The 57,671-nt window shown below is 37.5% G+C and carries 61 protein-coding genes (2 of these 61 cut by a window edge); 51 read left to right on the top strand and 10 right to left on the bottom strand.

The genetic code is table 11. The features are described from left to right. The 4 genes from mtnN to LRP81_RS00890 all read left to right on the top strand — a co-directional run. Positions 1–661: the 3' portion of a 5'-methylthioadenosine/S-adenosylhomocysteine nucleosidase gene (gene mtnN, locus LRP81_RS00905; protein WP_230499349.1), read on the top strand. The gene continues 41 nt to the left of window position 1, outside the view; 661 of the gene's 702 nt are visible here — the last part of the coding sequence; its start codon lies beyond the left edge, outside the window; it ends in the stop codon at positions 659–661. Positions 662–689: 28 nt separating this feature from the next. Further along, the gene (locus LRP81_RS00900; protein WP_230499348.1) at positions 690–1,613 is read left to right on the top strand and encodes a PLP-dependent cysteine synthase family protein; all 924 of its coding nucleotides are present in this window, start codon (positions 690–692) and stop codon (positions 1,611–1,613) included. Position 1,614: 1 nt separating this feature from the next. Then, on the top strand, positions 1,615–2,751 hold the full coding sequence (locus LRP81_RS00895; RefSeq protein WP_230499347.1) for a bifunctional cystathionine gamma-lyase/homocysteine desulfhydrase: 1,137 nt from the start codon (positions 1,615–1,617) through the stop codon (positions 2,749–2,751). A 126-nt stretch (positions 2,752–2,877) separates the two neighbouring features. After that, entirely contained in the window at positions 2,878–4,413 is a 1,536-nt protein-coding gene (locus tag LRP81_RS00890) for a carboxypeptidase M32 (protein ID WP_230499346.1), read from the top strand. Between the two features lie 185 nt (positions 4,414–4,598). Here LRP81_RS00890 and LRP81_RS00885 read toward each other — a convergent pair whose 3' ends face one another. The 3 genes from LRP81_RS00885 to LRP81_RS00875 form a co-directional block, all read right to left on the bottom strand. Further along, positions 4,599–5,294 (bottom strand): permease prefix domain 1-containing protein, encoded by a 696-nt coding sequence (locus LRP81_RS00885; protein ID WP_230499345.1) that lies wholly within the window; start codon positions 5,292–5,294, stop codon positions 4,599–4,601. Then, positions 5,278–5,631, bottom strand: a complete 354-nt coding sequence (locus tag LRP81_RS00880; RefSeq protein WP_230499344.1) for a PadR family transcriptional regulator — start codon at positions 5,629–5,631, stop codon at positions 5,278–5,280. Before LRP81_RS00880 ends, LRP81_RS00885 begins: the two co-directional genes overlap by 17 nt. 174 nt (positions 5,632–5,805) lie before the next feature. Then, positions 5,806–5,979 carry a putative periplasmic lipoprotein gene (locus tag LRP81_RS00875; protein ID WP_230499343.1) on the bottom strand — a complete coding sequence of 58 codons (174 nt, stop codon included), beginning with the start codon at positions 5,977–5,979 and terminating at the stop codon, positions 5,806–5,808. A gap of 204 nt (positions 5,980–6,183) precedes the next feature. Between LRP81_RS00875 and LRP81_RS00870 the strand changes: the two genes are divergently transcribed. Next, complete coding sequence (locus LRP81_RS00870; RefSeq protein WP_230499342.1) at positions 6,184–6,417, top strand: YrhC family protein; 234 nt, start codon at positions 6,184–6,186, stop codon at positions 6,415–6,417. Between the two features lie 55 nt (positions 6,418–6,472). Here the strand turns inward: LRP81_RS00870 and LRP81_RS00865 are convergent, their stop codons facing one another. Further along, entirely contained in the window at positions 6,473–7,231 is a 759-nt protein-coding gene (locus LRP81_RS00865; RefSeq protein WP_230499341.1) for a thermonuclease family protein, read from the bottom strand. Between the two features lie 187 nt (positions 7,232–7,418). On the opposite strand from LRP81_RS00865, the gene LRP81_RS00860 reads away from it, so the two are divergent. Together LRP81_RS00860 and LRP81_RS00855 are read left to right on the top strand one after the other, a co-directional pair. Continuing rightward, entirely contained in the window at positions 7,419–8,372 is a 954-nt protein-coding gene (locus LRP81_RS00860; protein ID WP_230499340.1) for an ABC transporter ATP-binding protein, read from the top strand. After that, entirely contained in the window at positions 8,372–9,895 is a 1,524-nt protein-coding gene (locus LRP81_RS00855; protein ID WP_230499339.1) for an ABC transporter permease/substrate-binding protein, read from the top strand. The genes LRP81_RS00860 and LRP81_RS00855 overlap by 1 nt, the downstream gene beginning before the upstream one ends. A gap of 37 nt (positions 9,896–9,932) precedes the next feature. Here LRP81_RS00855 and LRP81_RS00850 read toward each other — a convergent pair whose 3' ends face one another. Continuing rightward, on the bottom strand, positions 9,933–10,808 hold the full coding sequence (locus LRP81_RS00850; RefSeq protein WP_230499338.1) for a helix-turn-helix domain-containing protein: 876 nt from the start codon (positions 10,806–10,808) through the stop codon (positions 9,933–9,935). 341 nt (positions 10,809–11,149) lie between these two features. On the opposite strand from LRP81_RS00850, the gene LRP81_RS00845 reads away from it, so the two are divergent. The 5 genes from LRP81_RS00845 (at position 11,150) to LRP81_RS00825 (ending at position 15,988) form a co-directional block, all read left to right on the top strand. Beyond that, entirely contained in the window at positions 11,150–11,386 is a 237-nt protein-coding gene (locus LRP81_RS00845; RefSeq protein WP_230499337.1) for a hypothetical protein, read from the top strand. 241 nt (positions 11,387–11,627) lie between these two features. After that, positions 11,628–12,338, top strand: coding sequence for an RNA polymerase sporulation sigma factor SigK (sigK, locus tag LRP81_RS00840; protein ID WP_230499336.1), 711 nt, complete (start codon positions 11,628–11,630; stop codon positions 12,336–12,338). A 155-nt stretch (positions 12,339–12,493) separates the two neighbouring features. Beyond that, on the top strand, positions 12,494–12,658 hold the full coding sequence (locus tag LRP81_RS00835; protein ID WP_230499335.1) for a hypothetical protein: 165 nt from the start codon (positions 12,494–12,496) through the stop codon (positions 12,656–12,658). A 619-nt stretch (positions 12,659–13,277) separates the two neighbouring features. Then, positions 13,278–15,053, top strand: a complete 1,776-nt coding sequence (locus LRP81_RS00830) for a M3 family oligoendopeptidase (protein ID WP_230499334.1) — start codon at positions 13,278–13,280, stop codon at positions 15,051–15,053. 152 nt (positions 15,054–15,205) lie between these two features. Continuing rightward, complete coding sequence (locus LRP81_RS00825) at positions 15,206–15,988, top strand: phosphatidylserine decarboxylase (protein ID WP_230499333.1); 783 nt, start codon at positions 15,206–15,208, stop codon at positions 15,986–15,988. A gap of 435 nt (positions 15,989–16,423) precedes the next feature. Here the strand turns inward: LRP81_RS00825 and sda are convergent, their stop codons facing one another. Next, the gene (gene sda / locus LRP81_RS00820) at positions 16,424–16,564 is read right to left on the bottom strand and encodes a sporulation histidine kinase inhibitor Sda (RefSeq protein WP_230499332.1); all 141 of its coding nucleotides are present in this window, start codon (positions 16,562–16,564) and stop codon (positions 16,424–16,426) included. A gap of 499 nt (positions 16,565–17,063) precedes the next feature. Between sda and LRP81_RS00815 the strand changes: the two genes are divergently transcribed. The 9 genes from LRP81_RS00815 (at position 17,064) to LRP81_RS00775 (ending at position 23,118) form a co-directional block, all read left to right on the top strand. Beyond that, positions 17,064–17,579, top strand: coding sequence for a YqeG family HAD IIIA-type phosphatase (locus LRP81_RS00815; RefSeq protein WP_230499331.1), 516 nt, complete (start codon positions 17,064–17,066; stop codon positions 17,577–17,579). A 5-nt stretch (positions 17,580–17,584) separates the two neighbouring features. Continuing rightward, positions 17,585–18,688, top strand: coding sequence for a ribosome biogenesis GTPase YqeH (gene yqeH, locus LRP81_RS00810; protein ID WP_230499330.1), 1,104 nt, complete (start codon positions 17,585–17,587; stop codon positions 18,686–18,688). 20 nt (positions 18,689–18,708) lie between these two features. Then, the gene (aroE, locus tag LRP81_RS00805; protein WP_230499329.1) at positions 18,709–19,536 is read left to right on the top strand and encodes a shikimate dehydrogenase; all 828 of its coding nucleotides are present in this window, start codon (positions 18,709–18,711) and stop codon (positions 19,534–19,536) included. Between the two features lie 3 nt (positions 19,537–19,539). After that, positions 19,540–19,833: a ribosome assembly RNA-binding protein YhbY gene (gene yhbY, locus LRP81_RS00800; protein ID WP_230499328.1), complete on the top strand. Its 294-nt coding sequence runs from the start codon at positions 19,540–19,542 to the stop codon at positions 19,831–19,833. Positions 19,834–19,850: 17 nt separating this feature from the next. Beyond that, positions 19,851–20,417: a nicotinate-nucleotide adenylyltransferase gene (locus LRP81_RS00795; RefSeq protein ID WP_230499327.1), complete on the top strand. Its 567-nt coding sequence runs from the start codon at positions 19,851–19,853 to the stop codon at positions 20,415–20,417. After that, the gene (gene yqeK / locus LRP81_RS00790) at positions 20,410–20,988 is read left to right on the top strand and encodes a bis(5'-nucleosyl)-tetraphosphatase (symmetrical) YqeK (protein WP_230499326.1); all 579 of its coding nucleotides are present in this window, start codon (positions 20,410–20,412) and stop codon (positions 20,986–20,988) included. Before LRP81_RS00795 ends, yqeK begins: the two co-directional genes overlap by 8 nt. Then, a complete protein-coding gene (rsfS, locus tag LRP81_RS00785) occupies positions 20,989–21,339 on the top strand; it encodes a ribosome silencing factor (RefSeq protein ID WP_230499325.1) in 351 nt (116 codons plus the stop codon). It begins immediately after the preceding gene. Continuing rightward, entirely contained in the window at positions 21,339–22,091 is a 753-nt protein-coding gene (locus LRP81_RS00780; RefSeq protein ID WP_230499324.1) for a class I SAM-dependent DNA methyltransferase, read from the top strand. Before rsfS ends, LRP81_RS00780 begins: the two co-directional genes overlap by 1 nt. Positions 22,092–22,425: 334 nt before the next feature. After that, a complete protein-coding gene (locus LRP81_RS00775; protein ID WP_230499323.1) occupies positions 22,426–23,118 on the top strand; it encodes a hypothetical protein in 693 nt (230 codons plus the stop codon). Between the two features lie 233 nt (positions 23,119–23,351). Here the strand turns inward: LRP81_RS00775 and comER are convergent, their stop codons facing one another. Continuing rightward, positions 23,352–24,170, bottom strand: a complete 819-nt coding sequence (gene comER / locus LRP81_RS00770; protein ID WP_230499322.1) for a late competence protein ComER — start codon at positions 24,168–24,170, stop codon at positions 23,352–23,354. A gap of 83 nt (positions 24,171–24,253) precedes the next feature. On the opposite strand from comER, the gene LRP81_RS00765 reads away from it, so the two are divergent. The 3 genes from LRP81_RS00765 (at position 24,254) to LRP81_RS00755 (ending at position 27,828) form a co-directional block, all read left to right on the top strand. Then, positions 24,254–24,886 carry a helix-hairpin-helix domain-containing protein gene (locus LRP81_RS00765; RefSeq protein WP_230499321.1) on the top strand — a complete coding sequence of 211 codons (633 nt, stop codon included), beginning with the start codon at positions 24,254–24,256 and terminating at the stop codon, positions 24,884–24,886. Between the two features lie 93 nt (positions 24,887–24,979). Next, positions 24,980–25,525 (top strand): ComE operon protein 2, encoded by a 546-nt coding sequence (locus tag LRP81_RS00760; RefSeq protein ID WP_399206850.1) that lies wholly within the window; start codon positions 24,980–24,982, stop codon positions 25,523–25,525. Then, positions 25,477–27,828, top strand: coding sequence for a DNA internalization-related competence protein ComEC/Rec2 (locus tag LRP81_RS00755; RefSeq protein ID WP_230499319.1), 2,352 nt, complete (start codon positions 25,477–25,479; stop codon positions 27,826–27,828). The genes LRP81_RS00760 and LRP81_RS00755 overlap by 49 nt, the downstream gene beginning before the upstream one ends. Before the next feature lie 139 nt (positions 27,829–27,967). Here LRP81_RS00755 and LRP81_RS00750 read toward each other — a convergent pair whose 3' ends face one another. Further along, entirely contained in the window at positions 27,968–28,102 is a 135-nt protein-coding gene (locus LRP81_RS00750) for a YqzM family protein (RefSeq protein WP_230499318.1), read from the bottom strand. Between the two features lie 314 nt (positions 28,103–28,416). On the opposite strand from LRP81_RS00750, the gene holA reads away from it, so the two are divergent. After that, the gene (holA, locus tag LRP81_RS00745) at positions 28,417–29,439 is read left to right on the top strand and encodes a DNA polymerase III subunit delta (protein ID WP_230499317.1); all 1,023 of its coding nucleotides are present in this window, start codon (positions 28,417–28,419) and stop codon (positions 29,437–29,439) included. A 134-nt stretch (positions 29,440–29,573) separates the two neighbouring features. On the opposite strand, the gene rpsT is transcribed toward holA, so the two are convergent. Further along, complete coding sequence (gene rpsT, locus LRP81_RS00740) at positions 29,574–29,840, bottom strand: 30S ribosomal protein S20 (RefSeq protein ID WP_230499568.1); 267 nt, start codon at positions 29,838–29,840, stop codon at positions 29,574–29,576. A 389-nt stretch (positions 29,841–30,229) separates the two neighbouring features. Between rpsT and gpr the strand changes: the two genes are divergently transcribed. The 13 genes from gpr to deoC all read left to right on the top strand — a co-directional run bounded on the left by gpr (position 30,230) and on the right by deoC (position 45,148). Continuing rightward, complete coding sequence (gene gpr, locus LRP81_RS00735; RefSeq protein ID WP_230499316.1) at positions 30,230–31,360, top strand: GPR endopeptidase; 1,131 nt, start codon at positions 30,230–30,232, stop codon at positions 31,358–31,360. Positions 31,361–31,429: 69 nt separating this feature from the next. Next, the gene (spoIIP, locus tag LRP81_RS00730) at positions 31,430–32,617 is read left to right on the top strand and encodes a stage II sporulation protein P (protein ID WP_230499315.1); all 1,188 of its coding nucleotides are present in this window, start codon (positions 31,430–31,432) and stop codon (positions 32,615–32,617) included. Beyond that, a complete protein-coding gene (locus tag LRP81_RS00725; RefSeq protein WP_230499314.1) occupies positions 32,604–32,987 on the top strand; it encodes a DUF3679 domain-containing protein in 384 nt (127 codons plus the stop codon). The genes spoIIP and LRP81_RS00725 overlap by 14 nt, the downstream gene beginning before the upstream one ends. A 146-nt stretch (positions 32,988–33,133) precedes the next feature. Further along, on the top strand, positions 33,134–34,969 hold the full coding sequence (lepA, locus tag LRP81_RS00720) for a translation elongation factor 4 (RefSeq protein WP_230499313.1): 1,836 nt from the start codon (positions 33,134–33,136) through the stop codon (positions 34,967–34,969). A gap of 183 nt (positions 34,970–35,152) precedes the next feature. Next, entirely contained in the window at positions 35,153–36,292 is a 1,140-nt protein-coding gene (gene hemW / locus LRP81_RS00715; RefSeq protein WP_230499312.1) for a radical SAM family heme chaperone HemW, read from the top strand. An 81-nt stretch (positions 36,293–36,373) separates the two neighbouring features. Beyond that, positions 36,374–37,405: a heat-inducible transcriptional repressor HrcA gene (hrcA, locus tag LRP81_RS00710; RefSeq protein WP_230499311.1), complete on the top strand. Its 1,032-nt coding sequence runs from the start codon at positions 36,374–36,376 to the stop codon at positions 37,403–37,405. Between the two features lie 77 nt (positions 37,406–37,482). Next, positions 37,483–38,052: a nucleotide exchange factor GrpE gene (gene grpE, locus LRP81_RS00705; protein ID WP_399206848.1), complete on the top strand. Its 570-nt coding sequence runs from the start codon at positions 37,483–37,485 to the stop codon at positions 38,050–38,052. A gap of 35 nt (positions 38,053–38,087) precedes the next feature. Continuing rightward, on the top strand, positions 38,088–39,929 hold the full coding sequence (gene dnaK, locus LRP81_RS00700) for a molecular chaperone DnaK (RefSeq protein ID WP_230499309.1): 1,842 nt from the start codon (positions 38,088–38,090) through the stop codon (positions 39,927–39,929). 152 nt (positions 39,930–40,081) lie between these two features. Continuing rightward, a complete protein-coding gene (gene dnaJ / locus LRP81_RS00695; RefSeq protein WP_230499308.1) occupies positions 40,082–41,209 on the top strand; it encodes a molecular chaperone DnaJ in 1,128 nt (375 codons plus the stop codon). A gap of 32 nt (positions 41,210–41,241) precedes the next feature. Continuing rightward, a complete protein-coding gene (gene prmA / locus LRP81_RS00690) occupies positions 41,242–42,186 on the top strand; it encodes a 50S ribosomal protein L11 methyltransferase (protein ID WP_230499307.1) in 945 nt (314 codons plus the stop codon). 11 nt (positions 42,187–42,197) lie between these two features. Then, on the top strand, positions 42,198–42,950 hold the full coding sequence (locus LRP81_RS00685) for a 16S rRNA (uracil(1498)-N(3))-methyltransferase (RefSeq protein ID WP_230499567.1): 753 nt from the start codon (positions 42,198–42,200) through the stop codon (positions 42,948–42,950). Positions 42,951–42,960: 10 nt separating this feature from the next. Beyond that, the gene (gene mtaB, locus LRP81_RS00680; protein WP_230499306.1) at positions 42,961–44,325 is read left to right on the top strand and encodes a tRNA (N(6)-L-threonylcarbamoyladenosine(37)-C(2))-methylthiotransferase MtaB; all 1,365 of its coding nucleotides are present in this window, start codon (positions 42,961–42,963) and stop codon (positions 44,323–44,325) included. A 151-nt stretch (positions 44,326–44,476) separates the two neighbouring features. Then, positions 44,477–45,148: a deoxyribose-phosphate aldolase gene (gene deoC / locus LRP81_RS00675; protein WP_230499305.1), complete on the top strand. Its 672-nt coding sequence runs from the start codon at positions 44,477–44,479 to the stop codon at positions 45,146–45,148. A gap of 276 nt (positions 45,149–45,424) precedes the next feature. Here the strand turns inward: deoC and LRP81_RS00670 are convergent, their stop codons facing one another. Then, complete coding sequence (locus tag LRP81_RS00670) at positions 45,425–46,351, bottom strand: Na/Pi symporter (protein WP_230499304.1); 927 nt, start codon at positions 46,349–46,351, stop codon at positions 45,425–45,427. 60 nt (positions 46,352–46,411) lie between these two features. Here LRP81_RS00670 and LRP81_RS00665 point away from each other — a divergent pair, with 60 nt between their 5' ends. From LRP81_RS00665 to LRP81_RS00605, 13 genes are all read left to right on the top strand, one after another. Beyond that, complete coding sequence (locus tag LRP81_RS00665) at positions 46,412–46,975, top strand: flavin reductase family protein (protein WP_230499303.1); 564 nt, start codon at positions 46,412–46,414, stop codon at positions 46,973–46,975. A 146-nt stretch (positions 46,976–47,121) separates the two neighbouring features. Next, complete coding sequence (gene rpsU, locus LRP81_RS00660; protein WP_010196218.1) at positions 47,122–47,295, top strand: 30S ribosomal protein S21; 174 nt, start codon at positions 47,122–47,124, stop codon at positions 47,293–47,295. Positions 47,296–47,309: 14 nt separating this feature from the next. Continuing rightward, positions 47,310–47,753 carry a GatB/YqeY domain-containing protein gene (locus tag LRP81_RS00655; RefSeq protein ID WP_230499302.1) on the top strand — a complete coding sequence of 148 codons (444 nt, stop codon included), beginning with the start codon at positions 47,310–47,312 and terminating at the stop codon, positions 47,751–47,753. A 199-nt stretch (positions 47,754–47,952) separates the two neighbouring features. Continuing rightward, positions 47,953–49,290, top strand: coding sequence for an NfeD family protein (locus LRP81_RS00650; RefSeq protein ID WP_230499301.1), 1,338 nt, complete (start codon positions 47,953–47,955; stop codon positions 49,288–49,290). Positions 49,291–49,310: 20 nt separating this feature from the next. Continuing rightward, on the top strand, positions 49,311–50,306 hold the full coding sequence (gene floA, locus LRP81_RS00645; protein WP_230499300.1) for a flotillin-like protein FloA: 996 nt from the start codon (positions 49,311–49,313) through the stop codon (positions 50,304–50,306). 155 nt (positions 50,307–50,461) lie between these two features. Continuing rightward, positions 50,462–51,076, top strand: coding sequence for a hypothetical protein (locus LRP81_RS00640; RefSeq protein ID WP_230499299.1), 615 nt, complete (start codon positions 50,462–50,464; stop codon positions 51,074–51,076). Positions 51,077–51,227: 151 nt separating this feature from the next. Continuing rightward, positions 51,228–51,512 (top strand): sporulation protein YqfC, encoded by a 285-nt coding sequence (yqfC, locus tag LRP81_RS00635; protein ID WP_230499298.1) that lies wholly within the window; start codon positions 51,228–51,230, stop codon positions 51,510–51,512. Positions 51,513–51,527: 15 nt separating this feature from the next. Then, positions 51,528–52,715, top strand: coding sequence for a sporulation protein YqfD (gene yqfD / locus LRP81_RS00630; protein ID WP_230499297.1), 1,188 nt, complete (start codon positions 51,528–51,530; stop codon positions 52,713–52,715). A 3-nt stretch (positions 52,716–52,718) separates the two neighbouring features. Next, complete coding sequence (locus LRP81_RS00625; RefSeq protein WP_230499296.1) at positions 52,719–53,684, top strand: PhoH family protein; 966 nt, start codon at positions 52,719–52,721, stop codon at positions 53,682–53,684. A 300-nt stretch (positions 53,685–53,984) separates the two neighbouring features. After that, positions 53,985–56,201 (top strand): HD family phosphohydrolase, encoded by a 2,217-nt coding sequence (locus tag LRP81_RS00620; protein WP_399206731.1) that lies wholly within the window; start codon positions 53,985–53,987, stop codon positions 56,199–56,201. 11 nt (positions 56,202–56,212) lie between these two features. Beyond that, positions 56,213–56,671 carry an rRNA maturation RNase YbeY gene (gene ybeY / locus LRP81_RS00615; RefSeq protein ID WP_399206846.1) on the top strand — a complete coding sequence of 153 codons (459 nt, stop codon included), beginning with the start codon at positions 56,213–56,215 and terminating at the stop codon, positions 56,669–56,671. Continuing rightward, the gene (locus LRP81_RS00610; RefSeq protein ID WP_230499295.1) at positions 56,646–57,041 is read left to right on the top strand and encodes a diacylglycerol kinase family protein; all 396 of its coding nucleotides are present in this window, start codon (positions 56,646–56,648) and stop codon (positions 57,039–57,041) included. The genes ybeY and LRP81_RS00610 overlap by 26 nt, the downstream gene beginning before the upstream one ends. A gap of 309 nt (positions 57,042–57,350) precedes the next feature. After that, positions 57,351–57,671 carry the 5' portion of a cytidine deaminase gene (locus LRP81_RS00605; protein WP_230499294.1) on the top strand. It continues 78 nt past the right edge of the window, so only the first 321 of its 399 coding nucleotides appear in the window; its start codon is at positions 57,351–57,353; the stop codon falls past the right edge of the window.

Below are 57,671 nucleotides of genomic sequence, written 5' to 3'. Positions count from 1 at the left end.
CATTCTAAGAGATAAAATCGAAGGAATGGAAACGACAACCGTTGCTGGTTGTGAATATTACACAGGTACTCTTAACGGAGTAGATATTATATTATCAAAATCGGGTATCGGAAAAGTAAATGCGGCACTTAGTACTGCGTTACTTTTGGAAAGGTTCCAGCCTGATGTTGTTATTAACACAGGATCTGCAGGAGGCTTCTCACCATCTCTGAATGTTGGAGATATCGTGATTTCTACAGAGGTTCGTCACCATGATGTAGATGTGACGGCATTTGGATACGAGTATGGACAAGTACCTGGTCTTCCGGCAGCTTTTGAAGCGGATTCCAAATTAATGAATGTCGCTAAAAAGGCAGCGAAAAATGTAAGTGGCATGCAGGTAGTGGAGGGATTGATTGCAACCGGTGATTCCTTTATGAATGACCCTGTTCGAGTGGAGGCTGTTCGTGAAAAGATGCCTGAGTTACAAGCTGCAGAAATGGAAGCTGCTGCCATCGCGCAAGTGTGCCACTCATTTAAAGTGCCATTTGTCGTGATTCGTGCGTTATCTGATATTGCTGGAAAAGAGTCAAACATTAGCTTTGACCAATTCTTAAGCAAAGCCGCATTGCATTCTTCCATGCTGATTGAAAACATGCTTACTGAATTGAAGTCAGCTTAGTTTTTAGTTGATCGCAGGGGGAAATATAATGAAAATATATAAAAATGTTCATAGCCTTATAGGGAATACTCCAGTTGTTGAATTAACGAATTTGAATGTGCCAAAAGGTATTCGCCTTTTTGCAAAACTTGAGTTCTATAACCCAGGTGGAAGCATAAAAGATCGACTTGGGAAAGAACTGATAGAAGATGCAGTCCGAACAGGCAGGCTGAAAGAAGGCGGAACTATTATCGAGCCTACAGCAGGGAATACGGGAATTGGGTTAGCATTAGCTGCTATAGGCACAAGCTATAAAGTAATGGTATGTATGCCAGAAAAGTTTAGTATAGAAAAACAAGAATTAATGAAGGCCTTAGGTGCCACGATTGTCCATACACCTACTTCACTTGGGATGAAAGGTGCAATAGCAAAAGCGCAGGAGCTTATAAAAGACATTCCTAATTCTTACTGCCCGCAGCAGTTTGGAAATCCGGCAAACCCGGAAACCTATTTTAAAACACTTGGTCCAGAGCTTTGGGAGCAATTAGATGGCAAAATCGATGTCTTTATTGCTGGTGCAGGTACTGGTGGGACGTTCATGGGTACTGCAAAATATTTAAAGGAACAAAATCCAAATGTAAAGACTGTCATCGTGGAACCAGAAGGATCCATTTTAAATGGTGGTGAATCTGGTCCGCATAAAACTGAAGGAATAGGGATGGAATTTCTACCAGGATATATGGACGAAGCTTACTTTGATGCCATTCATACTGTATATGATGTGGATGCATTTAACCGTGTAAAAGAGTTAGCTCAAAACGAAGGCCTTCTTGTAGGTAGCTCCTCTGGAGCGGCATTCCATGCTGCGTTGGAAGAGGCGAAAATAGCAAAAGAGGGAACTAATATCGTCATTATTTTCCCGGATAGCAGTGAACGCTATTTAAGTAAAAAGATTTATGATGGAGGAATCTAATATGCATAAAAAAACAAAATTGATTCATGGTGGTATTGTTGGTGATCCACATACTGGAGCTGTTTCCACACCAATTTATCAAGTTAGCACATATAAACAAGAGAGTGTAGGAAATTTCAAAGGGTACGAATACTCTAGAACCGGCAACCCTACTCGTCATGCTTTGGAAGAATTGATTAAGGATTTAGAAAATGGAAAAGCTGGATTTGCATTTGGTTCAGGGATGGCCGCTATTACTGCAGTAATGATGCTTTTTGATAGCGGAGATCATGTCGTTCTTACAGATGATGTATACGGTGGAACATATCGTGTGATGACAAAGGTATTAAACCGAATGGGAATTGAATCGACTTTTGTTGATACAAGCAATTTGGAGAACATTGAAGCAGCAATCAAGGAAAACACGAAAGCACTATTTATTGAGACTCCAACCAATCCTTTATTAAAAGTGACAGATGTTCAAAAGGCTAGTCTTTTAGCTAAAAGACATAATTTGATCACTATCGTCGATAATACATTTAGCACGCCTTACTGGCAGTCACCTATTAATCTTGGAGCAGATATCGTCTTACACAGTGCAACTAAATACATCGGTGGACACAGCGATGTAGTAGCTGGTCTTGTTGTAGTAAATTCGGAAAAACTTGCAGAAGAACTCCATTTTGTTCAAAATTCTACTGGTGGAATTTTAGGGCCACAGGATTCATGGTTATTAATGCGCGGTATTAAAACCCTTGGATTACGGATGGAAGCAACTGAGAAAAATACTCGCAGAATTGTTGATTTCTTGGAAAGCCATCCACTAGTTGGAAAAGTATATTACCCTGGACTTGAAGAACATCCAAATCATGATGTTGCAAAACAGCAAGCTGGTGGATTTGGCGGAATGGTATCCTTTGATATCGGAAGTGCCGAGAAAGCAGATCAGCTGTTGGCTAGAATTAAATACTTTACCCTTGCAGAAAGTCTAGGAGCGGTAGAGAGCTTAATATCTGTCCCAGCTAGAATGACACATGCCTCCATTCCTGCTGAACGTCGTGCTGAGCTTGGAATTGTGGATGGCCTCGTTCGTATCTCTGTCGGAATTGAAGATGTTGAAGACTTAATTGCCGATTTAAAGCAAGCAATTGAAGGATAATTTTGTCACTCCCTGTTAGAGGAATTCTCTTACAGGGAGTTTTTATTTTTTCTAATCTCATTATTTATCTGCTATAATAAATGAGAATACATAATATTCATACTATTTTTATTAGGGGGAATACAGATGTCTTCAGTACCTGTATTGGAAGCTAGCATCCAAGATAAGGTGGATGCGTTCAACAAATTAGATGAAAAACTTTGTCACTATAGCGATGTACTAGGCTTATTAAGCTGGGATTCAAAAACAAAAGCACCTAAAAAAGGGCGTTCACTATTTGGGAAAGCAAGAGGGACCCTTTCAACAGAAGCATTCAAATTATCCATCTCCAAAGAAATGGGAGACTTATTGGAATTTTTAACAGAGGACAAGGTTTGGGAACAACTGGATGATGCAACGAAAGCATGTGTAAGTGAACGTAAAAAGAATTATGATAAATCGGTTAAAATTCCTGCTGATGAATATCAGGAGTATGTAGTTCTAGTGAATGATGCAAATGAAGCATGGGAAGCAGCACGTGAGAACAATGATTTTGCCTCATATGCTCCGGTGTTGGAAAAAGTACTTGTATTTAAAAAGAAATTCGCTGAGTATTATGGATACGAAGGTCATCCATACAACGCGATGCTTAATGAATTTGAGCCTGGATTAACAGTGGAGAAACTTGATCCGTTATTTAAAGAGCTTCGTGAAAAGAGTGTGGAAATTTTAAATAAAATTAAAGCCTCCAAATCCCAGCCAAGAGAAGACATTTTTGCTCAAGACTATGACATTGAATCTCAAAAGAAATTTAATCAATATATTTTACCTTTAATTGGTTTTGATATGGAAGCTGGAAGATTAGATGAAACAGTACACCCCTTTGCATCTTCGGTCAACACTGGCGATGTGAGAATTACAACACGCTATCTTAAAGAAAATGTTAGATCTGCCATTTTTGGTACCATCCATGAAGCAGGTCATGGTATGTATGAACAAGGAGTCAATCCTGATTATGAAGGAAGAGTAATTCGTAGAGGAACTTCATTTGGTATTCATGAATCTCAATCACGTTTCTTAGAAAATATGGTCGGCAGAAGTAAAGAGTTCTGGGTATATTTTTACGAGGATCTGCAAAAACATTTCCCAGAGCAGCTTTCTGAAGTTTCTTTAGACGATTTCTATCGATCAGTAAATAAAGTGGACCCATCCTATATTCGCGTAGAAGCGGATGAATTGACCTACAATCTTCATATCATGATACGTTATGAAGTAGAGAAGGGGTTGTTTGCCGGAGAATATGAAGTGAAGGACCTTCCAAAGGTTTGGAACGAAAAGATGGAAGAATACCTAGGGATCACACCGCCAACAGATACATTAGGAGTTCTTCAGGATGTTCACTGGTCTTTCGGTGGTTTTGGATACTTCCCATCCTATTCATTAGGTAATCTCTATGCTGCACAAATCCTTTATACCTTCTTAAAAGAAATGCCTGATTTTTACGATAAAATCGAGCAAGGTAATTTCCTGGCAATCGGTGGGTGGTTAAAGGAAAACATTCATCAATATGGAAAGTTGTATTCACCAAATGATTTAATTGTTAAGTTAACTGGAGAAGAACTTGATGCCAAGTATCTAGTTAGATATTTAGAAGAAAAATATGCTGCTATCTATCAATTTTAATAAAAACAAAGCTACCTGAAAGCTAAACTGATTTTGTTGATTGGAGAAAGCTACAATTCTCCTGAATTAAGATACTTTTTATCAATCATAATGAAAACTAATTCGCATAAAAAATAGCAACTGAATTCTCTCAGTTGCTATTTTTATTTATCCTAATGATAATTGAATGGAGGAATTTTCACTCGCTACACCTTTTTTCTTCTATGATACGCATTGATAATTGTCCATATGATGAAAAGAACACCAAAACACGTAACACCAAAAAATAATGATAATATTCCAATGTTACGATAATCAAGAACTTCAATTTCAACAAAACTATTACTATTTCCACTGCCATATCGCAAATCACTATATACTAAAGATAATGTTTGATGGGTGTTTTTATCTAATTTATATACAGGGTTCTCACTATCACCATTCTGATAAACGTTCATTTTTCTAATGTAATTGGCGTTATTTAACAAATTTTCAATTTGCTCTTTTGTCTCATCTGATAATTCTGGGTCGTTATCGATAATATCTCCGATTGAATAAGCAATTTCAGACTGTTCACTTGTGCGTTCATTTCCGATATTTATAAAGTAACCAAAAATTGCAGTTGAGAGTAGTAAAATTGCTATTCCTATATAAAGAACCCATTTAGAAAAAGTTTTTTGTACCTTAAACAATTGAGATACAATAGAGCGCATCTCCTCTGCTTCACCAAAACGTTCTATAGCTATATCAATCGCTTCTAGTTCGGAATACCCTTTCTCTTTTAAATCATTTACTGCTTCCAAAAGATGATTTTTCATCTCTGACTTTAGTTCTTCAATTTCTTTTTTGTTCCCACTTGCATTCTTATAAACCGTATTTACATATTTATCTATCTGTTTCAAATTTATCTCCCCCTTCAATAAATTTATCAATCATTTGTTTAACAAATTGCCATTCCTTGCGTTTATTTTCAAAACCTTCTTCACCTAAAGGTGTCAGATTATAATATTTTCTTCTTCCTCCAACGCCCTGTTCGTCGCCCCAGTAAGAGGTAATCCACTTGTTTTTTTCTAATCGCTTTAGAGATAAATAAAGTGTTCCTTCCTTTAATTCAAATTGTTCTTCGCTTTTTTCTCTCACTAATTTAGCTAATTCATATCCGTACATATCTCTACTATGTAAAAGGGACAATATCAGCGTATCTATATGACCTTTTAAAACCTCTTTATTTACTTCCAAAATTTCCACCTCCTGTTTCACTATAAAAAACATTACTTAATAATGCAAGGTATTATTTCAAAAAAAACATCCTATTTTAAGAAGAATGTTTTTTTACCTAAGATAAATAATATCTTTTATAGAAATTTTGCTTGTCAGTACGCCCTAATGGTTGTACGGTGTTCCCATCCTTTCTTAATCTTCACCATCATTTCTGGGGTATAGAGTACCATCCTTTGTGCTTTGAGTAGCATTATTTTCAGATTCAGGCGGAGGATCTACAATAATAATCTGTTCCGTACTGTCACTACCAGAGGAACATGCGGCAAGTAGAGTTAAGAAGCAGAAAATTAATAGAATGTGTTTCAAAGGAAGTCCCTCCTTCCAAGTTATTTTTTCATTATACCTAGTTATAAAAGGATAAGACAGTGACAGGGTACAAGAAATTCAGATTGATTCTTTTTACCTTATGTTACTAGGAGAAAGGACCTTATTTGACAATTGAAGGGAAAATTTACAAGGTGGAAACTCTACTAATCTATGTTAAAGTAATGGGAGATAGGGGGTTTTGAGGTGAACGTAAAAGAATTACAAGCGAAGTTACAAGACTACAAACGATTTGCTATAATTTTAACAGCGGCTAGTGTCTTTTTATATATCGGCGTTGTTTTTCAGCATGCGGGAAAAAACTCCTTGCAATTATTTACTATGATGGGAACAACTGCATTGTTACTTGTTTTTGCGATCTTTTTTATTTTTAGGGTAAGCAAAATAAAAAAACAATTACAAGAACAAGAGGATAAATAAATTAGATGGAGCCAGTGTTATAGGGATGAACCTAGCATTGGCTCCTTTATTATTTTCATCTTTTTGATTTTCGGTATCCAGCAGCTACTGCTTCATCTTCTGTATCAAAGCATTCTTCTGGAATGGTCCTATCGTAAAATGCACCAGATTTAATATGATAGATTTTTTCGCCTTTAGAGTTAATGTTTCCTTTAATAGTGCAGTTTTGACTATTTTTAACTTGTTCTTTTTGTTCATTAGATTGGATATCTTCCATAAACTCAGGATAGAAGCCATCCTCTTGTGCATAGTTTTCTACACTCCATATACCAACAGCTTTTTCTTGTGCTTCCTTCTGAATAGATTGAAAACGATCAACATACCGTGTATTTGGAGGGAAAATATATGCCACTCTGGCTAGTCCTGCACGTAATAATTCTTCCTGTACCAATACTCCATCAGCATAAACATAGGCCAATATTCTCCGATATCGATCACGTTCACTAACGTCGAGCTCTATCTCCACTTCAGCATCTTTTAATAGTTTCTCCATAAAATCCTTTGCTTCGGGTCCAAACGGCTGTGGACCGTTCATTCGAGGGTGGTTTGTTTCGGGAGTATCCACTAATAGAAAACGGATATTCTCCTCTTCCCCATTTACCATCACTTTCACAGTGTCACCATCAATTACTCGAACAAGGGGAACCGTTAATCTTGGGTAGTCATGCTCTCGATTTTCACTTTGTTCCTGTTTTTCTTGTGCTTGTTCCAGTGAGGGGGTGCTGAAAGTATCCTCTTCCAAAACACAACCTGTTGATACCAATAATAAACACATGCACCATAATAACCATATACTTCTCATTGTTGTCACCTATTCTTCGGAAAATCTTGCCCCATTATATCATGACAAAGCGATGGAAAGGAGGTTTCTTTGTTTTAAAATCCGAAAAATAGGGTATTTATTGTTTGTACTTTTAGGAAATATTAAAAAAAGATTAAGTATGAATGGGGAGTGCTTTCGGTTGATAACCTTTCAAGATGTATCAAAAACGTATGAAGATGGAACTAATGCAGTTCAGTCCCTTAACATCGAAATAGAGGAGGGAGAGTTTTTCGTTCTGATTGGTCCAAGTGGTTGTGGGAAAACGACGACCTTGAAAATGATAAATAGACTACATAATGTAACAAATGGAGATATCTTAATTGATGGAAAGAGTATCAATAGTCATAACATCCATGAACTACGATGGAATATCGGCTATGTACTCCAACAAATTGCCCTTTTTCCACATATGACGATAGAAGAAAATATTGCAATTGTCCCTGAGTTGAAGTCCTGGAAAAAAGCAGACATCACGAAAAGAGTGGATGAGCTATTAGATCTAGTTGGTTTAGAGCCACATACATACAAAAAACGCAAACCCTCTGAGTTGTCAGGTGGGCAACAGCAGCGTGTCGGGGTGGCGAGAGCACTTGCTGCCAATCCACCAATAATCTTAATGGATGAGCCTTTTAGTGCGCTAGATCCACTTAGTAGAGAACAGCTCCAGCAAGATTTTTTACGACTCAAGAAAAAAATCCAAAAAACAATTGTATTTGTTACCCATGATATGCATGAAGCACTTACACTAGGAGACCGTATCTGTCTGATGAAGGATGGCGAGATAGTCCAAATCGGTACACCAGAAGAATTTATCAACCATCCGAAAAATGATTACGTAAAATCATTCATTGGCAATAGACAAAGCATTCTTCAGCAGCCTCTGGATGAAATGTTAGAGGAACTGGGACTTGATTCTGAACGTACATCTCTAAAAGAAGTGAAGAGCTCCATCACTTTAGGGAAAGCATTAGAGTGGTTCAGTAAAGAAGAAGCTATTACAATTATGAAGAACCAGGAATCACTTGGAGTTTTGACAAGAGAGAATGTCCTCTTATTCCTTCATAACCATAGCAAGGAAGGGGGACATGTCTAATGAATTTTTTACAAGAATTATTTGAAGCACGTGGTGATCAGCTCTGGTCGGCTGTGCTGGAACACATCCAAATATCGGTAATCGCCTTAGCGATTGCGGTGGCAATATCCGTTCCACTTGGTGTCTTACTTACTAGAAAAGAACGAATCGCTGAACCGATAATTGGAATAACAGCAGTACTACAGACCATTCCATCCTTAGCGTTGCTTGGGTTGCTTATCCCACTTGTTGGTATCGGATTTCTTCCTGCAGTCATAGCTTTATTTTTATATGCTTTGCTACCAATACTGCGAAATACTTATACTGGGATAAAAGAAGTCGATCCCTCCGTACGTGAAGCAGCAAAAGCAATGGGAATGACGTCAATGAAACGGCTATTCAGAGTAGAGCTACCATTGGCACTTCCTGTAATCATGGCTGGTATAAGAACGGCAATGGTATTAATTATTGGCACAGCTACCATTGTGGCATTGATCGGTGCAGGCGGGCTAGGTAGCCTGATTTTACTCGGAATTGACCGAAACGACAATACCCTTATCCTGTTAGGAGCAATACCGGCAGCGTTGCTGGCGATCCTTTTTGATATGGTGCTCCGCATCATTGAACGAGCAGCAAGAAATGGATCTGGAAAAAAGGCGCTTATTGCTGGTATAGTGGCTGTCTTGCTTTTCATTTCTCCATTCGCTGTAATGAAAGCAACAGAGCCGGACTTAGTTATCAGTGGGAAAATCGGAGCAGAACCAGACATCATTATCAATATGTATAAACTATTAATCGAAGCGGAAACCGATTTAAGAGTGGAACTAAAACCGTCACTTGGAAATACTAGTTTTGTGTATAGAGCATTAAAGAATAAAAATATAGACATCTATCCGGAATATTCTGGTACTGCCATCATGACATTGCTTGGAGAGGAACCAGTTAGTATCGATGACGAAGAAGTATTTGAGCAAGCTAAGGAAGGGTTACTTGAACAAGATGATTTATACTTGTTGCAGCCTATGGGATTCAATAATACCTATGCATTAGCAATACCATCAGACTTTGCAGAGCAGAATGATATTAACACGATCTCAGACCTGAACGGTGCCAAAAATGAAATTAAAGCAGGATTTACCCTCGAATTTTCCGATAGAGAAGATGGATATTTGGGCATACAGGAACTCTATGGAATTACCTTTGAAAATGTATCAACTATGCAAGCGAAATTGAGGTACCAGGCCACTGAAACCGGCGACGTTAACCTCGTTGATGCCTACTCCACTGATGCTGAAATCCAGCAATTCAACCTAAAGGTACTGGAAGATGACGAAAACTTGTTCCCTCCATACCAAGGAGCAGCACTAATGAGAAACGAAACCCTTGAGCAATACCCTGAACTAGAACAAATCCTAAACAAACTCGCAAATCAAATAAACGACGATGAAATGCGAGATATGAACTACCAAGTAACAGTAGAAGGAAAGACACCATATGAAGTGGCATTGGAGTTTTTGAAAGGTAAGAACCTTATAAATAATTAATAATAAAAATGAGCTGTGAGGAAACTCCAGCTCATTTTCAATTTAAATCATCAATTTTTTGATTAATATATTTAATAATTTCGCTATTACTCTGTAATTCAAAAACAGTAATTGCCTTATTATAATTTTTAATTGCAGCATCATAATCATTTAATAATGAGTAGTTAAAACCTATATGATAGTATAACGAACCAAGCAAGTAGAGGCTATTATTTTTAACACACCAATTGATTCCCTTTTCGCACTCACTAATAGCATCCTTGTATTTGTTTATTTTTGTTAATGCTTTAGACTTATTGTAGATAATTTTTGTTTTTATTGTACAATTATGGACGGAAGGCATTTTAATAAAATGCAAAAATGCGCTATTAAAAGTATCAATTGCTTTATCAAAATCTCCTGATTCTGAGTGAATAATTCCGATACTATTAATGATTTCAATTTCACTTTCACCTAACAATTTGTTGGTCATTTTTGTAAGGTCAAGGGCTTCTTTTAATAATTTTAGTGCAGAACCTTTATTTTTCTTAGTATAATAGTTACATATTCCTTCGTTCCAAAGTAAAAATTGTGAGTTCTTTCTGTTGTTAAAAAACAATGGGTTTTTCTTTTCGACACTAATAATACGATAAACTTCTTCATAGTTATACTCATTTAATGCACTTCTAACTTGTTCTTTTACTGCCTTTACATATTCTAGATGAGGAGTAGTGGCAAGGTCATAAAAATAGTTAACATCTACACCGAGTTTTTCAGCAATAAAGTATAATGTATTTGCTAGAGGATAGACTTCGCCCTTTTCAATCTTACTAATTTGAGACTGAGTACATATATCATTACTTAATTCTGCTTGAGAAATACTAAGCTCTTGACGAAGAGACTTAATTTCTTTTCCGATAACTGAAAAATCCATAATCTTCACTTCCTATAAAATTATTCCTAAAGTTATATTTTCCTATGAATATTTTAGTAAATAGGAGAAAAACCCCTAAAATATACCTCAAACAGTTGAAATAGGCTAAAGAAATGATTTCAAAAATAGTGTATTATTCCTATAAGTAATAAAAATAATATTTTCAATATTCTATCAAAAATGGAGGTAGAAACGTATGAAAAAATTCCTAATTACTACTTTGCTGGTTTCTTTAGCACTAATTGGTTCTCATGGTGTTGCTTCAGCAGCTCCAACTGGTGGCTTCGATACACAAGAACTTCCATATCAACATTAATTAAAAAATAAGGATGGTTGATACCATGTCAATGACTAGTACAAACACTTTTGAACTTGCTTGCTTTTGGTTTGTCGTAGTTGATCGTGAGCACAAGGCACGTAGTCGTTATCGAGTTGCCCAGCTTGTGGATTACAATAATAAAACATACGCAGAAGTTTCTAAGTGGTTTGAAACATTGTACCATGAGTATAGTGTTGTGAAAGTTGGCAAAGGTACTCTTCCTTCCAAACTTAAGAAATATCCGTATATTCAGTATTAAGATGATCTTCCTATTAGTAGGAAGATTTTTTTTGTAATGCAATATTTTATGAACAAATGTTCTCTTTACTGAAATTGTACCATTAATCAACAAATATAGCACAAAAATATTACTTTTATCGGAATAGTTAGAAAAAAGGGTAGATTTGGATTAATTTTGTTATGTACTTGCACACTTTCAACCATTGTTTCATAAGAATTACTACTAGGCACTTGCCTAACATTCTTTTGGGGGTGAAAGTGTGTCAAGCTTATTAGCATCGGTAGGATTCTTAATCAAAGAAATTGTTTTTCTAGTTTCTTATGTAAAAAATAATGCATTCCCACAACCACTGTCATCTAATGAGGAAGCGAAATATTTAAAATTGATGGCAGAGGGGAATGAAGAGGCAAGAAATATACTTATTGAACATAACTTAAGACTGGTGGCGCATATTGTTAAGAAATTCGAAAATACTGGTGAGGACTCGGAAGATTTAATTTCTATCGGAACAATTGGATTGATAAAGGCAATAGAGAGTTTCCACACGGGAAAAGGAACGAAGCTTGCAACCTATGCCGCACGTTGTATTGAAAATGAAATCCTCATGCATTTGAGAGCATTGAAAAAAACAAAAAAGGATGTATCGTTACATGATCCGATAGGTCAAGACAAAGAAGGCAACGAAATTAGCTTAATAGATGTATTGAAATCTGAATCAGAAGATGTCATTGATACCATTCAATTGAACATGGAACTAGAGAAAATAAAGGTGTATATTGATGTTTTGGACGAAAGAGAAAGGGAAGTAATTGTCGGCAGATTCGGACTAGATTTAAAAGATGAAAAAACACAACGTGAAATTGCTAAAGAGCTCGGAATATCAAGAAGTTATGTGTCCCGAATTGAAAAACGGGCACTGATGAAAATGTTCCATGAGTACTACCGCGCAGAAAAAGAAAAGAAGAAATAATGTTTCAATAAATCACCTTGGTTATTACTCACCAAGGTGATTTTATGATATTAGCGGATAAAATTGCTATAAACTCCGCATATGCCCTGTCTATTTTGTAGGATGTGCATATGGTAATAGTGTAGGTAACCTATATGAAGAAAGGGGTTTTCGAGATGTACGGATATCCATATGGGTTCAGTCCATGCTGTCCACCACCATATCCTGCACCATGTAGACCAGGATTCTTTGGAGGTTGGCTTTACGGGCTTGTTGTTATCTTGTTTATTCTACTTTTGCTTGGTGGAGGTCACTGGTATAAAAATAAACTATACAGATAAGTAGTTACAATTACTAAGATTTTTATAATAAATCAATACCCCATAAAACTTAATAAAGATCATTGAGAAAATCATAAAACAACGTTTCATAAGATAATGAAGACCAAACTCCATTGAGAGCAGCAAGGAAAATGTCTTCATAAGCGTTATGAAGACCAAAATCCACCGATAACAGCAAGGAAAATGCTTTCATGAGCGTTATGAAGACCAAAATCCACCAATAACAGCAAGGAAAATGCTTTCATGAGCCTTGTGAATTCAAAAATCCAAGGCCTTCATAATCATATTCAAAATGAAGGCCTTATCCTGTTTTATCCTATAGTAAAGGGTTGTGTCATTTTCAAAGGATTTTTATGATCACATCACATATTTATCCAACATCAAATTTGCCAATCATTTTTTAACCAAATACTATTCTTTTTTCAGTATTTACAACGCACTGCTTAGAGCAGATTTTCAATTTGCATATGAAATAAAATCAGAAGGAAGTTTCAACCAAAACTTACGCGAAATTTATTTCGTAAAACGAAAATTACGCACAACAAAAAGTTTTGAATTATAGAAATATTTACTCACTTCGTTTATAATGAAAATGATAAATGAAGAGGGGGAAAATAAGATGGCAACAAAAACATACAGTGAAACATGGGATTTAGATGTTTTTTTCAATGGTGGAAGCAAGTCGGAAGATTTTCATACATATTTAGATGGTTTACATTCAGAAATTTCAGCTTTTGGTCAAGAGATAGAGGCATTTTCTGCTGATTCACTTGAAGAGGTGTTAGGTTCATATGAGAGAGTTGTGAAGAAAGTGGTGGAGGCATCAGCATTCATCAGCTGTCTTCTTGCACAAGATGTTAAAGATAAACAGGCATCCCAACTTCAAGGGAAAGTGGCGCAGCTTCATGCTAAATTACAAGTTCATTTAGGTGCACTAGATGAAAAGTTGGTAGATATTAATGATTCCTCATGGTCAAATCTTTTACAAACCGAAACCTTCGCACCTTTAGAATATGTATTAAATGAAAGAAGAAGACGTGCTGGTGAAAAATTGCCTGCTGCACAAGAAAAACTAGTCACTTCATTGGCTGTGGATGGCTATCATGCATGGGGTAAATTATATAATTCAATTGTTGGCTCCATTAAAATCCCGGTAGAAGAAAATGGAGAAACGAAAGAACTATCAGTTGGCCAAGCACATAACCGCTTCTCAAATGGCGATCGTACTGTCCGAAAAGAGGTTTCCAAAGCATGGCAGGAAGCTTGGGAAGAGCAGTCAGAAACCATCGCAGCTGCATTAAATCACCTTGCTGGTTTTCGTCTACAAGTTTATGAACAACGAGGTTGGGATTCTGTCTTGAAAGAGCCTCTTGAGAATAACAGAATGAAGCAAGAAACAGTTGATACAATGTGGCAGGTAATAACTGATCACAAAGATATATTTAAACAATACCTGGCAAGAAAAGCAGAACTGCTTGGTTTGGAGAAACTGAACATGTATGATGTTTCAGCACCTTTATCTTCAGAAGAAACAATACTTTCCTATCAAGAAGGGGCAGAATTCATTACAGAGCAGTTTTCTAAATTCGGACCAGAACTCACTTCTTTCACTGAAAAGGCATTTGAAGACCGCTGGATTGAAGCGGAAGATCGTGCTGGAAAGCGTCCAGGAGGATTCTGTACAAGCTTTCCTGTTTCAGGCCAATCTCGTATCTTTATGACATACTCTGGAACACTTTCCAATGTCTCAACTCTCGCTCATGAATTGGGTCATGCTTTTCACCAGCATGCCATGCACGACGTGCCAACCTTAAATCGATTTTATGCAAGCAACGTGGCGGAAACGGCTTCAACTTTCGCAGAAATGATTGTAGCAGATGCAGCAGTAAAGTATGCAAAAGATGAAATGGAAAAAATTTCGCTACTTGAAGATAAAATTCAACGTAGTGTAGCTTTCTATATGAATATCCATGCAAGGTTTTTATTTGAAACAAGATTCTATGAAGAGCGTAAAAAAGGACTTGTTAGCGTGGAAAAACTGAATGATTTAATGGTGGAGGCACAAAAAGAAGCATATTGTGGTGCTCTTGATGAGTATGATCACACATTCTGGGCATCTAAAATGCATTTCTTTATCACGCAAGTTCCATTCTATAATTTCCCATACACCTTTGGATATTTGTTCTCCTTAGGTATTTATTCACAAGCGCTAGAAGAAGGCGCTAACTATGAAGAGAAATATATTGCGTTACTTAAAGATACAGCTTCCATGACAGTGGAAGACCTTGCAATGAAGCATTTAGGAGTTGACCTTACAGAACGTGACTTCTGGGAAAAAGCGGTACAGAAATCCCTTGAAGATGTAGAAGAGTTCCTACAATTAACTAACAAATAAATGTAAAGACGGTTCCTAACTAATAGAAGGAACCGTCTTTTTTTGTTTTCTAAACCATTGATAATTTAATGGAGAGTTATGGTGGCAAATGATATAATAGCAAAATGTAGTCAAATTGATAGCGGATTATGTAATGTTTGGAGGAATGAGAAGTGTTAAAGGGTATTTACAGAATCGCAATTGAGTTGACAAATCACAAGTTGTCATCCATGGCGGTAAAGCACTTTGCAGGATCTAAGATTAGCAAGCGGTTTATTCCGTCTTTTGCAAAGGTATATAATATAAACACAGAGGAAATGCAGGACAATATAAATGAGTTTCCAACCTTGCAACAATTCTTTATCCGAAATTTAAAGCCAACCGTCAGACCAATTGATTCGGCAAAAAACTCAGTTGTGAGTCCAGTAGATGCGGTAGTGGAGAAAGCTGGTAGAATTACGGATGACTTGCTTTTAACAGCAAAAGGAATTGATTACTCTGTTGGAGAGATGCTTTCAGACCCAGGCTTAGCAGAAAAGTATATGGGTGGAACATACATGGTATTGTATCTAAGCCCAAGTCACTATCATAAAATACACACGCCAATATCTGGGGAGATTACGAAGCAATGGACACTTGGTGGGAAGTCATATCCGGTTAATCAAATGGGATTAAAATATGGGAAAGAACCACTTGCAAAGAATTATCGTCGTTTAACGGAAATAGCGTGCGAAGGACAACATGTGGTGGTCGTTAAAGTGGGGGCGATGTTTGTAAATAGTATTGAACTGACCCACCAAAGTGATCGGTTAGTAAAAGGAGAAGAAATGGCATACTTCTCATTCGGTTCCACAGTTATATTATTGTTTGAAAAAGATGTCTTTCATATGGAAGAAACGATTAGAGAAAGAGAAGAAGTAAAGGTTGGACAACGAATAGGTACTTGGATAAGCTAAATAAAGACGTCGAAAAATGGTTCCAACTTACGAAACTCAACTACCTATTATTGCAATCTGCTTGACAATATTAATTTTGGTACTTAGTTCACACAAGGAAGCTAGTAGATATGCTAGCTTTAATTTTTTGTGAAGGATATGTTCGAAAATTTTGTTGCGTTTATGAACATGGTAAGTAACTAGTAATAATGGACAAATATGCTCAATTAAAATAATGGACAGATTATCAACAATCCTGCAAATTCGGAAACCATCTTTTTTACAAAACTTTAAAAAAGAGTTTTTGCAAATAAAAAAAGCCGGAGGGCCGGCTTTTTCAAGAAATAAGTATTAGTTTTTGGAGTTGGAAAATCCTAGCTCCTTGAGAGGAAAAAACAACCTTTTTGACATCTCGTCTAATACTTGAAGGGGCTGACCAATGCGGTTACCCTTTTCTTAGGAAGTTGCTTTTATGCTGTAACTTAGGGACCGGCGTTTTATTTCCAGTTCAATAAGTTGTATAAAATCTGTGCTTAATTTCAATTCAACTGCCTTGTGGTAGGATTCTAATAAAAGTTCGTCAGATAGCTTTCTCATCTACTAGGCCGAGGCCATACACCTCCTATTATAATCTTCGTTATGTATGTGAGGTTCTATTTTCTCTTTTGAGCTCATAGAATGGTAAGTCCAAGTAGTTTGTTTGTATGATTACTCTAACATGTATTTTTTGTTAGAACAACCGTTCTGTTATCCACAATTAACGGTGGATAACATGTGAGTAAAATGTTTATAATTACCATTAAGGTAGTTGTGATAGAGGGTATATTGTAGATAAGGTTATCCACAGCTGTTGAAATCGTTGTCAATTTGTCGAAAAATATTCTTTGCAATATGTTTTTTGTCGAAGTTTAAGTGATTATCAAATGGATAATCGAAATATATGCTTAACAGGTACAAAGAATTTAGGTAAGATGATAAAGTGTTAAATTATCTAAACTGGAAACAACTGGTCATCCATACTGCAGACATTTTAAATGTAGGATGGGTAACATTATGAAAAGAGTTAAAACGTATTTTATATATAGAGGGTGATAGCATGATTAAATATTTTCTGCCTGCACAGCATGTTAAAAGTGTATTTGAGATAAAGCCGAATGACCTGAAAGAAAAAGGAATAAAAGGTATTATTACAGATTTAGACAATACCCTTGTAGAATGGGACCGTCCAGAGGCAACACCTGCTTTAATAGAGTGGTTTAAGGAAATGCAGGAGGTAGGTATTTTGGTGACAGTTGTTTCTAACAATAATTTGAAAAGAGTCAAGCTGTTTTCTGATCCTCTCGGAATAAATTATATTTACGGTGCTAGAAAACCTATGAGAAGTGCATTTCGTAAAGCGATAAAACAAATGAATCTCCAAAAGGAAGATGTAGTAGTTATCGGGGACCAATTGTTGACAGATGTACTTGGTGGAAATCGTCTTGGCCTGCATACTATTCTTGTTGTACCAGTTGCCCAAACCGATGGATTTTTCACGAAGTTCAATCGTCGTGTGGAAAGACGTATTCTGTCATGGATGAAACGAAAAGGTATGATTAATTGGGAGGATTAATAGAAATGGAAGAACAAGCAGTATGTGTCGGATGTGGAGTTGCGATTCAAACGGATGACCCGAAAAGATTAGGGTACGCACCTCCTTCTTCTTTAAATAAAGAAATGGTTATTTGTAAACGATGCTTTCGACTAAAGCACTATAATGAAATCCAGGATGTATCATTAACAGATGATGACTTCCTTCGAATATTGAATTCCATTGGACAGACGAAGGGGCTTGTCATAAAAATTGTTGATATATTTGATTTTGATGGCAGCTGGTTGCCAGGCTTGCACAGATTTGTTGGAAACAACAACGTGATACTTGTCGGTAATAAAGTAGACCTTCTGCCAAAGTCCGTTAAGCCAACGAAAGTAATTAACTGGATGAAGCAAATGTCGAAAGAGCTTGGTTTAATGCCTGAGGATGTATTTTTAATTAGTGCAGATAAAGGAATTGGGGTAAAAGAACTAGCTCAAGCTATAGAGTCCTATCGTGAAGGAGAGGATGTCTATGTTGTTGGCTGTACTAATGTGGGGAAATCTACTTTTATTAATAGGATTATAAAGGAGTTTTCCGGTGAAGAAGATGTTATCACTACCTCTCAATTTCCAGGGACCACTTTGGATCTTATCGATATTCCACTTGACAACGGAGCGTCACTATTTGATACTCCGGGAATTATCAACCGACATCAAATGGCACATTACGTGGACAAGAAGGATTTAAAATTCATTTCTCCTAAAAAAGAAATTAAACCTAAAATATTCCAACTGAATGAGGGACAAACACTGTTCTTTGGAGGTTTAGCTCGTTTTGATTTTATTCAAGGTAACAGGAACTCATTTACTTGTTATGTATCGAATGATCTATATATACACAGAACCAAACTGGAAAATGCAAACCATGTTTATAAAGAACATCTTGGGGTCATGTTGCAACCGCCAGGGGAGGCATTAAAAGGTTCATTTCCAGAGCTCGTTGCCCATGAGTTTATGATAAAAGATAACAAAACAGACATCGTTTTCTCTGGCCTTGGCTGGGTAACAATAAACGAACCTGGGGTAAAGGTTGTAGCGCATGTACCTAAAGGTGTTGGGGTCATGGTAAGAAAATCATTGATTTGAAAAAAGCGGAGGGCTAAGGCGTGAAAAAACTTTATGGTGTTATCGGTTCTCCTATTTCACAATCTATGTCTCCACTCATCCACAATGATGCATTTTCCAATATAGGAATAGATGCTCATTATCATGCTTTCCATGTGGAAAAAAACCATCTAGAACAAGCCGTAATTGGTATGAAAGCGATAGGTGTGGAAGGGTTCAATGTAACCATTCCACATAAAGAAGCTATTTTTCCATTGTTGGATAAGGTGGATCAAGGAGCTTTACAGATCGGTGCTGTAAATACAGTTGTGAAGGTAGCGGATCAATTTGTTGGATATAATACGGACGGTTCTGGTTTTGTACAAGCATTGAAAGAGGTATCGGCCATACAAGGAAAGAATATCCTGATTGTAGGTGCTGGAGGTGCTGCAAGAGCGATACTTTATTCTTTAGCTCTAGAAAGTAATGTGACGATTACTGTTTGTAATCGTACTGAAGCTAAAGCAGCATCACTTATAGAGGAATTTTCTTTGACGGATATCTGTATAAGTATTACAGTAGAACAAGCAATTGAGAGGTTATGTGAGTTTGATATCGTGGTCCAAACCACATCAGTGGGTATGTTCCCTAGCACGAATGAAACGCCTTTACCAGATGGGAAATTTAAAAAAGGTGCCATTGTCAGTGATATAATTTATAATCCTCTTAAAACTAAGCTTTTAAGAGATGCAGAAAATCAAGGAGCAACCATTCAACATGGTGTCAAGATGTTTGTCTATCAGGCAGCACTGGCATTTGAACATTGGACAGGTCAGTTTCCAGATACAAAAAGATTAGAACAATTAGTGGAAGAAAAGCTAGGAGGATAAAACATGTTAACAGGTAAACAAAAAAGATTTTTACGGGCTGAAGCTCATCATCTAGATCCTATTTTTCAAGTAGGAAAAGGTGGCGTGAATGAAAATATGACGAATCAAATCTCAGAAGCTTTGGAAGCTAGAGAACTCATAAAAGTAAGTGTCCTTCAAAATTGTGAGGAAGACCGTAAAATAGTGGCGGAAGAACTAGTAAAAGGAGCAAAAGCTCAATTAGTTCAGGTAATTGGTAACACGATAATCTTATATAAACAATCAAGGGAAAATAAACAAATCATTTTACCAAGATAATGCTTGGAGGGATTTATGTGAAAAAAGTGGGCATCATTGGAGGCACCTTTGATCCACCTCACCTTGGCCATCTTTTGATTGCAAATGATGTTAGGGAACAACTTAATTTGAACGAAGTATGGTTTATGCCAAATCACATTCCTCCCCATAAGCAAAATGATACGATTACACCTACGGAAGTAAGAAAAGCGATGCTTGTGGCAGCTGTTGAATCCAACCCTTACTTCCGTGTGGAATCAATTGAGCTTTTAAGGGAAGGGCCATCCTATACATATGATACAATGGTATTGCTAAAGAAAAACCATCAAGATACACACTTTTATTTTATTATTGGTGCTGATATGGTGGAGTATCTTCCAAAGTGGTTCAACATAGAGAAACTACTTGAATTAGTCACCTTTGTCGGTGTAAAAAGACCAGGTTATCCTGTTCAATCTCCATATAAGATTACGGAAGTGGAAGCTCCAGAGATGGATATCTCTTCTACTATGATACGCAATCGAGTGAAGGAAGGTCGGTCTTCTTTATATTTAGTACCTGAAGGGGTTAAACAAATAATAGAGGAGAAAAACCTTTATGGATAGAGACAAAGCATTACGAATAGTGAAGAAACAGCTGACAGAGAAACGGTATGTGCACACAATTGGAGTAATGGAGACAGCTATAGAATTGGCAGATCGCTTTCATGTTGATAGAGATAAAGCTGAACTAGCTGCGATTTTTCACGATTATGCCAAATTTCGGAACAAAGAGGAAATGCGCCAATGTATTATCGATCAAAAAATGCCTCATGATCTTCTTTTGCATCATGAAGAATTATGGCATGCTCCAGTTGGTGCGTATTTGGTCAAAAAAGAAGTTGGAATTTCTGATGAGGAGATTTTGGAGGCTATTAGATGTCATACTTCGGGTAAAATAAATATGAGTCAATTAGACAAAGTGATCTATGTGGCAGATTATATTGAACCTAATAGAGATTTTCCAGGGGTTGAAGTTGTAAGGGATTCTGCAAAAACGTCCCTTGATATTGCAGTGGTACAGGCGATGAAAAATACAATTTTATTTTTACTCACAAGGAACCAACCTATTTATCCAAATACATTCCATGCATACAATGATATGATGATGAAGGTAAAAGAAAGGAAGTTACAATAAATGACAAAAAAATTATTACAGCTTGCAGCAAATGCTGCCGATGATAAACGGGCAGAAGAATTAGTTGCCTTAAATATGCAAGGAATTTCGCTTGTAGCGGATTACTTTCTAATTTGTCACGGGAATTCTGATAAGCAAGTGCAAGCAATTGCTCGTGGTATTAAAGAGGCTGCTGAGGAACAAGGGTATACTGTTAAAAGAATGGAAGGCTTTGACGAAGCAAGGTGGATCCTAGTTGACATAGGAGATGTCGTGGTTCATGTTTTCTATCGTGAAGAGCGTGGATATTACAATTTAGAACGTCTATGGGGAGATGCACCTCGCGAAGATGTTCAAACTGAGCTAGCATAATGGCTTACGGACATTTTGCATACATTTATGACTACCTAATGAAGGATGTGCCTTATCAAGATTGGGTTTCCTTTGTGAAGGCTATAAAAAGCCGACATACTAGCAATTCAACTAAATCATTTTCCATCCTAGATGTTGGCTGTGGAACAGGAGAACTAACACTCCGTTTTGCAAATGAGGGATGGAAAGTTGCTGGTGTGGATCTATCCGAGAGTATGCTGGCAGTTGCCCATGAAAAAGCAGAAGCTAAAGGGTTATCTATCCCATACTATGAGCAAAACATGGCTGAACTTGAAGGCTTTTCAGGTCTGGACTGTATTACCATCTTCTGTGATTCATTAAACTATTTGGAGTCTGAAAATGATGTGAAAAACACGTTTCAATCTGTCTATCAGCAATTAGCAGATGGTGGACTATTCTTATTTGATGTTCATTCTGTCTATAAAATGAGCCAGGTTTTCATGAACAATTCCTTTAATAGTGCAGAAGAAGAGGTAGCTTTCATATGGAATAGTTTCCAAGGTGAACACCCCAATAGTGTAGAACATGAACTTTCTTTTTTTGTACAGGGCGAAGAAAGTAATGTCTATACTCGATTTGATGAATTACATAAACAAAGAACATATAGCGTGGAAATGTACAAAAAATGGCTCGAAGAAATCGGTTTTACATTGCACTCGGTCACAGGAGACTTTTCAACCGATCACTTAAGTGAACATTCGGAAAGAGTATTTTTTGTAGCACAAAAATAGGCACTTAGAGAGGTAACTCGATAATGAGTTACCTTTTTTTATGCGTTTTTTTAACCTCATGGCAGTTATAACACTTGACTGTTGGACTCCAAATATATGTGTTGAAGTATAGAAAAATAATAAAAAAACTATGTACTAGCAGAAAATTTCTAGAAATATATTTAAATACTTCAAAAATAATAGAGTAAATATAATACAAAATTGGGAAGTGTTGATACAATTATTTTATCAGTCTGAAAATAATCTTTGTTTTATGAATAGGGGGATATCATTATTAAGGTTTTTTTGTTGAGGTTATTCTATCTGTAGTAGAGTGTGAATCATTTTATATTACTTGGAGGTGGTTGTACTGAAAACATTTATTACTGGAATGCTAGTAATTTTATTTTTAGCAGGTTGTTCTGATGCTGAAAGTACAATTAATATGGAAAACGAGGAAGCTGCCACAGTATTGTTAAACGAACAAATTGAAGGTCTAGAAAAAGAAATTGATGAACAGTCTAAAACTTTAGCAGAAACCGAAAAAGAGTTAAAAGAATTAAAGCAAGTTAATAGCGACGAAGAATTCATTATGATCCCAAAAGAAACTGCTTCTCGTTGGCGAGATAATCTGGACGTGCAATTATGGGAAATGGTAACTGATTTTTCAATGTCTTATGAAAATGGTTTTGAAAGAGGCGAAACTAATTGGCGTGAGTGGGATGGTGAAATCGGTGAACCGTTTATGACAATTAATGAAAATTGGGAAACACCAGGTCAATTATTATCCAATTGGATAAATTATCATGACCTTTCTTATTGGAATGGCATGGATCTTTTTGAAGTAAATATGCGTATTGATTATGATTCTGAAAATGAAGAAGCAATAGGTTATGTCTTGACATATGGATATAAAGATGACTCTATTGCTGGCGATATAAAAAAAGTCATGATGAAACTAGAAGATAACAGTTGGTACATTGAAGATGTGTTTATACGAAATCAATGTCATAGAAACGTATCAGAAGATGGAGAATTGTGCGTGTAATAAATGAAACCTTAAAGTGAACGAATAGTATAATTGACGGTCAGGGAGATTCATAGCAAGAATACAACAAAAAGACTAGGGGGGAATCTAAAATCCTAGTCTTTTTTTGATAAATGGATGGTTCATTTTGCTGTTAAATACTTCGTTAATGGAGGTGCATTTTACTCAGTAATTAATTTCTGTTGTTTTTTTAAATTAAAAAGAAGGAATCTGTCAGTTAATGTAGAAAAAGATTATTGAAATTGCCTTTTTACGTAAGTCAGGTCTTCTTCAAATTTTTCATGTGTTTTTTGAATGAGTTGGTTAAACACATCACCGAGCTCATTTTCAAGTACTTTAATACCCTCTCCGGTCACACCTCCCTTGACACATACTTTTTCCTGTAATGTCTGCAATGTGTATATATCTTTTTCAATAAGTTTCCCCATACCGATAATCATTTGGCTGGCAAGTTCTGTTGCCTGTTCTTTTGATATGGCTGTTTCGTTTACTGCGCCATCAATAAATCGTTGAAGAATATAACTGAAAAATGCTGGACCACAACTAACAATATCAGAAGCTACTCTTGTGACATTCTCTTCAATATGAATAGGAGTTGAAATGTTGCTGCATATTTTAATAAGGTATTCCTTGTATTCTTCGCACACGTTGCTACCAAAAGTAAGTAATGTGACACCTGATAGTGCCCTGTTTGTTATACTTGGAATTATTCTCGCCACTTGACAACTTATCATGGTTTGAAGCTGTCCAACCGAAACGGGACTTGTAATGGATATAATACATTTATTATTTGTTAAGTGTTGACTAATCTTTGTTAGAAGGGGGTGAATATCTAATGGTTTAACACATAAAAAGATTATGTCTGAAGCAGTAACCACTTCATCCGCAGTCTCTTCTACATGAATTTCTTTATATTTTTCCTTTATATGATAAGCCTTCATAAGTGAGCGATTCGTAATCGTAATATCTTCAGGAGGTACTGCCTTAGAGTCGATAAACGATTCCACTAAGATTTTCCCCATGTTACCTGTTCCAATCATTCCGATCTTCATTTCATTTCCCTCCTTTATCCAAACGTTTCTCATACACTATATGAATTAGTGAAAAGTATTATGAATAGAAGGTGAAAGCAATAATGGAAATTTGGCACCTCCATAAAAGCAAGATAATTGGTGGTTTTGCAGCTATTGGATTAGTGGGTTATTTAATTTGGATGCAATTTCAGCCTGAAAGTACGGAACTCCATTTATCAGATGTAGATTTCTTGATGCTTGAAGATACAGATGAAGCAAAAGGAGAGGAGCTTCTGGAAGAAAAACAGGAATCCCTTCCAATAATGGTTGATGTGAAAGGAGCGGTAATTCATCCTGGTGTCTATAATATGAAAGAGGGGGACAGGGTAATGGACGCTATAGAGAAAGCAGGAGGATTTCAGGCTAATGCTGAAACAAAGATGGTAAATTTAGCTGCTCTTTTGTCTGATGAGTTAGTTGTTTTTGTACCAAAGGAAGGGGAGGAGTTCACGTTTATCAATTTCCAAGAAGGAACGGGAGAACAACTCTCGTCTAATGGGAAAATAAATATTAATACCGCTTCAGAAGAAGAATTAACTAGGCTAACTGGAATAGGTCCTGCAAAAGCAAAGGCGATCATCCAATACCGTACAGAGAATGGCTTTTTCAAAAAAGAAGAGGATCTTCTCCAAGTATCTGGAATAGGACAGAAATCGTTTGATAACATACGAAATGATATAACGGTATCCAATTAATTTGACCAAGATAGAACTTTGTAGATAAACTAGAAGCATTGTGAATGATAGGGGGAAAATAAGGTGACGAGAATTTCGTGGAATCAATACTTTATGGCACAAAGTCATTTGTTAGCCTTGAGAAGTACATGTACAAGATTGGCAGTCGGAGCTACAATTGTCAGAGACAAGCGTATCATTGCAGGTGGGTATAATGGTTCTATAGCGGGTGGGGTGCATTGCATTGACGAAGGGTGCTATGTAATTGATAACCATTGTGTAAGAACCATCCACGCTGAAATGAACGCTCTTTTACAATGCTCCAAATTTGGTGTGCCGACATCTGGAGCAGAAATCTATGTAACCCATTTTCCGTGCCTACATTGTTGTAAGGCAATCATCCAAGCAGGTATAAAAACGGTCTATTATGCAATGAACTACAAAAACCATCCATATGCCATGGAAATGTTTGAACAAGCTGGTGTTCGTGTAGAATATGTAAAGGTAGATGAAACGGCCATTAATTTAAACGACACGGAAAAGATGAATTTCATTCATACGTTAATAAAGCGGTTGGAAGAATCGGGAGTGTCTGAGGAAGAAATAAACCAATGGCAAAATCAATCTTCTGGATTATTCAGCAAACAGGGAAATCATTAATGAAAAATAGGACAGGCACTCTTGCTTACATGGCAATTGCTGGATGTCTTGGTATAGCAGTCTCTAGATCTGATCATCAATGGGGGCTGCTCTTGCTTTTTATTATCTACCTATGTTGGTTCTATTTTTTTAAGCGAGAATTACGAAAAAGTTTTTGGTTGATTTTACTTTCTGGAATTGCATTTTATATTTACATGGCAATAGTAGATAATGCTAACATAACCGTATATTCAGAGGATACTTCCTTAATCTTTGGGGCTATTACGACACCAGTGGATAGGGATGGAAACAAACTCAGCTTTGAAATCAAGAGCTCTGAAAATGAAAAGGTACTTGTTGAATATTTTATGCAATATAAAGAAGAAGACTATACCATGCTTGAATTAGGAGCCACATGTGAATGGATTGGAGTTATGAAAAAGCCAATTCCCCCAACAAATCCTCATGCCTTTAATTATCCAAAATTCCTCTATGAGCAGCAAATCCATTGGGTGTTCAGTCTCGAGAAACTTCCAAGCTCATGCGATCGACTGAAAAAGAAAAGTATCCTTATGCATTTACAACAATTTAGAACAGATGGCATTGCAAAGATTGCACAAAATACAGATCCCCAAGTGGGAAGTTTCATGATTTCCTTAATTTATGGGGATAGATCCTTAATTGAAAGTGATTTATTAGATACTTACCAGGTTCTGGGGATTGTACATCTATTAGCAATATCAGGGTTACATGTTGGAATAGTTTCTGCCGGAGTTTTTTATATTGGGATTAGAGCTGGGTTTGCTAGACAAAAGGTAAATCTTTTATTGCTTATGTTACTTCCTGTTTACGTTGTTTTAACAGGTGCTGCTCCCTCAGTCTTACGAGCGGCTATTATGACGGGGATGTTTTTGCTTTTAATGCTATATAAGAAGAGAAGTCTTTCTATAGATACGATAGGATTTGCATGCTTGCTTGTTCTCATCATGAACCCTTATTATTTAGCCCACATCGGGTTTCAGCTTTCTTTTTCCGTTAGTCTTTCCTTACTATTGTCCTCCCAAAAAATAACCCAAATAAAGAACAATGGGGTACAGATCTTATTTGTTTCATTTATCGCTCAAATTGCTTCAATACCAATCCTTCTATTTCACTTTTATCAAGTTTCCATTTGGAGTCCTTTTCTAAACCTGCTATTTGTTCCGTTTTACTCGCTATTTGTGTTGCCTGCTTCTTTTGCTCTCTATGTTCTTTTACTCATTCATCCTTTTTTATTGCAAACCTTTCTCCCATTACTCTCATTTCCGTTAGAGTGGATGAATAATTTTGCTGTTTGGGTAGATCGCTGGCCATTTGGAACATTAATCTTTCCGAAGCCGCCAAAATGGTTTCTTCTTTTTTATATGGGTATCTTATTTTTGTTTTTTTATTGGTTGGAAAAAGGACGATGGCTTATCGGTATGCTGGTTTTAACGTGTTTTATGCTCTTGCATTATAACCTTGCAATACTTAATCCATACGGGAAAATGGTAGTGTTGGATATAGGACAAGGAGATGCTATTCTCATTCAAATGCCGTTCAATAAAGAAACATACCTGATTGATACAGGTGGTTATTTTTCTTTTCCACAAGAAGAATGGATGAAAAGAAAAAGGGATTATAATAGCGGGGATTCAGTTCTTGTACCATTTTTAAAAGCACATGGAATCAGAAAACTCGACAAATTAATCCTTACTCACGGAGATTATGATCACATTGGAAATGTAGAAAGGTTATGGGGAAGGATTAACGTAAAGCAATTACTGGTTCCGATAGGTTTTGGTGCTAGCGACTTGGAAGATGCAATCCTTATGGAAGCAAAAAAACGGAATGTGGATGTAAAAGTTGCGAAGCCTAATGAGGGATGGGGGAATAAATGGAGTACCTTTGTCATTTTACATCCGGAAAAATATTATGAAAATAAAAATGATGGTTCTATCGTAATGTATGCTGTTATAGGAGGGGTTAGATGGCTTTTTACAGGCGACTTAGAAAGTCAAGGGGAGCTTGATCTAATTCGATCATATCCAGAATTAAAAGTTGATGTGCTGAAGGCTGGTCATCACGGAAGTAGTACATCTTCCACTGAACCTTTTTTAGAAGCGATACAGCCATCGATAAGTATCATATCTGCTGGAAGAAATAACCGTTTTGGTCATCCGCGTCAAGATGTTTTAGACCGTATGGAAGAAGTAGGATCACTTATTTACCGTACGGATACACAAGGGGCAATAATCTTTGAATTTACACAGAGTCAAGGAACGTTTTCAACTGTAATCCCATAGGATACAATATCAAAAAGAAAAAGGGACTGCACCGATGGACGCAGTCTCTTTTATAGCGAAGCTTTTCAATTATCCTCATTCTTTTCACAACATTGGCTTTGGAAAAGAATCACGACGGTATGTAATTTCTATGCCGTCATTAAGATCCTATGAAATGAATCAATGTTGCCATAGCAAAGATTGTTGCGAAAAACCCGAAGGATACGACAAAACCGACACCAGAATCAACTGCATCGTTACGTTTACTTTGGACGCTCTTTTCAAATTCGTTCATAAGTATCCCTCCTATCAAACAATAGTATAAGCTATTCAGCTAAAAAAATCCACCAGACATTTTTGCTTTTCCACCTTTGACAAGAGTTGTCACAAATAGTTCAGAAATTACGGGAGAACCTATAGTTACACCCATACGGGGCAATCGTTGGCGAGTCAGTTACCTGGGGCTGACATTGTTAACGTTTATATAAAATGGAGGTTAGTTTTAGTTGCTAAAACTAATCTCCTTTGATTTATTTTGGAACTTGTCAAGCTTGGTATCTGTCATGTACGATGAAAAGGAATAGAAAATGACAGGAGCAAAACAAAACAATGGGATTTGAAGCATTAAAAAAAATAAAAGCCAATCATTTTGCCCAAGTGTATTTATTATTGGGTACTGAAGTATTTTTAATGAAAGAAGTCAGAGAGGCTATCATAACGCATGCGTTGAACGAAGAAGAGCATGATTTCAATTTGTCCTTTTACGATATGGAGGAGCAATCAGTAGATATTGCCATAGAAGATGCAGAAACCTTACCTTTTATGGGAGAGCGAAGAGTAGTGGTGATCTCCAATCCATTTTTTCTTACGGGTGAAAAAAATAAAAGTAAGGTTGAACATAATATGGATAGATTTCTATCTTACATACAAGCAGCGGCACCGTATACAATTTTAGTTATTCAAGCCCCATATGAAAAGCTGGATGAACGAAAGAAAATGGTCAAACAGCTAAAACAAGAAGCAGAGCTCATCGTGACTAAGCCACTTGAAGAACGGGAATTAAAACAATGGATGAAAGAAAAAGCAGAGCAGTATGGTGCACAATTAACAGATGACGCTGCAGAGGAGTTATTAAAAGTAGCTGGTGTTAATTTGTCAGTACTATCGCAAGAACTTTCAAAAATGGCCATGTATATTGGAGCATCCGAACAAGAAATTTCAGTAGAGATTGTAAAAAAACTCGCAGCGAAATCTATGGAGCATTCAGTTTTTGAGTTAATTGAGAAAATGGTTCAGAGGAAAATTGACGAAGCACTTGAATTATTTTATGAACTTATTAGGAATAATGAGGAACCAATTAAGCTTCATGCATTAATAGCCAATCAATTTAGGCTATTATATCAAGTCAAGGATTTAAGTGAGCAAGGCTATAGCCAGCAAAAAGTGGCAGGGTTATTACGAGTGCATCCATATCGAGTCAAGCTGGCAGCCCAACAAGCCGGACATTATAACCGTGAAGAACTAATGAAAATGATGGAAGAACTTGCAGAAGCGGATTACTTGATGAAAAGTGGAAAAATTGATAAACAGTTGGCAATGGAAATGCTGTTAATCAAATTAGCCCCGTTATAGAAGATAAAAAGTTTCCCTGAAAACAGGGAGACTTTTTTTGTTGTTGGAAAATAGCACTTAAAATAAAAAATCCTTTAGGAATTAACGCTCCTAAAGGAAAAATAAAAAAACGACCCAACAGGATCGTCCTTTTATTATGCAGTAGCCCCGTTTACTTTTTTCGCTAAGCGAGATTTTTGACGGTTTGCTGCATTTTTGTGGATGATACCGTTTTGAGCAGCTTTGTCAAGACGCTTTGCAGCATCTGTGTAAGCAGTTTTTGCAGCTTCAACATCGTTGTTTGCAACTAAAGCTTCTACCTTCTTAACAGCAGTACGCATAGAAGATTTGATAGTAGCGTTATGAGCACGACGTTTATCGTTAGTTTTCACACGTTTGATAGCAGATTTAATGTTTGGCATATCTTTCACCTCCATACAAATTCGACGATCGAGAATAAATAAACTCGACATTTGTGTACTTATGAGAACAAGAGATATTTTATCAAATCCGAAATGATTATGCAATAGGGAGTCAAGGGAATTTTCTTGAAAGCTAAATATGTAAACTCTGTTAATTTTAAGAATTTTACGATAATTTAGCAATGACGTTACTTATTCGCTCCTTTCCTCCATGGACATTTGGGTGAAAGGAAGAATCATGGGACGCGAAAAATCTAAGAACCGTTGATGTTTTGAAAAGAGCCTTAGGAATGATGTTCTTAAAGTAAAAGAGTGGAGGATTAAATGCATGAAAACCTTTCTTAAGGTCAAAATAAAACTAAATTTTGGTAATGATGGAGGCATAAAAAATGAATCAACCGGAACCTTTAGACTTAAGTAACTATCAAATACGAACTGATCTTGCAGTAGAAGCCAATCAAATGGCGGTCGAAAAGCACAATAGAGAAAATCAGACAGATGAAACGGTTTCTTCAATTGAAGGTGTTGTTGTAAAAGAACGGGAAAGTGAGGGTGTCAAAATTGTAAATGTAACTATTTCGGAAAAGGGTGCAGAAATGACCGGAAAAAAAGCAGGAAATTATTTAACACTTGAAACAACAGGAATTAGACAAAAAGATTCCGATTTGCAAAAAAAAGTCGAGACAGTGTTTGCGAAAGAATTTAGCGCCTTTCTTCAATCGGTTAACATCACAAAGGATTCAAGCTGTCTCGTCGTTGGTCTTGGAAATGCTAGCGTTACCCCAGACGCTCTAGGTCCGCTAGTTTGTGAAAATTTGTTAATAACGAGACATCTTTTCAATTTACAACCGGAATCTGTCCAAGATGGCTTTAGGCCGGTAAGTGCCATAATTCCTGGTGTCATGGGAATAACAGGAATTGAGACGAGCGATATCATCGTGGGCATTGTGGAAAAAACAAAACCGGATTTCGTTATTGCGGTGGATGCATTAGCAGCACGTTCTATTGAAAGAGTGAATGCGACTATTCAAATTTCTGACACAGGTATTCACCCTGGGTCTGGTGTTGGTAATAAGCGGAAAGAACTTAGTTTTGAAACGCTGGGGATTCCTGTTATCGCTATTGGAATCCCTACTGTGGTTGACGCTGTTTCCATGGCGAGTGATACGATTGATTTTATTCTAAAGCATTTTGGGAAAGAAATGAGAGAAGGGAGCAGTCCGTCCAGGTCACTCGCGCCAGCTGGAATGACATTTGGTGAAAAGAGAACGTTAACAGAGGAAGATCTTCCCGGTGAAGAGCATCGAAAAAATTTCTTAGGACTGGTAGGAACGTTAGAAGAACAGGAAAAAAGAAAATTGATTCATGAAGTACTTGCTCCTTTAGGTCATAATCTGATGGTTACACCAAAAGAAGTGGACGACTTTATAGAGGATATGGCGAATGTCATCGCAGAAGGATTGAATAGTGCTCTACATTATCATGTAAATCAAGATAATGTTGACGTCTATACACATTAATCCTACATGTTCTAACTTCTACCCTTTTGCATACATATAATAGCAACAAGTATGTGAAAGGGTGAGAAAATGAAGGGCTACCGCTCCTCGCACGTCGTCGTAACAGTAAATGGGACAAGCTTAAAAAAAGCAATCGTAGCAGCTATTCTCGGATTTTTTCTTTTGTTCGCGGTATCCGGAGTTATGACCTCCTTAAAACCAGAGTATCGGGTCACCTCAAGCTCCATTCATGAGTTTTCCAAAAAACTATCAGGAGACTCTTTACTTTTTATTTTTGGATACGCTAATGCTTACTTTACACATGGATTTCCGGAAGAAGCGAAGGCACCTGATTTTGCTTCAACACTATTTGAATTAACGACAAGCTTGAATTTGGACGACCCCCGCAGTTTAATTCGTAATGAGATTCCTGGATTTTATCATTATGATGGTGAAATCATTGTTGCAGGAGAGGGGGTAAATTATGCAAATATGCCATTTGAATCAGCCCCTCCTATGGAGGTTTTGCTTGCTGAAAGGGAAGCTTCCGTTGTGGAGTTGGAAGAAGAACCAAAAAACACGCCACCTCCAACTCAAACCACTGGAAACATGCGGCCGGTTTTTATTTACCATTCCCATTCCAGAGAGTCTTTCCTGCCATATTTAAAAGGTGTAACGAATCCTAATCATGCTTCTCATTCGGAAGTGAACGTCACTCGGCTTGGGAAAAAGCTTCAAGAAGAGCTTAGTACTCATGGAATCGGAAGTGATTTAGATACCACGGATACAGCTCTAGGCTTACAAGATAGAGGATGGACATATGGAAGGTCGTATGACATAACTAGACCAATAGTTGAAGAAGCTATGGCTGGAAACCAAGAGATAAATTATTTAATTGATATACACCGTGATTCCCGAAGGAAGGAAGATACTACGGTTGAAATTAATGGAGAACAAGTAGCGAGATTATATTTTGTTATCGGAAAAAAGAATCCAAATTTTGAAAAGAATCAACAACTTGCAGATGAAATTCATGAGAGGCTCGAGGAGAAATATCCAGGTTTAAGTAGAGGAGTTTTTGCACCAAAAGCAGTAGAAACAAGAAATGGTCTCTACAACCAAGATCTTTCTCCAAATTCAATGCTTTTAGAAGTAGGTGGAGTTGACAATACTTTTGAAGAGATGAATCGTACCATTGAGATTTTCGCAGAAGTTTTTAGCGAATTATATTGGCAGGCTGAAAAAGTGGATGGAGCCCCAGAGGGTGAAGCGCAATAAAGGGATTCTGATAGAAAGAGGTGAAGGTGCGATGAAAAGATTTATGCTCAAGTGTTTGTTCATTACGTTTGTGCTCTTTCTTGGAGTGCTTTTGGGGATGCAACAAGCAAATGATGGAATGCGCAAAATGAAGGGGTATGATGATCCTGCATTTAGTGGAGAAGTCTTTCATGTAGTAGAAAAAACGGAGAACATCTCATTCTTAGGTAGGGAATATAGTAATCAAGATATGCAGGAAAAGCAAGAAAAGCTTCAAGAAATGAAGAGTTATAATTTCCTATCCTCAACTGGCAAAAAACTCGCAGACGGGATGACTGGTCTAATGAGTGGACTTTTTGACAAGGCAAAGGATACTCTTGAAGAAAACTAAAGAGAATAAAGTTAGAAAAAAATGCTTCTATCTTTTTATCGACTTATTGAGATAGAAGCATTTTTTTATTTCATTGAATCTTCCTGCCTGAATTGTTATAATCAAAAATAGTGTACGTTGCCGAAAGTGTAGGAGTGAAACAGAAAATGAATAGAGAAGAACGGTTAATACGACAATCTAAAATAAGAAATTTTTCCATCATCGCACATATTGACCATGGGAAATCCACCCTTGCAGATCGTATTTTAGAAAAAACAGCTGCCTTGACACAAAGGGAAATGAAAAATCAATTGTTGGATTCTATGGATCTTGAGCGTGAACGCGGAATTACGATTAAATTAAATGCAGTACAATTAAGATACAAAGCGAAAGATGGAGAAGAATATATTTTCCATTTGATTGATACACCTGGTCATGTCGACTTTACATATGAAGTCTCTAGAAGTTTGGCAGCTTGTGAAGGAGCAGTTCTCGTAGTAGACGCAGCTCAAGGAATCGAAGCCCAGACATTAGCAAATGTGTATTTGGCACTCGACAATGATCTTGAGATTATGCCGGTAATCAATAAGATTGATTTACCAAGTGCTGAACCTGAACGAGTACGCCAAGAAATTGAGGATGTTATCGGGCTCGACGCTTCAGAAGCAGTGCTAGCTAGTGCAAAAGCAGGTATAGGTATTGAAGAAATTTTAGAGCAAGTAGTAGAAAAAATCCCTGCTCCAGAGGGAGACCCAGATGCACCGTTAAAAGCATTGATCTTTGATAGCTTGTTTGACCCTTACCGTGGTGTAGTTGCCTACATTCGTGTCGTTGAAGGTACCGTAAAAGTTGGCGATAAAATTCGCATGATGGCAACAGGTAAAGAATTCGAAGTGAATGAAGTTGGGGTTTTCACTCCAAAAGCAGTTCAATTGGACGAGTTAACAGTTGGGGATGTAGGATTTCTTTCTGCATCCATTAAAAACGTCGGGGACACTCGTGTAGGTGATACGATCACTCACGCAAAAAACAGAGCGCAAGAGCCTCTGCCAGGTTACCGAAAATTAAATCCAATGGTTTTCTGCGGATTATATCCGATAGATTCAGCCAAGTTCAATGATTTACGTGAAGCATTAGAAAAGCTTGAATTGAACGATTCTGCTCTTCAATATGAACCGGAAACTTCCCAAGCGCTAGGCTTTGGATTCCGTTGTGGTTTCCTTGGATTATTGCATATGGAAATCATTCAAGAGCGAATTGAACGTGAATTTAATATTGATTTGATTACTACTGCTCCTTCTGTAATTTATCAAGTGCACTTAACTGATGGAGAAGAGCTTCGAGTGGACAACCCGTCCAATATGCCTGATCCCCAGACGATTGATCGTGTGGAGGAGCCTTATGTTAAGGCGACTATCATGGTTCCAAACGAATATGTTGGTGCAGTAATGGAACTTTCTCAAGAAAAACGTGGGAATTTCATTGATATGCAATATTTGGACGACATTCGAGTTAGTGTGGTATATGAAATTCCATTAGCAGAAATTGTCTATGATTTCTTTGACGCACTAAAATCTAATACAAAAGGATATGCTTCTTTTGACTATGAATTAATTGGCTACAAACCTTCCAGTCTTGTGAAGATGGACATACTTCTCAATGCGGAAAAAGTAGATGCTCTTTCCTTCATTGTACACCGTGACTCGGCTTATGAGCGTGGAAAAGTGATAGTAGAGAAGTTGAAAGAACTTATTCCTAGACAACAATTTGAAGTTCCGATTCAAGCAACAATTGGACAAAAGGTTGTTGCAAGATCGAATATAAAAGCAATGCGGAAAAATGTACTTGCTAAGTGTTACGGAGGAGACATTTCTCGTAAACGTAAACTTTTAGATAAGCAAAAAGAAGGTAAAAAACGTATGAAACAGGTTGGCTCTGTAGAAGTGCCGCAAGAAGCATTCATGGCTGTATTGAAAATGGATGACAGTGCTAACAAAAAATAAAAGCAAAATACCGCAGAGGCACTGCGGTATTTTTATATCTTGATAAATAGTTGCCTGTGATAGTAAAGGTCATAAGTAGAACTTATATACACAGGTAATAACCAAATCTCTTCAATGCCTAGTGTTATGATTGTTGGGGCCGAGCACGTGACTTGAGGTTATCTGGAAGGAATGAGTAAATCAATGATAAAATCAGCATACTTGCATATTCCATTTTGCGAACATATATGTCACTATTGTGATTTTAATAAGGTGTTTTTGAAAAATCAGCCTGTAGATGAGTATTTGGATCTTATGGATATGGAAATGAAAAATACGCTTGAAAAAAATAAAGCTAACGAGTTGGAAACGATCTTTGTTGGCGGTGGTACTCCAACTGCTTTAAATGAAAAGCAATTGGAGAAATTATTAGATTCTGTCCAACGTCATTTTCCTATTAGCCATGAGATGGAATATACTTTCGAAGCGAATCCGGGAGATTTATCGAAAGAAAAGTTACTTCTGTTAAAAGAAGGAGGGGTTAATAGGTTGAGCTTTGGGGTACAGAGCTTCAATGATGATCTTTTGAAAAAGATCGGACGATCCCATCGAAAAGCTGATGTATTTCGATCCATTGAGCATGCTAGAGAGGCTGGCTTCCATAATATTAGTATCGATTTAATATACAGTCTTCCTGACCAATCGATTAATGACTTTCGAGAGACTTTGAAAACGTCATTATCCCTTGATATGGAACATTATTCTGCTTACTCCTTAATTATTGAGCCAAAAACAGTTTTTTATAACCTTATGAATAAAGGACTGCTGCCTCTTCCGACTCAGGAAGAAGAAGCAGAAATGTATGAAGTTCTACTTGATGTAATGGCTGCTAATGGGTATAAGCAATATGAAATTTCTAACTTTGCCAAAGAGGGTTATGAGAGCAGGCATAATATCACTTACTGGGATAATGATGAATACTTCGGTATTGGAGCGGGCGCACATGGATACGTGAATGGAAATAGAATTACCAACCATGGTCCACTAAAAAAATACATGGATGCTATCAAAGAAACAGGATTTCCTTATAAAGAGACTCATCATGTTACCAAAGTGGAGAGTATGGAAGAGGAAATGTTCTTAGGTTTACGAAAATCTAAAGGCGTATCAGAAGCAATATTTAAAGAAAAATTTAGTGTGGAGTTAATCTCCGTATTTCGTGAACCGATAGAATCCAATTTTGCTAAGGGGCTTTTGGAAAGACATGAAGGACATATCCGACTCACAAAAAAAGGTAAATTTTTAGGGAATGAAGTTTTTCAGGCTTTTCTTGGTGTTATCTAATTGACATGTGAATGGGTATTTGGTAATTTATTTATAGAATTAGCACTCGATGTTAAGGAGTGCTAACAGAGGTGATGCTGAGTGCTTACAGAACGACAGTTGTTAGTATTACAAGTTATCATTGACGACTTTATAAGATCTGCACAACCTGTGGGCTCCAGAACGCTCTCAAAGAAAGATGAGATCAATTTCAGTTCTGCAACCATAAGAAATGAAATGTCTGACTTAGAAGAGCTTGGATTTATTGAAAAAACACATACTTCATCTGGAAGGGTTCCATCTGAAAAGGGGTATCGATATTATGTCGATCATCTATTGTCACCAGATAGGCTTACAAAAAGAGATGTTTTTGAAATTAAATCCATCTTCAGAGAGCAAATTTATGAATTAGAAAAAACCGTACAAAAATCAGCACAGATACTATCAGATTTAACCAAGTATACTTCCATTGTTCTTGGACCTGGTGTGAGAGATCACCGGCTGAAAAACATCCAGATTATCCCGATAAATAATGATCAAGCAGTTGCTATCATTGTCACAGATACGGGGCATGTAGAAAACCGAATGTTTTCACTCCCGCCGAATCTAGACTCGTCTGATATTCAAAAAATGGTTAATATATTGAACGAACGCTTGATAGGAGTCCCACTATCTGACCTAATCAATAAGCTATACAAAGAAGTGGCAACTCTTTTGCGTTCGCATATTGGAAACTACGAGAATATCTTGAAGTCATTAAGCTCCACTTTGTATATGGAAGAAAAGGATAAAGTGTTTTTTGGTGGGAAAACGAATATGCTTGCCCAGCCGGAATTCAATGATATTAATAAAATTCGCTCTTTAATGCTGCTAATCGATCAAGGGAAAGATCTTTCCCAACATATTCGAGCAAAAGAAGCTGGTATTAATGTGAGAATTGGTAGTGAAAATAACATTCCTGGTATGGAAGGCTGCAGTATCATTTCTGCCACCTATTCGATCGGACCCGAGCAACTTGGAACTATCGCCTTACTTGGTCCAACTAGGATGGAATATTCCCGCGTCATAAGTTTATTGCAGTTAGTGAGTTCAGACCTTACACAAGCAGTCAATAAGCTGTATCAAAAGGACTGAGCTTGGAAATATTGATTATTGGTAAGGATGGGGGGCCCCAATCCTCAAATACATCAAGAACAGATACTTTAAGGGAGGTGAAACCATTGGCAAAAGAGAACGAACAAGCAACAGTGGAAACGGAAGAAATAAATGAAGAAGTAATTGATAATCAAGAAGAAAACGAAACTACTGAAAAGGTAGAGGGTTCTGCTGAGGATCAAAAAACAGCAGAGTTAGAAGCGAAATTAGACGAGTCTGAAAATCGTCTCCTTCGCCTGCAGGCTGACTTCGACAACTACCGTCGACGCGTGAGACTTGATCAAGAAGCTGCACAAAAATATCGTGCACAAAATCTTGTAACAGATATACTTCCAGCCCTAGATAACTTTGAACGTGCTCTCAAAGTAGATTCTGATGATGAAAAGATTCAATCTTTCCTACAAGGAATGGAAATGGTACACCGTCAGTTAGTAGAAGCTTTAAAGTCGGAAGGTCTTGAAGCGATTGAGTCTGTCGGACAATCATTTGATCCTCACTTACATCAAGCAGTTATGCAAGTAGATGAAGGGGATGCAGAATCAAACACGGTATTAGAAGAGTTCCAAAAGGGCTATAAACTGAAAGATCGTGTTATTAGACCATCTATGGTAAAAGTAAAACAATAAAACCATTACATATAATGCACTAGGAGGAAAATTAAATGAGTAAAATCATTGGTATTGACTTAGGAACAACGAACTCATGTGTTGCTGTTCTTGAAGGTGGAGAACCAAAAGTTATTCCAAACCCAGAAGGAAATAGAACAACTCCATCTGTAGTTGCTTTCAAAAACGGTGAACGCCAAGTAGGGGAAGTTGCTAAGCGTCAATCTATCACTAACCCTAATACTATTCAATCTGTTAAGCGCCATATGGGAACAGATTTCAAAGTAGAAGTAGAAGGAAAAGAGTATTCTCCACAAGAAGTTTCTGCCATCATTCTTCAACACTTGAAAAGTTATGCTGAAGAATATTTGGGAGATAAAGTAACAAAAGCGGTTATCACCGTTCCTGCATACTTCAATGATGCTGAGCGTCAAGCTACAAAAGACGCAGGTAAGATTGCTGGTCTTGAAGTGGAACGTATCATCAACGAGCCAACTGCAGCTGCATTAGCGTATGGATTGGATAAAATGGATGAGGATCAAACAATTCTTGTATATGACCTTGGTGGTGGAACGTTCGACGTTTCTGTCCTTGAGTTAGGCGACGGAGTATTTGAAGTGCGTTCAACAGCAGGTGACAACCGTCTTGGTGGAGATGACTTTGACCAAGTTATTATCGACTTTTTAGTTGCTGAATTTAAAAAAGAAAACGGCATTGACCTTTCTAAAGATAAAATGGCGTTACAACGTTTAAAAGACGCAGCAGAAAAAGCGAAAAAAGATCTTTCTGGTGTAACTAATACACAAATTTCCTTACCTTTTATTACAGCAGGAGAAGCTGGGCCGCTTCACTTGGAAGTTAGCTTATCTCGTGCGAAATTCGATGACCTAACTTCTGGACTAGTAGAACGTACTATGGGTCCTGTTCGTCAAGCATTACAAGATGCAGGCATCTCTGCTTCTGAGCTTGATAAAGTGATCCTTGTTGGTGGTTCCACACGTATCCCAGCTGTTCAGGAAGCAATTAAAAAAGAAACTGGGAAAGACCCACACAAAGGTGTGAATCCAGATGAGGTTGTTGCTTTAGGTGCTGCCATCCAAGGTGGAGTTCTTACTGGAGACGTGAAAGATGTTGTATTACTTGACGTAACACCACTTTCACTTGGGATTGAAACAATGGGCAGTGTATTTACAAAGCTTATTGAACGTAATACAACGATTCCAACAAGTAAATCTCAAGTGTTCTCAACTGCTGCAGACAATCAAACAGCTGTAGATATTCACGTATTGCAAGGTGAGCGTCCAATGGCTAGTGACAACAAAACATTAGGTCGTTTCCAATTAACAGATATTCCATCTGCACCACGTGGTGTACCACAAATTGAGGTGTCATTTGACATCGACAAAAACGGTATTGTGAATGTTCGTGCAAAAGACCTGGGCACAAACAAAGAACAAGCAATTACCATCAAATCTTCATCTGGTCTTTCTGAAGATGAAATCAACCGTATGGTAAAAGAAGCGGAAGAAAATGCAGATGCTGATAAGCAACGTAAAGAAGAAGTGGAACTTCGCAATGAGGCGGACCAGCTTGTATTCACTACTGAAAAAACTTTAAAAGACCTTGAAGGTAAAGTGGATGAGGCAGAAGTGAAGAAGGCTGAAGATGCAAAAGAAGAGCTTAAAGCTGCTATCGAGAAAAACGATCTTGAAGAGATACGTACGAAAAAAGATGCACTTCAAGAAATCGTTCAACAGCTTTCCATGAAACTTTATGAGCAGGCTGCACAAGCACAACAAGCAGCTCAAGGTGCGGAAGGTGCAGAAGGCGGATCTGCGAAAAACGACGACAACGTTGTAGATGCAGAATATGAAGAAGTAAACGACGACAAAAAGTAAAACTATGATAAATGAAAACGAGAAAGTCAAAGCCGTGGCTTTGGCTTTCTTTTTGTGTAATATGGATAGATAGCAATTATCTTTTATTGCTTTTTTTGCTATGAGAATGATACAATAACCTTTATGTGAAATGAAACGGGAGTGGGTATTAGATGAGTAAACGCGATTACTATGAAGTACTTGGCGTCAGTAAAAGCGCGTCGAAAGATGAAATAAAAAAGGCTTACCGCAAGCTATCCAAACAATACCATCCAGACATTAATAAAGAGGCTAATGCGGCAGATAAATTTAAAGAGTTAAAAGAAGCCTATGAGATATTAAGTGATGATAACAAAAAAGCTCACTATGATCAATTTGGTCACACCGACCCTAATCAAGGTTTTGGCGGTGGCGGAGACTTCGGTGGTGGCTTTGGCTTTGAAGACATTTTTGAAACATTTTTTGGCGGTCAAGGTGGTGGCAGAAGACGTCGTGATCCAAATGCACCAAGACAAGGCGCTGATTTACAATATTCCATGACGCTTTCTTTTGAAGATGCAGCCTTTGGAAAAGAAACTACGATTGAAATTCCTATCGAAGAGTCCTGTGACACATGTAACGGCTCTGGTGCAAAACCTGGAACAAAAGTGGAGACATGTTCACATTGCCGAGGTACAGGGCAAGAGAGTGTCGAACAAAATACACCATTTGGAAGAATCGTCAATAGAAGAACTTGTTCAAAATGTAACGGAACAGGCAAGTTTATCCCGAATAAATGCTCCTCCTGTAATGGGAATGGCCGTATAAAGAAACGAAACAAAATCAAAGTGAATATTCCAGCTGGCGTGGATGAAGGGCAACAATTACGAGTTGCAGGGAAAGGGGAAGCTGGTACCAATGGCGGACCTGCTGGAGACCTGTATGTCGTTTTCCATGTTAAGAGTCATGAATTCTTTGAACGTGATGGCGATGATGTATACTGTGAAATGCCAATTACTTTTGCACAGGCAGCACTTGGAGATGAAGTAGAAGTGCCAACCCTTCATGGGAAAGTAAAATTGAAAGTTCCCGCAGGTACTCAAACTGGTACTAATTTCCGTCTTAAGGGTAAAGGAATTGCGAATGTGCGAGGTTACGGACAAGGAGATCAGCATATTAAAATTCGTGTCGTAACACCAACGAAATTAACCGAAAAACAGAAGCAATTAATACGAGAATTTGCAGATATCAGTGGGCAAACCCCTGATGAGAATGAAGATAGCTTTTTTGCAAGAGTAAAACGTGTATTAAAAGGTGAATAACATTAGCACGATTAGGATTGGAGTTGGTATGTATGAAATGGTCAGAAATTAGTATCCATACAACAAACGAGGCGGTAGAACCTATTTCTAATATTCTTCATGAAGCTGGCGCCAGTGGAGTTGTGATAGAAGATCCATTTGAACTCACAAAAGAAAGAGAAGATCAATTCGGTGAGATATACCAACTCAATCCAGATGACTATCCCGAAGAAGGAGTCATCATGAAGGCATATCTTCCAGTTAACAGCTTTTTAGGGGAAACAGTCGAAGGAATCAAGGATGCCATAAATAATTTATTGGTTTATGACATTGACCTTGGACTTAACAAGATCTCTATTAGTGAAGTGAACGAAGAAGAGTGGGCGACAGCCTGGAAAAAATACTACAACCCAGTAAAAATATCTGAAAAATTTACAATAGTACCAACTTGGGAAACTTACGAGCCTGTAAATACAGACGAAAAAATTATTGAGCTAGATCCAGGAATGGCATTTGGAACCGGAACACATCCTACTACCGTTTTATGTATTCAAGCAATTGAACGAATAGTAAAGCCTCATGACACAGTTATTGATGTAGGAACTGGTTCGGGTGTATTAAGCATTGCTGCGGCTTTACTTGAAGCAGAAGAAGTACTTGCCCTTGATTTAGATGAAGTGGCAGTAGAGTCTGCAAAGCTTAATATAAAGTTAAATAAAGTTCATCCAAAGGTAACAGTAAAACAAAATAATCTTTTGAAAAATGTAGATGGCCCTGTAAATGTTGTAGTTGCCAATATTTTAGCAGAAGTTATCGTAAGGTTTACAGATGATGTGTACCATGTTCTAGAAAACGGTGGAACCTTTATATCATCAGGTATTATCAGCATGAAAAAACAAGTGGTGAAAGAAGCTCTCATCAAGTCTGGCTTTAAAATAGAGGAAACAATGATGATGGAAGATTGGGTTGCCTTCATCGCTAAAAAAGAAGAAAGCTGAGCGTGATAGTCGTGCAGCGTTATTTTGTCAAAAACGATCAAGTAAATGAATCTTCTATTTCGATAACAGGAGAAGATGTACATCATATCGTTAGAGTTATGAGGATGAATGTAGGCGATGACCTTTTGTGCAGTTTTTCTGAAATAAAAAAAACTGCACAGTGTAAAATTGTTGAAATTACCAATGAATCGGTAGTTGTTGATATTGTAGAATGGATAGAGACAAATAGCGAGATGCCGGTTCGGGTAACGATTGGGAGCGGGTTGCCTAAAGGGGATAAATTGGAACTTGTGATTCAAAAAGGGACAGAGCTTGGAGCAGAGTCATTTATCCCTTTTAATGCTGCTCGTTCCATTGTGAAGCTAGATGAAAAAAAAGGTAAAAAGAAAGCGGAGCGATGGAATAAGATTGCGAAAGAAGCTGCAGAGCAATCCCATCGTACCGTTGTTCCTAACGTATCTGAACCTGCAAGCTTTTCTCAATTGTTAGAAAAAAGCAGGTCATATGACCATAAAATCGTCGCTTATGAAGAAAGTGCAAAAGACGGTGAAAAAGCAGCTTTTGCTCACACCCTTCAAAAATTAAAGCATGGTGAATCCCTGCTTTGTATTTTTGGCCCAGAGGGTGGACTAAGTGAAAAAGAGATTGAAAAACTAAAGGAATATGGATTCATCTGCTGTGCACTTGGACCGAGAATTTTAAGAACGGAAACGGCCCCGCTATTTACGCTTGCAGCCATATCCTATCATTTAGAATTAATGTGAGGTGGAAAACATGCCAACAGTTGCCTTTCACACACTAGGGTGTAAAGTTAACCATTATGAAACAGAAGCAATTTGGCAGCTTTTCAAAGCAAATAACTATGAGCGTACTGAATTTGAAGGTACGTCTGATGTATATGTCATCAATACATGTACCGTTACAAATACTGGAGATAAGAAGAGCCGTCAGGTCATTCGTCGAGCTATCAGAAAAAATCCCAACGCAGTAATATGTGTTACAGGATGTTATGCACAAACTTCTCCAGCAGAAATCATGGCAATACCTGGTGTAGATATTGTCGTAGGTACACAAGATCGTGTAAAAATGCTAGATTATATTGAACAATTCAAACAAGAACGCCAACCGATTAATGGTGTAGGAAACATAATGAAAGCACGTGTATACGAGGAATTGGATGTTCCAGCATTTACTGATCGCACACGAGCATCTTTGAAAATTCAAGAAGGTTGCAATAACTTCTGTACTTTTTGTATCATTCCATGGGCACGTGGCTTAATGCGCTCTCGTGATCCAAAGGAAGTTGTTACCCAAGCACAACAGCTTGTTGATGCCGGCTATAAGGAAATCGTTTTAACGGGTATCCACACAGGCGGGTATGGCGAAGATATGAAAGACTACAATTTTGCAATGTTGTTGCGTGAGTTGGATGAAAAAGTGAACGGATTAAAGCGTATCCGTATTTCATCGATTGAAGCAAGTCAAATAACCGATGAGGTTATTGAAGTACTAAACAATTCTGAAAAAATAGTACGTCACTTGCACATTCCAATTCAATCCGCTTCCAACACAGTTCTTAAAAGAATGCGTCGTAAATACACGATGGAGTTTTTTGCTGAACGCCTAGAGCGCTTAAAAGAAGCTCTTCCGGGTCTTGCCATTACTTCGGATGTTATCGTCGGTTTTCCTGGGGAAACAGAAGAAGAGTTTTTGGAAACATATAACTTCATTAAAAATCATAAGTTTTCCGAACTACATGTTTTTCCATACTCTAAACGTACAGGTACGCCAGCTGCCAGAATGGATGACCAAGTCGATGAAGATGTGAAAAATGAACGTGTTCACCGTCTGATTGCACTTTCTGATCAGCTTGCCAAAGAATATGCATCTCGCTTTGAAGAAGAAGTATTGGAAGTCATCCCAGAAGAAATTTTCAAAGAAAACCCTGACCAAGGCTTATATGTTGGCTATACGGATAACTATCTAAAAGTTGTTTTTCCAGCAACGGAAGAAATGGTAGGTAAGCTAGTTAAAGTAAAAATTACAAAAGCAGGCTACCCTTATAATGAAGGTCAGTTTGTTCGTGTCCTTTCAGATTCTCCACAGATTGAAGAATCGAATGTACGTTTAAGTTCATAGGAATTTGCGGAAAGTGGTTCCATTTATCTGGAATCACTTTTTTGTCGTGGAAAAAAACTTGCAGGAAATACTAATATTATTCTCGCCAAAGAGAAATAAACATGATATGATGTTAGAGGTCAGACCTCTTAACTTGAAAGGAGTATCTATCATGCATACAAACATTGGAGAAATGATTGATCATACATTATTAAAAGCAGAAACAACGAAAGAACAAGTTGAAGTACTTTGCCAAGAAGCAAGAGAATACAATTTCGCATCAGTATGCGTTAATCCTACATGGGTAAAAAAATCCGCAGAGCTTTTAGCAGGAAGCAATGTAAAGGTTTGCACAGTAATTGGGTTTCCATTAGGAGCTACCACACCAGAAGTTAAAGCATTTGAAACTACAAATGCAATTGAAAACGGTGCCACAGAAGTGGACATGGTTATTAATATTGGAGCTTTAAAAGACGGTGACGATGAGCTAGTGGAAAGAGACATTCGTGCAGTAGTAGAAGCTGCGAAGGGACGAGCTCTTACAAAAGTAATCATTGAAACGTCACTTTTAAATAACGAAGAAAAAGAAAAGGCGTGTCGTTTGGCTGTAAATGCTGGTGCTGATTTTGTAAAAACGTCCACAGGATTCTCTACAGGTGGGGCGACAGTTGCAGACATCGCACTTATGAGAAAAACAGTAGGGCCAGAAATTGGCGTTAAAGCATCTGGTGGTGTCCGTGATGCGAAAGGTGCACAAGAAATGATCGAAGCTGGCGCTACACGTATCGGCGCAAGCTCTGGGATCGCCATTGTAAAAGGTTTAACTGCAGATAGCGACTATTAATTAATTTTGGATAATGGTAAGTTTGGGTCTCCTTCTTACTGCGCTATTTTATCTAAAAAACATACACTTAATGCACTTCCTTTTTCAAAAGGTGGTGCATTTTTTGGTATATCGGCAGTGTTATCGTAATACTTTATGACAAAAACCCGGTAGTTTCTGTGAAAAATATCGACGAATACGACCCAAATATCGACGAAACTACAAGATTCGACATGCCACGCCAAACGCCTGCAACCCATAATCACATGAATCTTTACCCTTAGCACAACCCCAACTTCACCCATGAATCCTCTCGACAAACTTTGCAAACTGTTTAGCAAATGGCAATGCCAACACTGAACATATAATGTTAAATATCAAGCTGGAATGCGCTAGTTGAACATCTGCACTTGATGCTAACAACTCCACAAATCTACTTAAAAAAGGAATTAAAGGGAAAAACAGAGTTACTCCGATTACATTTAACCAAATATGAGCAAATGCGGTTAGCTTAGCCTCTTTTATAGATCCAATACTTGCAAGGTAACCCGTTACACATGTTCCAATATTAGCCCCTAACATTATGGCTATACCTGCTTGGAGCGACAATAAATCATGAGACAAAAAACTCATGCTTATTCCTGTTGTAGCAGAGCTTGACTGGATAATTGCAGTTAATAATGTTCCAATACCTACGCCAAACAAGTGGTGTTCATTCGTCAGTGTTAGGAATTCCTGCACTTTTGGGAAAGTTGATAAAGGTGCTGCCAATGATTCAAAACCATTCATTGCCACGAACAAACATCCTAACCCGAACATTGTGGAGCCAAAACTAAAAGGTAACTTTCGTTTAGAGAACAATAGGATAAATCCAAGTATCAATATTGGAAATATAAATGGTGTAATATCTATCGTAATAAGTTCTGTAATAAACGTCGATCCAATATTACTTCCAAGCATGATACCGATGCTTTGGTAAAAACTGAGGTAGCCAGCTGCCACAAGCCCAACTGTAATTACCATTACCGCAGAACTGCTTTGCAAGAGCCCGGTAATTATTATGCCAATAAGTAAACCTTTCCATGGATAGTCTGTAAATTTTGTTATGAAATTTTTTGTTCGATCCTCTGAGAGCTGTAAAAGGCCAGATCTCATGACAGTCATACCAATTAAAAATATCGCTAAGTAAATCGCCATTAGAGTTATAATAGAAAACAAATCCATCACCTCCTTACTAAATATATGGCAGGAAGTGGACAAGAATGACAAGAAAGGAGAAGGGAAATGAGAGAATGGACAGATAAAACAGTGATGCACAGTTACCCTGGGATGGTGGCACTCGTTACTGCTTCTTGGAATGGCCAACAAAACATCATGGCTGCTGGATGGCATACTTACATTTCATTTGAGCCGCCAATTTACGGTGTAGCAATTGCTAAGGAACGATTTTCTCATCACTTGATACGTAACTCTGGTGAGTTTGCTATTAACTTTGTTGGAAAAGATTATGCTCACTATAATCAAACATCTGGAACAATTACTGGGAAAGTACATAATAAATTTGAAAGCCTTAATATACAATACGAGCAGGGTAAAACCATTCAAGCTCCAATTTTGAAAGAAGCTTATATTGCATATGAATGTAAAGTTATGGACAAACAGACATATGGTGATCATGATTGGTTTGTCGGGGAGATGACAGGCTTTTATAAGGATGAAGGCCTCTTTAGGAAAGATGGATTACCGGATTTGGATAAGCTATCAATCCCCCTCTATATGGGAAGATCTCAGTACTTTATTGCCAATGATAAGTCGAAGCTAATAAATCTATATCAAGATAATAGTTAACTACAAGCATTTCTTGATAATTTGTTGACCAGGAAAAGTGAATATATTATAATTGGTAGGTACATGTTCTATACATGCTTTTTTGTATTTATAGTTCATGTTTTTCTGAAAATGTTAGTGGTTGTTCTGGAGGGAGGGAATTTAGAATGTCAAAAACAGTTGTTCGTAAAAACGAATCGCTTGAAGATGCTCTTCGCCGTTTTAAACGTTCAGTTTCAAAAACTGGTACGTTGCAAGAAGCAAGAAAGCGTGAATTTTATGAAAAGCCAAGCGTAAGACGCAAGAAGAAGTCCGAAGCTGCTAGAAAGCGTAAATTCTAAAAGAGGGTGTAAGAATGAGTCTTCTCGAACGTTTAAATACCGATATCAAGCAAGCAATGAAGGATAAGGACAAAGAGAAGCTTTCCGTACTCCGAATGGTAAAGTCTTCGATTCAAAACGAGTCGATTAAGCACGGCAGAGACTTATCTGAAGAGGAAGAACTTACCGTATTGTCTCGTGAATTAAAGCAACGTAAAGACTCCCTCCAAGAATTTGATAAAGCCGGTCGTGAAGACTTGGTTCATAAATTACAAGGTGAAATTGTCATAGTCGAACATTATATGCCTGTACAATTATCTGAAGAAGAACTTGCAACAATAATTCGCCAAATAATTGCGGATGTAAATGCGACTTCCAAAGCGGATATGGGTAAAGTAATGGGTGCGCTTATGCCTAAAGTTAAGGGCAAAGCAGACGGAAGCCTTGTGAACAAACTTGTACAACAACATCTTTCATAAAAACCAAAAATGGCACCTTACCTTTGTAAGGTGCCATTTTTAAAGACTTCTACATAAATTTTACCATTTTCTCCTTTGTTCACCTGATTGCCACATTTTAAAAAAATAATCACTAATTTTTGAAACCTAGAAAACTTCTGTGCGTATTAACAAGTGAATAAGGTGAAAATATGAATAGTTTTTTGGAGAGGAGGACATTATGAAAAAAGTTCTTCGTATTAGTTATATTAGTGCCATATTACTTGCATTAGTATTATCCGTTCTTCCATTATTTCCAGGTCAGATTAGTAGCGCAGAGAAAGTGGTCCATGTGATTCCGATTAAAGGCAATGTAGAAAAGGGATTGCTTGCTTTTATCAATCGTTCCATTGATACTGCTGAAAAGCAAGGTGCAGACCTAATTGTGTTTGACATAAACACACCAGGTGGACTCGTTGATGCAGCCAGTGAAATAGCTGATAGCTTTCGAGGTACTACCATTGAAACGATAGCATTTGTTAATAATAGGGCATTATCTGCAGGTGCATACTTAGCCTTATATGCAGACAGGATCTACATGACACCAAGTGCAAGCATGGGGGCAGCTGCTGTCATAACTGGTGATGGTAATGCTGCTGATGATAAATCTCAGTCCTATTGGTTAAATGAAATGAAAAATGCGGCAGAATTAAATGGCCGCGACCCTAAATATGCAATGGGCATGGCAGATAAGGAAATTGACCTTCCAGAGGTTGGCGCGGAAAGAGGTAAGCTGGTCACTTTAGGACCTAATAACGCTTTAGAAGTTGGCTACTCAGAAGGAACGGTTAACAATCTTGATGACCTTTTAAGTCAAATAGGCTTTGAGGATGCACAAGTTGTAACGTCAGAGGTATCCTTTGCCGAAAAAATCGCTCGCTTTTTGACTGATCCGGTAGTAGTACCTATCCTTTTATCTATTGGCTCGCTAGGACTCGTACTTGAATTGTACTCACCTGGTTTTGGAATCCCTGGAGCGATGGGAATAAGTGCGTTACTATTGTTCTTCTATGGACATTTAGTTGCTGGACTTGCAGGTATGGAATCTATTATCTTATTTGTCATTGGAGTGGTTCTAATTGTCCTAGAGCTCTTTGTCCCAGGAGGGATTCTGGGAATACTCGGCCTTGGAGCAGTTATTGTAAGCTTCTTTTTGGCAACAGATGATATTGCAGGAATGGGGTTATCATTATTGATCGCTATGATAGTAACAGTTGCTGTTATGATATTGATGTTTACTGTATTTAGAAAGAGAATTCGTCTCTTCGACCGAATTGTGCTACGTGATTCCACAAATAGTGAACAAGGATACGTATCAAATGTCTCTAGAATTGAGTTGGTCGGGCAAGAAGGCGTTACATTGACTCCTTTAAGACCTGCAGGTACTGCAGTTTTTAATAGTGATGAAAGATTTGATGTTGTAACAGAAGGTAATTTTATTGGAGCGAACAAAAAGATACGAGTAATCAAAGCAGAAGGTTCCCGCATCGTAGTTAGAGAAATTCAATCTGCTGAATAATGTTTTAGGAGGAAATTATTATGTTAGATCCCGGTACTTTAATTATTTTACTTGCAGTGGTTTTAGGTATTATCTTTCTATCGGTTCTTCTTACGTTTGTACCAATCATGCTGTGGATTTCAGCATTGGCTGCCGGTGTAAGAGTTAGTATTTTCACACTTGTTGGGATGAGATTAAGACGTGTAATCCCGAGTAGAGTTATCAACCCTTTGATCAAAGCGCACAAAGCAGGTTTACCAGTTCAAACGAATCAGCTTGAGAGTCACTACTTAGCTGGTGGTAATGTGGACCGTGTAGTTAATGCACTAATTGCAGCTCAGCGTGCCAATATTTCATTATCATTTGAACGAGCAGCGGCAATTGACCTTGCTGGTCGTGATGTATTAGAAGCAGTGCAAATGTCCGTTAATCCTAAAGTAATTGAAACGCCATTTATCTCTGGTGTTGCGATGGATGGTATTGAAGTAAAAGCGAAAGCGCGTATAACAGTTCGTGCCAATATCGACCGTTTAGTCGGGGGTGCTGGTGAGGAAACAGTTGTTGCCCGTGTTGGGGAAGGTATCGTTAGTACGATTGGTTCCGCTGATAATCATAAGAAAGTACTAGAGCATCCTGATATGATTTCACAAACTGTATTATCTAAAGGTTTGGATGCAGGTACGGCATTTGAAATCCTATCTATTGATATTGCGGATATTGATATCGGGAAAAACATCGGAGCAGAGCTTCAAACAGACCAAGCAGAAGCAGATAAGAAAATTGCCCAAGCAAAAGCGGAAGAACGCCGCGCAATGGCCGTTGCACAAGAGCAGGAAATGCGTGCCCGCGTAGAAGAAATGCGTGCAAAAGTTGTCGAAGCAGAAGCAGAAGTTCCGCTTGCTATGGCAGAAGCATTACGCACTGGTAACATTGGTGTGATGGACTATATGAACATTCAGAATATCACAGCAGATACAGATATGAGAGATTCAATCGGTAAACTAACAGATCAATCTGAAGATGATGATAAAAAATAATAATAGAATATTAAAAAGTGCATAAGGCTATTTAAATAATAACCGCGCTCGAGCATACTACTAAGGCGAATAACGAAAAATACGAGCGTTTGTCAGTAGTTTGAGGGAATGCTTAAGTATTCCTTTTACTCCTCGATGAAAGGAGGATGCATTCTTTGGAGATAATCTTTGACTTACTAAGACAAAATCCATGGTTGATTCTTATTCTGTTTGGAATTTTGTCAGGATTATTTAGAAAAAGTCCAGAAGATAAGCAACAGAAGAATCGTCAGCAACAACAAACTCAACAGCGGCAACAAAAGCCGCAAGCAGCAAGGTCTCGCCAAGAAGACTATGAAGATTACAGACGCGAAAGTGCGGCAAAACCTGCATCTAATACTCAAGCATCTACAAGAACCGAAGAAAAACCCCGCATTGATTGGGACGTATTTGGAGAAGGGAAATTGGAAGAGCTTGAGCAAAAAATTCGTGAAAAAGTAAATCCCTATATGGAGAAAGTGGAAGAGAAAAGACAGCAAATTTCACCACTGGAAGATCGTATTAAGGATGAGATTGAAGATGTTACTACTTCCATGCAAGATATAGCCAAAGACAGTCCTATTTTCAAAAATGATTTGAAAAGGTCAGAAGGAAGAGTCGCTAACCCGCGATTGAAGATGAATCCTGACCGTGTTGTCGAAGGTGTAATGTGGTCAGAAATTCTTGGTCAGCCACGTGCAAGAAATCCGCATCGTCCTGTTTATTCGGAATACATTCAAAAGAAGAGATAATAAAAGCCCTTTGCATGTGTAATAATGCAAGGGGCTTTTGATTTATAAATTAATTTTAACCCTATATTCTCCCCAGTCCCCTTTCCTTCAAAAAATTCTGTATTAAACCCCCTTGTTTCTTCATACATATGAAAAGAAGGGGGGTCTTTCCATGCTGAAGAAATTTCGTTCCCGAATAAATAATTGGATTACGAACAATATGGAATTACCCGCAGATGTCATGATGGATCTGCCAAGAATTACAATGATTGGACAAATACATATATATATAGAAAATCACCGTGGATTATTAAAATTTAGTGATACGGAAATCCGTTTAATGCTTAAACAAGGGCAGCTCTTGGTGAAGGGGAATTCTTTTGTTATTAGAACTATCCTACCAGAAGAAATTCTCCTTGAAGGGAAAATAGATCAAGTCACGTATCTGGAAGAATAAATTAGGGGGATATTCATGAAAAATCAATGGATAAACTTTATTTCTGGAACTGTTAAAATAATCATTCATGGCAAGGGTGTAGAACGATTTCTTAATGATTGTACTAGAAGAGGAATTCAAGTTTGGAAAGTAAAAAAAATGGGTGAGGAAGCTTATACCTGCTATGTGCTTCTAAAAGATGTAAAAGCACTAAAAAGATTGATAAGAACACAGGATTGTACCTTTCGCTTTTTAACGAGGAAAGGCCTCCCTTTTATAGCAAGATATTCATGGAAGAACAGCGGAATTTTAATAGGTATTTTGATAGCTTTTATTTCGGTATTTCTCTTATCTAATATGGTATGGAGTATTGAAATTAAAGGAGCGGAACCAGCGACTGAGCATAAAATCATGCAGGAATTAGACAAGCTAGGTGTAAAAAAGGGGAAGTTTCAATTTTTTATAAAAGATGTCGAGAGTATTCAGAGGTATTTGACGGATACAGTTAATGAAATTACATGGATTGGTGTGGTTTTAAATGGGACATCCTATCACTTTGAAGTCGTTGAAAAAAATGAACCGAAAAAGATAGAGAATCCTTCTCCGAGGAGTTTGGTTGCAACGAAAAAGGCTATGATAACAAAAATCTACGTTGAAAAAGGACAACCAATGGTGCAAGTAAACGATCACGTGAAAAAAGGTCAGGTTCTTGTTTCCGGTATTATAGGGAAAGAGGGAAAGGAAAGGTCTATTGCTGCCATTGGAGAAGTACTTGGAGAAACATGGTATTTAACAGAGGTTGCTGTTCCAATAAAGACTAAATTATCCGTTTTGACTGGTGAGACGTATCGTAAACAGTATTTGAAATTTGGCAAGGTTAAGCTTCCAATTTGGGGATTATTTGAACCTGAATTTGCTCAGAAAGAGGAATATGAAGCAGAACGACCTTTCTTTTTTGGAAAATGGAAACTTCCGATTTCTTATGTAGATAAAACGATACACGAACAGGAAAAAGTGGAACGAATTTATGATGACGAGGAAGTGGTTGAACAAGCTATTTCCATTGGAAGAAAACAATTGCTTTCAAATTTTGGTAAAGATGCAGAGATAAAGGGTGAAAAAGTTTTGCGAACGACTAAGGAGAATGGTAAAGTAATGGTAGATATACACTTCCAAGTCATTGAAAATATCGTAAAAATCGAACCAATTACTCAAGGAGACTAATGAATGTCAGAAGAACTAGTGATGATGAATCAGCAACTTAAGAATCCGAACGAAGCTATAGCTTTGTTTGGGAATCAAGATGTACATCTAAAACGGATGGAAGAGGAATTAAATGTTTCCATTGTAACAAGAGGGGAAACTGTAAATGTTTCAGGTGATGTGAAAGATGTAGAAATGGTGGATGCAGTCCTCCAAAATTTACTTGAAGTCATCCGCAAAGGTGTCACTATTAGTGAGCGCGATGTCATTTATGCGATCCAGTTAGCAAGAGACAGTAAGCTAGATACCTTTCAAGAGTTATTTGAGGAAGAGCTTACGAAAAATGTTAAAGGCAAGGCTATAAGGGTCAAAACGCTCGGACAAAGACGTTATGTAGCAGCGATCCGTAAAAGTGACCTTGTTTTTGGAATTGGCCCTGCCGGTACTGGGAAAACGTATCTTGCAGTTGTTATGGCAATAACTGCATTAAAAAATGGACAAGTAAAGCGAATTATTCTTACACGTCCAGCAGTAGAAGCGGGTGAAAGTTTAGGGTTTCTCCCAGGTGATTTGAAGGAGAAAGTGGATCCTTATTTGCGACCATTATATGATGCATTGCATGATTTGTTTGGGGCAGAGCATACACAGCGGTTATTAGAAAGAGGAACTATTGAAATTGCACCTTTAGCATATATGAGAGGTAGAACACTTGATGATGCTTTTGTCATTTTGGATGAAGCCCAGAATACAACGACAGCCCAAATGAAAATGTTCTTAACGAGACTTGGCTTTGGATCAAAAATGGTGATAACAGGGGATATATCACAGGTAGACCTTCCAAAAGGAATGAAATCAGGTTTAGCTGTCGTACGTGATATATTAAAAAATACTTCCGGAATTCGATTTATTGAACTGGAACAATCCGATGTCGTTCGCCATCCTTTAGTAGCCAAAATTATTGACGCATACGATAAGCTAGAAGAGAAATGATGTGACTCTTAGATTGTTGCACTAAGCACGGAGCCCCCTGGGAGGTACTCTTGAAAAGAGTAATGAAGGGCTATAGTTATTTGTTGTCAGTCAGAAAGCCCCTTGATAGGGGCTCTTTCACTTGCTAAATACATAAAAAGGTCTAGCTCCAGCGCCTAGCCCCTCGAGTCTATAAACCAATCCGTCAAGAAGGTGAAACCCAACCTTCTCGGAGACCCAATTTATGTTTGTCACGGACTTGCAAAGGCACTTGCGCTTTTCTTATTATGGATATGTCGTTTTGGAGGGAGAAGAGGGATAGTGAAAAAGAAAGTAAAGAGATGGAATTTTTCTTTTCAGCATCTAAAAAACTTCAAGTTTTACCATATAATCATTTATTTTCTTTTAGGGCTTATTATGTTCGGATTAATGTTTAGCAATGTGAAGCCGGAAGAAATTAATGTACAGCTTTTTTCACAAGCTGAAAAGACGATTGTAGCCCCTCACAGCTTTGAAGATAGGGAAGCAACAGAACTATTAAGGAGAGAAGCAGAAGATAGTGTGCCAAATCAATATAATAGGGATAAAGATAAGGCATACCAGCAGGTTGCAAGGATTGAAAGTTTCTTTGGAGAGCTTCGCGCGACACAAAGTGAGTCTTCAGAACTTGCTAGAAAATCGGCTGAAAACACCCCTCCTACTACAGATGAGGAAGAGGAATCATCTGATAATCAAGAACCACCTCCACCACCCGAACTCTCAGATGAGGAAAATTTAGAGCTATTGAAAAAGAATCTTGAGGGTCAAATTCCATCCCAATGGGAAGAAGAATTAGATGATGGAAATTTGTTATTCTTGTTTGGCCTACCTTCCTCGGATTTGAATCAATATAAAGAAGCATCGGCGACGGCAATAATAAATGCTATGTCACGTGATATTCAGACTCCTGAACACCTTGCTGAAGCAAGAAACAGTGTTAGAACAGAATTGACTCAATCAGGGAATATACCAGGAGTTATTATCAATTTATCTAGTCTTGCTGTAATAAACAATGTTATTTTCGATTCAGCATTGACACAGGAGAAGAAACAAGAAGCGATTGATGCAGTGGAGTCAGTGCGTATTTCACAAGGTGATACCATAGTGAAGGCTGGCCAATACATTGATCGCGAGACATATAGACTTTTAAATGCGGCAGGATTTGGAGACCAATCCCGTAGTATTACTCCTTTTGTTGGCTTGTTAGTAATGATTGTTTTGATGCTATCTTCTTTGATATATCTGTTTAGGAATATTGACACAACCATCCATAGTAAGAATACGTATTTGACAATGTATCTATTGATTTTTTCTATTACCTTGGTCCTTATGAAAATATTTAGCTTTTTTCAGACATTAAATTCAACTGAAATAGGTTATATCGCACCAGTTGCAATGGGAGCCATGCTTATTAAAATGCTGATAAATGATCGCATAGCGATTATATCAAGTATTATTTTAGGTTTTTGCGGCAGCTTTATTTTCAACTTAGTACCTGGAGCTATGAACTATACCGTTGGCTCTTATTTAATCATCTCGGCAGTAGCATCAGTGCTTTTCTTGAATCAACATAACAGAAGGCTCACCATTCTCCAAACGGGATTATTTGTTTCTTTCATCAATGTGGTAACAGTTATTGCTATGGTTCTTTTAACCAACAAGGACTTGACAGGAATGACCGAGCTATTAGAGCTAGGCATAAATGGGACAATGGCTGTAGGATCTGGAATAGTGTCTGCAGTATTAACAATAGGTATTCTGCCATTTTTAGAAGTAGGTTTTGGTATGCTATCAACGATGAAGCTCTTGGAATTGTCCAACCCGAATCATCCTCTGCTACGTAAAATATTGATGGAAACTCCTGGGACATACCACCACAGTGTTATGGTGGCCAATCTATCTGAATCTGCTTGTGAAGCAGTTGGGGCAAACGGTTTGTTAGCACGGGTTGCATCCTATTATCATGATATCGGAAAAACGAAAAGGCCAAGTTATTTTATAGAAAACCAAATGGGGCAAGTTAATCCACATGACAAGCTACCGCCACAAACTAGTAAAAATATTATTATTGCTCATGCTACGGATGGTGCTCAAATATTGAAAGATCATAATATGCCGAAAGAAATAGTCGATATTGCAGCACAACATCATGGGAATACTTTATTAAAGTATTTTTATCATAAAGCGAAAGAAAAAAATGATACTGTTTCAGAAGATGACTATCGTTATCCTGGACCGAAGGCTTCGACAAAAGAAGCTGCGATTGTCGGTACTGCCGATAGCATTGAAGCAGCCGTACGATCGTTAGACAATCCTACGCCAGATAAAATTGAAAATATTGTTAAAGCTATAATTAAGGACAGACTTCAAGATGGGCAATATAGTGAATGTTCGTTAACATTTAGTGAGCTTGAAGATATCGGAAAATCATTTTGTGAAACATTGCAAGGAATTTTTCATTCCAGAATTGAATATCCGAAGGGAGATGAAGAATCTTGATCGAATTAGACATGTATGATGAAACCTCAGCATTAAATGAGGAGCAATTAAATGAGATCAATAGTCTCTTAACATTTGCGGCAAAAAAAGAAGGGGTGGAAACTGGAGCAGAATTGTCGGTGACCTTTGTGGATAATGAACGTATCCAGGAAATAAATCGCGAATACCGTGATAAGGATCGTCCAACAGATGTAATTTCCTTTGCTATGGAAGAGTTGGGAGAAGGTGAAATGGAAATACATTATCAAGATGATGCCCCTCGAATACTCGGAGATATTGTTATTTCAGTTCCAAAAGCAGAAGAGCAGGCGAAAGATTATGGACATTCCCTAAAACGAGAGCTAGGCTTTTTGGCGCTTCACGGTCTGCTACATTTGCTAGGCTATGATCATGAAAATGAAAAAGATGAAAAAGAAATGTTCGATAAACAAAAGGAAATATTGAATGCTTATGGACTCAAAAGAACATAAAGGGAAGGGATTTAGGGGTTCATTCGCCAAAAGTTTCCATTATGCACTGGAAGGATTCTTACTTGTACTTAAAACAGAGAGAAACATTAAAATACATTTAATAATTGCTTCCGTAGTTATTTTAATCTCGATTTACTTTCAACTATCAACCATTGAATGGGCCATTGTTTTTTTGGTCATTGCGATAATGATTGTTATCGAAATTATCAACACAGCAATTGAGAATGTGGTGGATCTTGTAACAGAAGATTACCATCCGCTTGCTAAAGTAGCGAAAGATGTAGCGGCTTCCGCGGCTTTAGTTTTTGCTTGTATCTCTGTAATAATTGGTGTAATCTTATTTAGCCCTTATATTATAGAAATGCTTTAGTCACAAATATTACAGAAGTCGTTTTAGCATATTACAAAAATGAATCGTAATGTCGCATTTTCCTTATTTTCGTCTAGGTTTGATCGAGTGTACAGAACTTAACTCAAAATCCGTTATTTTGCTATTAAAGGGCTTAAATTGACGAAAAGTAACATTAAAAATACCAAGGAAATATTAAATCTGTTAAATAAATTGAAAATTTAAAATTTTTTATATTGTTACTTAATTTTAACGTGATTTATAAATGGAAATAAGGTAAAATATATATAACGCGCACCTGAAGCTTACAGAAGAAAGGAAGAAGCAACTGTGAACATCAAGGAATTAATCAAAGAAGCAAAAGCAGCACGAGAATTAGCTTATGTACCCTACTCAAAATTCCAAGTTGGGGCTGCCTTGTTAGGTAAAGACGGAAAGGTCTATCGCGGATGCAATATTGAAAACGCTGCTTATAGCATGTGTAACTGTGCGGAAAGAACCGCTTTATTTAAAGCGTATTCAGAAGGAGCAACGCAATTTGAAGCAATTGCTGTTGTAGCTGATACGAAAAGACCTGTTCCACCATGTGGGGCATGCCGACAAGTTATTTCAGAGTTATGTGCACCTGAAATGAAAGTGATCCTGACAAAC

Source organism: Sutcliffiella rhizosphaerae, from assembly GCF_917563925.1.
Classification (GTDB): Bacteria; Bacillota; Bacilli; order Bacillales; family Bacillaceae_I; genus Sutcliffiella_A; species Sutcliffiella_A rhizosphaerae.
This window is presented reverse-complemented; position numbering and strand designations above follow the sequence as displayed.

Excerpts from the sequence above, each read along its gene's own strand:
- LRP81_RS00900 (WP_230499348.1), top strand. The coding sequence starts at position 690 with ATGAAAATATATAAAAATGTTCATAGCCTTATAGGGAATACTCCAGTT.
- LRP81_RS00895 (WP_230499347.1), top strand. The coding sequence starts at position 1,615 with ATGCATAAAAAAACAAAATTGATTCATGGTGGTATTGTTGGTGATCCA.
- LRP81_RS00890 (WP_230499346.1), top strand. The coding sequence starts at position 2,878 with ATGTCTTCAGTACCTGTATTGGAAGCTAGCATCCAAGATAAGGTGGAT.
- LRP81_RS00865 (WP_230499341.1), bottom strand. The coding sequence starts at position 7,231 with ATGTGTTTATTATTGGTATCAACAGGTTGTGTTTTGGAAGAGGATACT.
- LRP81_RS00855 (WP_230499339.1), top strand. The coding sequence starts at position 8,372 with ATGAATTTTTTACAAGAATTATTTGAAGCACGTGGTGATCAGCTCTGG.
- LRP81_RS00850 (WP_230499338.1), bottom strand. The coding sequence starts at position 10,808 with ATGGATTTTTCAGTTATCGGAAAAGAAATTAAGTCTCTTCGTCAAGAG.
- LRP81_RS00845 (WP_230499337.1), top strand. The coding sequence starts at position 11,150 with ATGTCAATGACTAGTACAAACACTTTTGAACTTGCTTGCTTTTGGTTT.
- LRP81_RS00835 (WP_230499335.1), top strand. The coding sequence starts at position 12,494 with ATGTACGGATATCCATATGGGTTCAGTCCATGCTGTCCACCACCATAT.
- LRP81_RS00830 (WP_230499334.1), top strand. The coding sequence starts at position 13,278 with ATGGCAACAAAAACATACAGTGAAACATGGGATTTAGATGTTTTTTTC.
- sda (WP_230499332.1), bottom strand. The coding sequence starts at position 16,564 with ATGAGAAAGCTATCTGACGAACTTTTATTAGAATCCTACCACAAGGCA.
- LRP81_RS00815 (WP_230499331.1), top strand. The coding sequence starts at position 17,064 with ATGATTAAATATTTTCTGCCTGCACAGCATGTTAAAAGTGTATTTGAG.
- yqeH (WP_230499330.1), top strand. The coding sequence starts at position 17,585 with ATGGAAGAACAAGCAGTATGTGTCGGATGTGGAGTTGCGATTCAAACG.
- yhbY (WP_230499328.1), top strand. The coding sequence starts at position 19,540 with ATGTTAACAGGTAAACAAAAAAGATTTTTACGGGCTGAAGCTCATCAT.
- yqeK (WP_230499326.1), top strand. The coding sequence starts at position 20,410 with ATGGATAGAGACAAAGCATTACGAATAGTGAAGAAACAGCTGACAGAG.
- rsfS (WP_230499325.1), top strand. The coding sequence starts at position 20,989 with ATGACAAAAAAATTATTACAGCTTGCAGCAAATGCTGCCGATGATAAA.
- LRP81_RS00780 (WP_230499324.1), top strand. The coding sequence starts at position 21,339 with ATGGCTTACGGACATTTTGCATACATTTATGACTACCTAATGAAGGAT.
- comER (WP_230499322.1), bottom strand. The coding sequence starts at position 24,170 with ATGAAGATCGGAATGATTGGAACAGGTAACATGGGGAAAATCTTAGTG.
- LRP81_RS00765 (WP_230499321.1), top strand. The coding sequence starts at position 24,254 with ATGGAAATTTGGCACCTCCATAAAAGCAAGATAATTGGTGGTTTTGCA.
- LRP81_RS00760 (WP_399206850.1), top strand. The coding sequence starts at position 24,980 with ATGGCACAAAGTCATTTGTTAGCCTTGAGAAGTACATGTACAAGATTG.
- LRP81_RS00755 (WP_230499319.1), top strand. The coding sequence starts at position 25,477 with ATGGCAAAATCAATCTTCTGGATTATTCAGCAAACAGGGAAATCATTA.
- LRP81_RS00750 (WP_230499318.1), bottom strand. The coding sequence starts at position 28,102 with ATGAACGAATTTGAAAAGAGCGTCCAAAGTAAACGTAACGATGCAGTT.
- holA (WP_230499317.1), top strand. The coding sequence starts at position 28,417 with ATGGGATTTGAAGCATTAAAAAAAATAAAAGCCAATCATTTTGCCCAA.
- rpsT (WP_230499568.1), bottom strand. The coding sequence starts at position 29,840 with ATGCCAAACATTAAATCTGCTATCAAACGTGTGAAAACTAACGATAAA.
- gpr (WP_230499316.1), top strand. The coding sequence starts at position 30,230 with ATGAATCAACCGGAACCTTTAGACTTAAGTAACTATCAAATACGAACT.
- spoIIP (WP_230499315.1), top strand. The coding sequence starts at position 31,430 with ATGAAGGGCTACCGCTCCTCGCACGTCGTCGTAACAGTAAATGGGACA.
- lepA (WP_230499313.1), top strand. The coding sequence starts at position 33,134 with ATGAATAGAGAAGAACGGTTAATACGACAATCTAAAATAAGAAATTTT.
- hemW (WP_230499312.1), top strand. The coding sequence starts at position 35,153 with ATGATAAAATCAGCATACTTGCATATTCCATTTTGCGAACATATATGT.
- dnaK (WP_230499309.1), top strand. The coding sequence starts at position 38,088 with ATGAGTAAAATCATTGGTATTGACTTAGGAACAACGAACTCATGTGTT.
- dnaJ (WP_230499308.1), top strand. The coding sequence starts at position 40,082 with ATGAGTAAACGCGATTACTATGAAGTACTTGGCGTCAGTAAAAGCGCG.
- prmA (WP_230499307.1), top strand. The coding sequence starts at position 41,242 with ATGAAATGGTCAGAAATTAGTATCCATACAACAAACGAGGCGGTAGAA.
- mtaB (WP_230499306.1), top strand. The coding sequence starts at position 42,961 with ATGCCAACAGTTGCCTTTCACACACTAGGGTGTAAAGTTAACCATTAT.
- deoC (WP_230499305.1), top strand. The coding sequence starts at position 44,477 with ATGCATACAAACATTGGAGAAATGATTGATCATACATTATTAAAAGCA.
- LRP81_RS00670 (WP_230499304.1), bottom strand. The coding sequence starts at position 46,351 with ATGGATTTGTTTTCTATTATAACTCTAATGGCGATTTACTTAGCGATA.
- LRP81_RS00665 (WP_230499303.1), top strand. The coding sequence starts at position 46,412 with ATGAGAGAATGGACAGATAAAACAGTGATGCACAGTTACCCTGGGATG.
- rpsU (WP_010196218.1), top strand. The coding sequence starts at position 47,122 with ATGTCAAAAACAGTTGTTCGTAAAAACGAATCGCTTGAAGATGCTCTT.
- LRP81_RS00655 (WP_230499302.1), top strand. The coding sequence starts at position 47,310 with ATGAGTCTTCTCGAACGTTTAAATACCGATATCAAGCAAGCAATGAAG.
- LRP81_RS00650 (WP_230499301.1), top strand. The coding sequence starts at position 47,953 with ATGAAAAAAGTTCTTCGTATTAGTTATATTAGTGCCATATTACTTGCA.
- floA (WP_230499300.1), top strand. The coding sequence starts at position 49,311 with ATGTTAGATCCCGGTACTTTAATTATTTTACTTGCAGTGGTTTTAGGT.
- yqfC (WP_230499298.1), top strand. The coding sequence starts at position 51,228 with ATGCTGAAGAAATTTCGTTCCCGAATAAATAATTGGATTACGAACAAT.
- yqfD (WP_230499297.1), top strand. The coding sequence starts at position 51,528 with ATGAAAAATCAATGGATAAACTTTATTTCTGGAACTGTTAAAATAATC.
- LRP81_RS00625 (WP_230499296.1), top strand. The coding sequence starts at position 52,719 with ATGTCAGAAGAACTAGTGATGATGAATCAGCAACTTAAGAATCCGAAC.
- ybeY (WP_399206846.1), top strand. The coding sequence starts at position 56,213 with ATGTATGATGAAACCTCAGCATTAAATGAGGAGCAATTAAATGAGATC.
- LRP81_RS00610 (WP_230499295.1), top strand. The coding sequence starts at position 56,646 with ATGCTTATGGACTCAAAAGAACATAAAGGGAAGGGATTTAGGGGTTCA.